The sequence below is a fragment of the Streptomyces sp. NPDC018045 genome, from assembly GCF_044327445.1.
In the GTDB taxonomy this organism is placed as follows: domain Bacteria; phylum Actinomycetota; class Actinomycetes; order Streptomycetales; family Streptomycetaceae; genus Streptomyces.
This window is the reverse complement of the sequence record NZ_JBIRFL010000009.1, coordinates 286,450-334,718: the sequence shown is the minus strand read 5'-3', so window position 1 is coordinate 334,718 and position 48,269 is coordinate 286,450. Positions and strand designations below refer to the sequence as shown.

At 73.2% G+C, this 48,269-nt stretch carries 40 protein-coding genes and 4 pseudogenes (1 of these 44 running past the window's edge); 23 read left to right on the top strand and 21 right to left on the bottom strand.

What is annotated here, in order from left to right; translation table 11 throughout:
* The first annotated feature begins 216 nt into the window (after positions 1–216).
* The 4 genes from ACH4EB_RS22805 (at position 217) to ACH4EB_RS22790 (ending at position 4,088) form a co-directional block, all read left to right on the top strand.
* Complete coding sequence (locus tag ACH4EB_RS22805; protein WP_398349382.1) at positions 217–645, top strand: GNAT family N-acetyltransferase; 429 nt, start codon at positions 217–219, stop codon at positions 643–645.
* Positions 646–836: 191 nt separating this feature from the next.
* Positions 837–2,180 carry a hemolysin family protein gene (locus ACH4EB_RS22800; protein WP_398349381.1) on the top strand — a complete coding sequence of 448 codons (1,344 nt, stop codon included), beginning with the start codon at positions 837–839 and terminating at the stop codon, positions 2,178–2,180.
* A complete protein-coding gene (locus ACH4EB_RS22795; protein WP_398349380.1) occupies positions 2,177–3,229 on the top strand; it encodes a hemolysin family protein in 1,053 nt (350 codons plus the stop codon). The genes ACH4EB_RS22800 and ACH4EB_RS22795 overlap by 4 nt, the downstream gene beginning before the upstream one ends.
* 70 nt (positions 3,230–3,299) lie before the next feature.
* Entirely contained in the window at positions 3,300–4,088 is a 789-nt protein-coding gene (locus ACH4EB_RS22790; RefSeq protein WP_398349379.1) for an SGNH/GDSL hydrolase family protein, read from the top strand.
* A 33-nt stretch (positions 4,089–4,121) separates the two neighbouring features.
* Here ACH4EB_RS22790 and ACH4EB_RS22785 read toward each other — a convergent pair whose 3' ends face one another.
* A complete protein-coding gene (locus ACH4EB_RS22785) occupies positions 4,122–4,994 on the bottom strand; it encodes a polysaccharide deacetylase family protein (RefSeq protein ID WP_398349378.1) in 873 nt (290 codons plus the stop codon).
* A gap of 119 nt (positions 4,995–5,113) precedes the next feature.
* Here ACH4EB_RS22785 and ACH4EB_RS22780 point away from each other — a divergent pair, with 119 nt between their 5' ends.
* The 4 genes from ACH4EB_RS22780 to proP all read left to right on the top strand — a co-directional run bounded on the left by ACH4EB_RS22780 (position 5,114) and on the right by proP (position 9,531).
* Positions 5,114–5,461, top strand: a complete 348-nt coding sequence (locus ACH4EB_RS22780; RefSeq protein WP_398349377.1) for a hypothetical protein — start codon at positions 5,114–5,116, stop codon at positions 5,459–5,461.
* A gap of 197 nt (positions 5,462–5,658) precedes the next feature.
* The gene (gene purB, locus ACH4EB_RS22775; protein ID WP_398349376.1) at positions 5,659–7,092 is read left to right on the top strand and encodes an adenylosuccinate lyase; all 1,434 of its coding nucleotides are present in this window, start codon (positions 5,659–5,661) and stop codon (positions 7,090–7,092) included.
* A 12-nt stretch (positions 7,093–7,104) separates the two neighbouring features.
* Positions 7,105–7,680 carry a G/U mismatch-specific DNA glycosylase gene (gene mug / locus ACH4EB_RS22770; protein ID WP_398349375.1) on the top strand — a complete coding sequence of 192 codons (576 nt, stop codon included), beginning with the start codon at positions 7,105–7,107 and terminating at the stop codon, positions 7,678–7,680.
* Between the two features lie 240 nt (positions 7,681–7,920).
* Positions 7,921–9,531 carry a glycine betaine/L-proline transporter ProP gene (gene proP / locus ACH4EB_RS22765; RefSeq protein WP_398349374.1) on the top strand — a complete coding sequence of 537 codons (1,611 nt, stop codon included), beginning with the start codon at positions 7,921–7,923 and terminating at the stop codon, positions 9,529–9,531.
* Positions 9,532–9,659: 128 nt separating this feature from the next.
* On the opposite strand, the gene ACH4EB_RS22760 is transcribed toward proP, so the two are convergent.
* Positions 9,660–10,112, bottom strand: coding sequence for a hypothetical protein (locus ACH4EB_RS22760; RefSeq protein ID WP_398349373.1), 453 nt, complete (start codon positions 10,110–10,112; stop codon positions 9,660–9,662).
* 206 nt (positions 10,113–10,318) lie between these two features.
* On the opposite strand from ACH4EB_RS22760, the gene ACH4EB_RS22755 reads away from it, so the two are divergent.
* From ACH4EB_RS22755 to ACH4EB_RS22740, 4 genes are all read left to right on the top strand, one after another.
* Positions 10,319–11,476 carry an ROK family transcriptional regulator gene (locus ACH4EB_RS22755; RefSeq protein ID WP_398349372.1) on the top strand — a complete coding sequence of 386 codons (1,158 nt, stop codon included), beginning with the start codon at positions 10,319–10,321 and terminating at the stop codon, positions 11,474–11,476.
* A gap of 190 nt (positions 11,477–11,666) precedes the next feature.
* On the top strand, positions 11,667–12,920 hold the full coding sequence (locus ACH4EB_RS22750) for a sensor histidine kinase (RefSeq protein ID WP_398349371.1): 1,254 nt from the start codon (positions 11,667–11,669) through the stop codon (positions 12,918–12,920).
* Positions 12,905–13,552: a LuxR C-terminal-related transcriptional regulator gene (locus ACH4EB_RS22745; protein ID WP_398349370.1), complete on the top strand. Its 648-nt coding sequence runs from the start codon at positions 12,905–12,907 to the stop codon at positions 13,550–13,552. The genes ACH4EB_RS22750 and ACH4EB_RS22745 overlap by 16 nt, the downstream gene beginning before the upstream one ends.
* A 163-nt stretch (positions 13,553–13,715) precedes the next feature.
* Positions 13,716–14,552 (top strand): alpha/beta fold hydrolase, encoded by an 837-nt coding sequence (locus ACH4EB_RS22740; RefSeq protein WP_398349369.1) that lies wholly within the window; start codon positions 13,716–13,718, stop codon positions 14,550–14,552.
* Positions 14,553–14,570: 18 nt separating this feature from the next.
* Here the strand turns inward: ACH4EB_RS22740 and ACH4EB_RS22735 are convergent, their stop codons facing one another.
* Together ACH4EB_RS22735 and ACH4EB_RS22730 are read right to left on the bottom strand one after the other, a co-directional pair.
* A complete protein-coding gene (locus ACH4EB_RS22735; RefSeq protein WP_398349368.1) occupies positions 14,571–14,939 on the bottom strand; it encodes a VOC family protein in 369 nt (122 codons plus the stop codon).
* 49 nt (positions 14,940–14,988) lie between these two features.
* Positions 14,989–15,744, bottom strand: a complete 756-nt coding sequence (locus ACH4EB_RS22730) for a GntR family transcriptional regulator (protein ID WP_398349392.1) — start codon at positions 15,742–15,744, stop codon at positions 14,989–14,991.
* A gap of 220 nt (positions 15,745–15,964) precedes the next feature.
* Between ACH4EB_RS22730 and ACH4EB_RS22725 the strand changes: the two genes are divergently transcribed.
* Positions 15,965–16,690, top strand: a complete 726-nt coding sequence (locus tag ACH4EB_RS22725) for an aspartate/glutamate racemase family protein (protein WP_398349367.1) — start codon at positions 15,965–15,967, stop codon at positions 16,688–16,690.
* A 61-nt stretch (positions 16,691–16,751) separates the two neighbouring features.
* Here ACH4EB_RS22725 and ACH4EB_RS22720 read toward each other — a convergent pair whose 3' ends face one another.
* Positions 16,752–17,639, bottom strand: coding sequence for an RNA polymerase sigma-70 factor (locus ACH4EB_RS22720; RefSeq protein WP_398349366.1), 888 nt, complete (start codon positions 17,637–17,639; stop codon positions 16,752–16,754).
* 391 nt (positions 17,640–18,030) lie between these two features.
* On the opposite strand from ACH4EB_RS22720, the gene ACH4EB_RS22715 reads away from it, so the two are divergent.
* Together ACH4EB_RS22715 and ACH4EB_RS22710 are read left to right on the top strand one after the other, a co-directional pair.
* Positions 18,031–19,668, top strand: coding sequence for an alkaline phosphatase D family protein (locus ACH4EB_RS22715; RefSeq protein WP_398349365.1), 1,638 nt, complete (start codon positions 18,031–18,033; stop codon positions 19,666–19,668).
* 120 nt (positions 19,669–19,788) lie between these two features.
* Complete coding sequence (locus ACH4EB_RS22710; RefSeq protein WP_398349364.1) at positions 19,789–21,195, top strand: GNAT family N-acetyltransferase; 1,407 nt, start codon at positions 19,789–19,791, stop codon at positions 21,193–21,195.
* A gap of 168 nt (positions 21,196–21,363) precedes the next feature.
* Here the strand turns inward: ACH4EB_RS22710 and ACH4EB_RS22705 are convergent, their stop codons facing one another.
* Positions 21,364–22,749, bottom strand: coding sequence for a carbohydrate-binding protein (locus tag ACH4EB_RS22705; RefSeq protein ID WP_398349363.1), 1,386 nt, complete (start codon positions 22,747–22,749; stop codon positions 21,364–21,366).
* A 369-nt stretch (positions 22,750–23,118) separates the two neighbouring features.
* Positions 23,119–24,048, bottom strand: a pseudogene (locus ACH4EB_RS22700) (LysR family transcriptional regulator); the annotation flags it as partial.
* A gap of 188 nt (positions 24,049–24,236) precedes the next feature.
* On the opposite strand from ACH4EB_RS22700, the gene ACH4EB_RS22695 reads away from it, so the two are divergent.
* On the top strand, positions 24,237–25,931 hold the full coding sequence (locus ACH4EB_RS22695) for a DUF885 domain-containing protein (RefSeq protein ID WP_398349362.1): 1,695 nt from the start codon (positions 24,237–24,239) through the stop codon (positions 25,929–25,931).
* A 115-nt stretch (positions 25,932–26,046) separates the two neighbouring features.
* On the opposite strand, the gene ACH4EB_RS22690 is transcribed toward ACH4EB_RS22695, so the two are convergent.
* Both ACH4EB_RS22690 and ACH4EB_RS22685 read right to left on the bottom strand, forming a co-directional pair.
* Positions 26,047–26,877, bottom strand: coding sequence for a class I SAM-dependent methyltransferase (locus ACH4EB_RS22690; RefSeq protein WP_398349361.1), 831 nt, complete (start codon positions 26,875–26,877; stop codon positions 26,047–26,049).
* Positions 26,878–26,918: 41 nt separating this feature from the next.
* Positions 26,919–27,815, bottom strand: coding sequence for an SDR family oxidoreductase (locus ACH4EB_RS22685; protein ID WP_398349360.1), 897 nt, complete (start codon positions 27,813–27,815; stop codon positions 26,919–26,921).
* 152 nt (positions 27,816–27,967) lie between these two features.
* Between ACH4EB_RS22685 and ACH4EB_RS22680 the strand changes: the two genes are divergently transcribed.
* The gene (locus ACH4EB_RS22680) at positions 27,968–28,414 is read left to right on the top strand and encodes an Lrp/AsnC family transcriptional regulator (protein WP_398349359.1); all 447 of its coding nucleotides are present in this window, start codon (positions 27,968–27,970) and stop codon (positions 28,412–28,414) included.
* A gap of 69 nt (positions 28,415–28,483) precedes the next feature.
* Here ACH4EB_RS22680 and ACH4EB_RS22675 read toward each other — a convergent pair whose 3' ends face one another.
* From ACH4EB_RS22675 to ACH4EB_RS22655, 5 genes are all read right to left on the bottom strand, one after another.
* The gene (locus ACH4EB_RS22675; protein ID WP_398349358.1) at positions 28,484–31,693 is read right to left on the bottom strand and encodes an AAA family ATPase; all 3,210 of its coding nucleotides are present in this window, start codon (positions 31,691–31,693) and stop codon (positions 28,484–28,486) included.
* Positions 31,690–32,856 carry an exonuclease SbcCD subunit D gene (locus ACH4EB_RS22670; RefSeq protein WP_398349357.1) on the bottom strand — a complete coding sequence of 389 codons (1,167 nt, stop codon included), beginning with the start codon at positions 32,854–32,856 and terminating at the stop codon, positions 31,690–31,692. Before ACH4EB_RS22670 ends, ACH4EB_RS22675 begins: the two co-directional genes overlap by 4 nt.
* Positions 32,857–33,171: 315 nt before the next feature.
* Positions 33,172–34,053: a hypothetical protein gene (locus ACH4EB_RS22665; protein ID WP_398349356.1), complete on the bottom strand. Its 882-nt coding sequence runs from the start codon at positions 34,051–34,053 to the stop codon at positions 33,172–33,174.
* A 253-nt stretch (positions 34,054–34,306) separates the two neighbouring features.
* Entirely contained in the window at positions 34,307–36,274 is a 1,968-nt protein-coding gene (locus ACH4EB_RS22660; RefSeq protein ID WP_398349355.1) for an ABC transporter ATP-binding protein, read from the bottom strand.
* The gene (locus ACH4EB_RS22655) at positions 36,271–36,405 is read right to left on the bottom strand and encodes a hypothetical protein (RefSeq protein WP_398349354.1); all 135 of its coding nucleotides are present in this window, start codon (positions 36,403–36,405) and stop codon (positions 36,271–36,273) included. The genes ACH4EB_RS22660 and ACH4EB_RS22655 overlap by 4 nt, the downstream gene beginning before the upstream one ends.
* A 205-nt stretch (positions 36,406–36,610) precedes the next feature.
* Here ACH4EB_RS22655 and ACH4EB_RS22650 point away from each other — a divergent pair, with 205 nt between their 5' ends.
* Complete coding sequence (locus ACH4EB_RS22650; RefSeq protein WP_398349353.1) at positions 36,611–38,029, top strand: DUF5685 family protein; 1,419 nt, start codon at positions 36,611–36,613, stop codon at positions 38,027–38,029.
* Between the two features lie 66 nt (positions 38,030–38,095).
* On the opposite strand, the gene ACH4EB_RS22645 is transcribed toward ACH4EB_RS22650, so the two are convergent.
* A complete protein-coding gene (locus ACH4EB_RS22645; protein ID WP_398349352.1) occupies positions 38,096–39,289 on the bottom strand; it encodes a cytochrome P450 in 1,194 nt (397 codons plus the stop codon).
* Between the two features lie 350 nt (positions 39,290–39,639).
* Between ACH4EB_RS22645 and ACH4EB_RS22640 the strand changes: the two genes are divergently transcribed.
* Together ACH4EB_RS22640 and ACH4EB_RS22635 are read left to right on the top strand one after the other, a co-directional pair.
* Positions 39,640–40,641: an SMP-30/gluconolactonase/LRE family protein gene (locus tag ACH4EB_RS22640; RefSeq protein ID WP_398349351.1), complete on the top strand. Its 1,002-nt coding sequence runs from the start codon at positions 39,640–39,642 to the stop codon at positions 40,639–40,641.
* A gap of 217 nt (positions 40,642–40,858) precedes the next feature.
* Positions 40,859–41,101 (top strand): WhiB family transcriptional regulator, encoded by a 243-nt coding sequence (locus ACH4EB_RS22635; RefSeq protein ID WP_398349350.1) that lies wholly within the window; start codon positions 40,859–40,861, stop codon positions 41,099–41,101.
* Between the two features lie 383 nt (positions 41,102–41,484).
* Here the strand turns inward: ACH4EB_RS22635 and sigJ are convergent, their stop codons facing one another.
* Entirely contained in the window at positions 41,485–42,405 is a 921-nt protein-coding gene (gene sigJ, locus ACH4EB_RS22630; protein ID WP_398349349.1) for an RNA polymerase sigma factor SigJ, read from the bottom strand.
* An 84-nt stretch (positions 42,406–42,489) separates the two neighbouring features.
* Between sigJ and ACH4EB_RS22625 the strand changes: the two genes are divergently transcribed.
* On the top strand, positions 42,490–42,912 hold the full coding sequence (locus ACH4EB_RS22625) for a hypothetical protein (RefSeq protein ID WP_398349348.1): 423 nt from the start codon (positions 42,490–42,492) through the stop codon (positions 42,910–42,912).
* A 7-nt stretch (positions 42,913–42,919) separates the two neighbouring features.
* Here ACH4EB_RS22625 and ACH4EB_RS22620 read toward each other — a convergent pair.
* Positions 42,920–43,015: pseudogene (locus ACH4EB_RS22620) on the bottom strand (TetR/AcrR family transcriptional regulator); the annotation flags it as partial.
* A gap of 77 nt (positions 43,016–43,092) precedes the next feature.
* Between ACH4EB_RS22620 and ACH4EB_RS22615 the strand changes: the two are divergent.
* A pseudogene (locus tag ACH4EB_RS22615) lies at positions 43,093–43,585 on the top strand (alcohol dehydrogenase catalytic domain-containing protein); the annotation flags it as partial.
* A pseudogene (locus ACH4EB_RS22610) lies at positions 43,577–44,382 on the top strand (FAD-dependent oxidoreductase); the annotation flags it as partial. The pseudogenes ACH4EB_RS22615 and ACH4EB_RS22610, both read left to right, overlap by 9 nt.
* Positions 44,383–44,882: 500 nt before the next feature.
* Here ACH4EB_RS22610 and ACH4EB_RS22605 read toward each other — a convergent pair.
* From ACH4EB_RS22605 to ureC, 4 genes are all read right to left on the bottom strand, one after another.
* A complete protein-coding gene (locus ACH4EB_RS22605; RefSeq protein WP_398349347.1) occupies positions 44,883–45,689 on the bottom strand; it encodes an urease accessory protein UreD in 807 nt (268 codons plus the stop codon).
* Entirely contained in the window at positions 45,686–46,381 is a 696-nt protein-coding gene (gene ureG, locus ACH4EB_RS22600) for an urease accessory protein UreG (protein ID WP_398349346.1), read from the bottom strand. Before ureG ends, ACH4EB_RS22605 begins: the two co-directional genes overlap by 4 nt.
* Before the next feature lie 52 nt (positions 46,382–46,433).
* Positions 46,434–47,108 (bottom strand): urease accessory protein UreF, encoded by a 675-nt coding sequence (locus tag ACH4EB_RS22595; protein ID WP_398349345.1) that lies wholly within the window; start codon positions 47,106–47,108, stop codon positions 46,434–46,436.
* Positions 47,109–47,208: 100 nt separating this feature from the next.
* A protein-coding gene (ureC, locus tag ACH4EB_RS22590) for an urease subunit alpha (protein ID WP_398349391.1) crosses the window boundary here: on the bottom strand, positions 47,209–48,269 show its 3' portion. 994 nt of this gene lie beyond the right edge of the window; only the last 1,061 of its 2,055 coding nucleotides appear in the window; its start codon lies off the right edge, out of view; it ends in the stop codon at positions 47,209–47,211.

Genomic DNA, 48,269 nt, shown 5'->3' with positions numbered 1-48,269 from the left:
AACACCCCAAACCCTTCGTCTGGACGAAGACCGCCGACGAGATCCTCGACAAAGTCGCCGCCTACTGCCACCGAATCTCTGACTCAGGTCACTAGGTCCTGTCGGACGGATCTCCGCGGGGCGCTCCCGGCCGGCGGACCGCTCCGTCCCGGCATTCCGTCCCGGCATGCGGAAGCCGATGGCGGCACGGGGCCGTTCCGTGCTTGGCTCACACGCATGATCGATCCACTGATACGGACCGCCGTACCGGCCGACGCCCAGGACGTACTCGCCTTCTGGCGGGAAGCCGCGGAGGGCACCTCCATCACGGACGACGTGGACGGGGTGACCCGGCTGATCGAGCGGGATCCGCAGGCCCTGATCCTCGCGGAGTCCGGCGGGCTCCTGGTGGGCTCCGTCATCGCCGGGTACGACGGCTGGCGGTGCTCGCTGTACCGGCTCGCGGTGCTGCCCTCGCACCGCCGGCAGGGGGTCGCGACGGCGCTGCTGGAGGCGGCCGAGCGGCGCTTCCTGGCCGTGCGGGGCCGGCGCGGGGACGCCATGGTGCTGGAATCGAACGAGCGGGCCCAGCGGGCGTGGTCGGCCGCCGGTTACCGGCGCGAGGACCACTGGCGGCGGTGGGTGAAGCCGCTGACGCGGAGCTGATCCGGCCGGCCGTCACCCTCCGTCCACCGGCCCGCCACCCGCTTTGCCCATCCTTTACCATGGATCCTTTCCACGTCTCCCCATGAAAGGAGTGAGCGTCCAGCCATGGGCGAGCCTCCCAGTTGTCATCCCGTCCGCGCCCGAGGCGCGAACCTCCCGGTCCTGTTCGATCATGGGACGGAGGTGACCCGATGACCGAGCTGCTCCTCCTGGCCGTGGCCCTGCTCCTGACCCTGGCCTGTGGCGTCTTCGTCGCGGCCGAGTTCTCCCTGACGACCGTCGAGCGCAGCGACCTCGAACGCGCCGCGGAGCGTGGCGAGCGCGGCGCGGACAGCGCCCTCAAGGCCGTCCGCAGCCTGACCTTCCAGCTCTCCGGCGCGCAGCTCGGCATCACCGTGACCGGCCTGGTCATCGGCATGCTCGCCAAGCCCTCGATCGCCGCCCTGCTGACCGGGCCGCTCGACGCCCTCGGCCTGCCGCCCTCCGTCGGTGACTCGGTGGCCCTGGTGCTCGGTACGGCGTTCGCCACGGTCGTCCTGATGGTCATCGGCGAGCTGGTGCCCAAGAACTGGGCGATCTCCAGTCCGCTGCCGGTCGCCCGCCGGGTCGCCACCGCGCAGCGCGGCTTCAGCGCCTCCTTCAAGCCGCTCATCGGACACCTGAACAACACCGCGAACCGGATGATCCGCCGGATGGGCATGGAGCCCGCCGAGGAACTGGCCTCCGCCCGCGGCCCGCAGGAACTGGTCGCGCTGGCCCGGCACTCCGCCAAGGAGGGCGCCCTGGAGGCGGACACCGCCGAACTGTTCGTGCGCACCCTCGCCCTCGCCGACCTGACCGCGGAGAACGTGATGACCCCGCGCGTGCAGGTCACCGCCCTGGACGTGCAGTCCACGGCGGAGGACGTGGCCGCCGCCACGCGCGCCACCGGGCTGTCCCGCTTCCCCGTCTACCGCGGCAGCCTGGACACCGTGGTCGGCGTCGCCCACATCAAGGACGTGCTGACCGTCCCCGCCGAGCGCCGCTCCCGCCACCCGGTCGCCGAGCTGCTGCGCGAGCCGCTGCTCGTACCGGAGACGCTCACCGTCGACCGGCTCCTGGACCGGCTGTCCGGGCGGCAGACGATGGCCGTGGTCATCGACGAGTACGGCGGTACGGCGGGGGTCGCCACGCTGGAGGACATCGTCGAGGAGGTCGTCGGCGAGGTACGCGACGAGCACGACCCGATGGAGACCCCGGACCTGGCCCCGGCGGGCGAGGGCGCGGACGGCCGGGCCCGCTACGAGGCGGACGGCGCCGTACGCACCGACCAGCTCGAACAGATCGGCCTGAAGCTGCCGGAGGGCCCGTACGAGACGCTGGCCGGTCTGATCGCCACCGAGCTGGGCCGGATCCCCGCCGCCGGGGACAGCCTCGACGCCGCGGGCTGGCGGATGGACGTCCTGGACGCCTCCGGTCACCGCGCGGCGCTGGTGCTGCTGCACGCGCCGCTGCCGGACAGCGATGACGACGAGAGCGGGGAGGCGACCCGATGACCGCGCTGCAGTTGTTCATCGGCCTGCTCACGCTGGTCGTCAACGCGTTCTTCGTGGGCGCCGAGTTCGCGATGATCTCGGTGCGCCGCAGCCAGATCGAGCCGTACGCCGAGGACGGCGACCGCCGCGCCGACCGGGTCCTGTGGGGGCTCCAGCACGTCTCCGGCGTGCTGGCCGCCGCGCAGCTCGGCATCACCCTGTGCACGCTGGTGCTCGGCGCCGTCGCCGAGCCCGCCATCGCCCACCTCCTGGAGCCGGCCTTCGACGCGGCCGGGATGCCGGACGCCCTGGTCCACCCCGTCTCCTTCGTCCTCGCGCTGGCCGTGGCGACGTATCTGCACATGCTCTTCGGCGAGATGGTGCCGAAGAACGTGGCGCTGGCCGAGCCGGTGCGCACGGCGCTGCTGCTGGGGCCGCCGCTGGTCGCGCTGACCCGTGCGCTGCGGCCGGTGATCTTCGCGATCAACGCGTTCGCCAGCGCGCTGCTGCGGCTGCTGCGGGTGGACGCCAAGGACGAGGTGGCCGCGACGTTCTCGGACGACCAGCTCGCGAAGATGGTCGAGGACTCGCAGGCCGCCGGGCTGCTGGACGACCGGGCGAAGGAGCGTCTGCGGGACGCCCTGGAGCTGGGCCGCCGCCCGGTCGCCGACGTGGTGGTACCGGTGGAGAGGGTCGTCACGGCCCGACTGGGCATCACGCCGGAGGGGGTGGAGGAGCTGACCGCCACATCCGGGTTCTCGCGCTTCCCGGTGGTCGACAGCACCCGGCGCATTCTGGGGTACCTGCACGTCAAGGACGCGCTGGACGCCTCGCCGCGGGATCTGCCGTTCCCGCTGTCCGCGCTGCGGCCGATCGCCCGCGTACGGGCCGAGACACCGCTCGACGACGTGCTGTCGGCGATGCGGGCCTCGCGTACGCACCTGGCGGCGGTCATCGGCACGGACGGGCGGCTGGCGGGCCTGGTCACGATGGAGGACGTGCTGCGGGAGCTGGTGCTCCAGCAGCAGCCCCACAAGGCCGCTCCGGCCGGGGGCGCGGCCCGGCGGTAGGCACCGGGGCTCCGGGAGACGGCGAACCACGCCCGGGGCCCCGCCCCCGCCCGGGTAGGATTCCTCCGCCATGGAGATCAATGCCACCTACACCAGTTTCGTCGCGGTGGGCGACAGCTTCACCGAAGGCATGTCCGACGTACTGCCGGACGGCTCGTACCGGGGCTGGGCGGATCTGCTGGCCGCCCGGCTCGCGGCCGGTACACCCGGCTTCCGCTACGCCAACCTCGCGGTGCGCGGCAAGCTGATCGAGCAGATCCTCGACGAGCAGACCGGTCCGGCGGCCGCGATGGGCGCCGACCTGGTCACGCTGGTGGGCGGCCTGAACGACGTCCTGCGGCCCAAGTGCGACGTGGACCGGGTCTGCACCCTCCTGGAGGAGGCCGCGGGGCGGCTGGCCAAGGACTGCGGACAGCTCGTCCTGATGCGCAGCCCCGGGCGGCAGGGGCCCGTCCTGGAGCGATTCCGGCCCCGCATGGAACAGCTCTTCGCGCACATCGACGCGCTGGCCGCTCAGCACGACGCGATCGTGGTGGACCTCTTCTCCTCCCGCGCGCTGGCCGACCCCCGGATGTGGGCGGAGGACCGGCTCCACCTGAACGCGGCGGGGCACGAGCGGGTGGCCGAGGCCGTCTGGCAGGCGCTCGGCCTCCCCGCCGCGTCCGACTGGGACACGCCGCTGCCCGCCTTCGTACCGCCGGGGTGGGCGGCCCGGCGCACCTCGGACGTGCGCTTCGCGCGCCGGCACCTGGTGCCGTGGATCGGCCGGCGGCTGACCGGCCGGTCCAGCGGGGACGGCCGCACGCCGAAGCGTCCCGACCTGCTGCCGTACGAGGACCCGCGGCCGCGCGAGGACTGAGCGGCGCGCCGCGCCGCCGGTCCCGCCCCGTGCTCACGCCCCCTTGCGGGCAGTCGTCCGGGTGTAGTGCTCGGCGATCTCGTCGCTGGTCGTCAGCCATACGCCGGGGTGGTTCGCGATGTGTTCGAGCGCCTGGTCCAGATACTTGTGCCGGAACGGCTGGTTGATCACGAACGGGTGCAGGACCAGGGACATGACCCGGCCGCTGTCCGCGGAGTCGGCGTACAACTGGTCGAGCTGGTCCTTGACGATCTGCACGAAGTCCGGCCCGCTGAGGCTCTTGCCGACGAACAGGCTGATGTCGTTGACCTCGATGGAGTACGGCACGCTGAGCATGCCCGGGACGTTCAGCCGGTACGGCTGGTCGTCGTTGGCCCAGTCCAGTACGTAGTCCAGGCCGAGTTCGGCGAGCAGCCGCGGCGTCCGGAAGGTCTCGGTGAGCGCCGGGCCGAGCCAGCCACGGGGGCGCCGGCCGGTGGCCCGCTCGATGGTGCCGACGACCTCCGTCAGGTAGGCGCGCTCGTCCTCGGCGGTCATGTCCGCCTGGAAGGTGGAGTTGTCCCGGCCATGGGCGATCCACGCCCAGTCGCGCGCCCGGCCCGCTTCGACGATCTGCGGGTAGTGCCGGGTGACGGCGGAATTGAGCATCACGCTCGCGCGCAGACCGTGCCGGTCGAGGCTCTCGATCAGCCGCCAGATGCCGACTCGCGGCCCGTAGTCGCGCCAGCCGTAGTTCAGCGGGTCGGGCGCCAGGCCCGCGGTGCCCGGGAAGATGCTGGTCGAGGGCCGGTCGACCTGGTAGTGCTCGACGTTCAGCCCCACGTAGAAGGCGACGCGCGCGCCGTCCGGCCAGTGGATCGGCTCCCGCTCGACGATCGGGCTGTAGTCGAAGAGTTCGTTGTCCATCGTCCCCCACCTCATACCTGGTGCATACCTGGTGCATACCTGGTGCGTACGGGCCCGCCGGCCGATGCCGGGCCGGCACCGACCCCGCGCTCGATGTTCACCCTAGCGTGAACACGAGAGTGGACCGACGTGACCCCCGTCACACGCGCGCGGCCGTCGCCAAGGGTGCGGACGAAGACCTGCCCGCCGGCCTGCGCAAGTCCTGGCCGTACGCCTTCTTCCTCAACCCGGGCGGGCAGACCGCCCCGCGGCCGGGCGACCAGCAGCTCGGTGGGCACTGGCCCGGCCTCGGCGCGGACCTGATCAGCTACGGCCGCTCCTACCTCGCCAACCCCGACCTGGTCGACCGCTTCCACACCGGACCGCCGCCGCGCGACACCGACCGGGAGACCCGGTACACGGGCCGGGAAATCTGGTACACGGGCGGCGGCACCGGCTGCCTCGGCCACCCCAGCCACCAGTACTGAGCCGCGGCCGGGCGGTGAGCGGGCGCCGCTCCGGGCCCCGGCCCCGGCCCCGGCCCGCGCCCACACGGCGCACAGGCACCCGACACCCGTACGGGCGGCCCCCGCGGACCGGCGCACACCCCCCGGCCCGCCGCCGGTGCGGTCGGCGAACCTGCCTTTGACCGGCCACGTTCACGTGACCAGTAGACTCTCGTCCCGTGACTGCCAAGCCCCGCATTCCGAATGTCCTGGCCGGCCGCTACGCCTCCGCGGAGCTCGCCGTCCTGTGGTCCCCCGAGTACAAGGTCAAGCTGGAGCGCAAGCTGTGGCTCGCGGTGCTCCGCGCGCAGAAGGACCTCGGGGTCGAGGTGCCGGAGCAGGCGCTCGCCGACTACGAGCGGGTGCTGGACGACGTCGACCTGGCCTCGATCGCCGAGCGGGAGAAGGTCACCCGGCACGACGTGAAGGCCCGTATCGAGGAGTTCAACGCGCTCGCCGGGCACGAGCAGGTCCACAAGGGCATGACCTCCCGCGACCTGACCGAGAACGTCGAGCAGTTGCAGATCCGGCTGTCGCTGGAGCTGATGCGCGACCGTACGGTCGCCGTCCTGGCGCGCCTGGGCCGCCTCGCCGGTGAGCACGCCGAGCTGGTCATGGCGGGACGTTCGCACAACGTCGCGGCCCAGGCGACCACGCTGGGCAAGCGCTTCGCGACCGCCGCCGACGAGCTGCTGGTGGCCTACGGGCGGCTGACCGATCTGCTGACCCGCTATCCGCTGCGCGGCATCAAGGGCCCGGTCGGCACCGCGCAGGACATGCTGGACCTGCTGGGCGGCGACGCCGCGAAGCTGGCCGAACTGGAGCAGCGGATCGCCGGGCACCTCGGCTTCGGCCAGGCATTCACCTCCGTCGGCCAGGTCTACCCGCGCTCGCTGGACTACGACGTGGTCACCGCGCTGGTGCAGCTCGCCGCGGCGCCGTCCTCGCTCGCCAAGACCGTCCGTCTGATGGCCGGCCACGAGCTGGTGACCGAGGGCTTCAAGCCCGGCCAGGTGGGCTCGTCCGCGATGCCGCACAAGATGAACACCCGCTCCTGCGAGCGCGTCAACGGCCTGATGGTCATCCTGCGCGGCTACGCCTCGATGGCCGGCGAGCTGTCCGGCGACCAGTGGAACGAGGGCGACGTATCCTGCTCGGTGGTGCGCCGGGTCGCGCTGCCGGACTCCTTCTTCGCCCTGGACGGCCTGCTGGAGACGTTCCTGACCGTGCTGGACGAGTTCGGCGCCTTCCCCGCCGTCGTCGCGCGGGAGCTGGACCGCTACCTGCCCTTCCTCGCCACGACCAAGGTGCTCATGGGTGCCGTACGGGCCGGGGTGGGCCGCGAGGTGGCCCACGAGGCGATCAAGGAGAACGCGGTCGCCGCGGCGCTCGCCATGCGCGAACAGGGCGCGGAGCGCAACGAGCTGCTCGACAAGCTGGCGGCGGACGAGCGCATTCCGCTGGACCGCGCGCAGTTGGACGCGCTGATGGCCGACAAGCTGTCCTTCACGGGCGCCGCCGCCGATCAGGTGGCCGCCGTCGTGTCGCGCGTCGAGGAGATCAGCAAGCAGCACCCCGAGGCCGCGGCGTACACGCCGGGCTCCATCCTCTGAGGCCCCGCCGAGATGGGGTTCACTCCCGAGGAACTGCGGGCCGCGCGCGGCCGCCTCGTCCCCGACGTGGCGGCGCCCGGCCTGCGGGTCCTTTTCTGCGGTATCAACCCCGGGCTGATGTCGGCCGCCTCCGGGCACCACTTCGCCCGGCCCGGCAACCGCTTCTGGCCCGTCCTGCACGCGTCCGGGTTCACCCCGCGGGTCCTCGGGCCCGCCGAGCAGGAGGAGATGCTCGCGTACGGCATCGGCATCACCAATGTCGTGGAGCGGGCGAGCGCCCGGGCCGACGAGCTGACCGCCGAGGAGTTCCGCGAGGGCGGGCGGCGGCTGGTCGAGAAGGTGCGGCGGCTGCGGCCGCGGTGGCTCGCGGTGGCCGGGGTGACGGCCTATCGGGTGGCGTTCGACGACAAGCACGCCAAAGTCGGGCCGCAGGACCGGACGATCGGTGACACCCGGGTCTGGGTGCTGCCCAACCCCAGCGGGCTCAACGCGCACTATCCGCCGGCCGCGCTGGCGGAGGAGTACGCGCGGCTGCGGGTGGCGGCGTTCGCCGACGAGGCGGAGGAAGGTGGCACGCGGGACGTGTGAGTCGCGCGTTACGGGTAAGGCGTGCGTTGTGTGTAGGGCGCACGGGATGGTGGGGCACTGCGGAGCGTTTAGCCCGTTCGGGAGCGTCGCGCCGGGTGGATACGGCCAGTGAGCCGACAATCCGCCCGGCGTTCCGTTGGCCCCATTCGTGTCGTTCCTATGCTGGTTATGCCGATTTCGACCTTTGCGTTGATACTCGGAGTTACCGATGTGCCGCTCAGCCCCTAGCGACAGGACGAGATGACTACCGGTCAGCCTCAGCCGCCGCGCGTCCGGCGGAACAAGCGGTCGGACGGAGGAAGAAACTCCGACACCGACCGGCTGCTGCGCACGCTGCTGCGCCGCCGCAAACACCAGCTCAGTGTCGAGGAAGTCACCGTCACCGACAGACCGCAGGTGCGCCGCGCGGTCACGGCGGCCGCCCTCGGCAACATGATGGAGTGGTTCGACTTCGGGGTCTACGCCTATCTGGCGGCCACGATGGGCAAGGTCTTCTTCCCGTCCAGCTCCCCCGGCGCCCAGCTCGTCTCCACCTTCGCCACCTTCGCCGCCGCCTTCCTCGTGCGGCCGCTCGGCGGCCTGGTCTTCGGGCCGCTGGGCGACCGCATCGGACGGCAGCGGGTGCTGGCCGCCACGATGATCATGATGGCGATCTCCACCTTCGCGGTCGGCTTCCTGCCCGGCTACGACTCCATCGGCTTCGCGGCGCCCCTGCTCCTGCTCCTGTGCCGACTGGTGCAGGGCTTCTCGACCGGTGGGGAGTACGCCGGTGCCACGACCTACATCGCCGAGTACGCCCCGGACAAGCGCCGCGGCTTCCTCGGTAGCTGGCTCGACTTCGGCACCTTCGTCGGCTACGCCCTCGGCTCCGGCCTGGTCACCGTGCTCACCGCCATGCTGGGCACGGACGGCCTGGAGGACTGGGGCTGGCGTATCCCCTTCATGGTCGCCGGGCCGCTCGGCCTGATCGGCCTCTACATGCGCATGAAGCTGGAGGAGACCCCGGCCTTCAAGCAGGAGGCGGAAGCCGCGCGGCGGGAGGCGGAGAGCGCGAGCTCCGGCGACACGCCCGTCGAGGAGGCCCGGCAGTCGGGCAAGGGCCGGCTGAAGGAGATCTTCACGGGGCACTGGGAAGCCGTGCTGATCTGCATGGGGCTGGTGCTGCTGTACAACGTCACCAACTATATGGTGACGTCCTACCTCCCCACCTTCATGACCGCGACGCTCGGCGAGGACGCCACGACCGCGCAGCTCCTGGTCCTGGGCACCATGGTCGTCGTCGCCCTGACGATCACGACCGTGGGCCGCTCCTCGGACCGGTGGGGCCGCCGACCGGTGTTCATGGCGTCCAGCGTCGCTCTCGTGGCGCTCTCCTATCCGGCGTTCCTGCTGATCCGTGAGGGCGGGATCCTGCTGCCGGCCTTCGGCTGCCTCATCCTGGGGCTGCTGCTGGTGTGCTTCGCGGGCACCTCCGCCTCGACGCTGCCGGCGCTCTTCCCCACCCACCTGCGCTACGGTGCGCTGTCGATCGCCTTCAACATCTCCGTCTCGCTCTTCGGCGGTACCACTCCGCTGGTCGCCTCCGCGCTGGTGGAGTCCACGGGCAGCCATATGATTCCCGCGTACTACCTGATGGTGGCGGGCGTCATCGGCTTCATCGCCGCCTTCTTCCTGCACGAGACGGCGGGCAAGCCGCTGCGTGGCTCCGGCCCGATGGTCGAGACCCCGGAGCAGGCCCGCAAGCTGGTGGCCGACAGCCGGACCGCGGCCGGGCGCCAGGCCCGGGACATCTGGATCCGCCTGCGCCACCCCTGGGCGCACCACCGCGACAAGGGCGACCAGGACAAGTAGACCGACCCGGACGGGCAGGGCGCATACGGGCACCGGGGCAGCCACGCCGGCACGGTCCGCGCGCGGCCCCCGCACCCCACGGCCCCGGAACGGGTGGCGGCACCGGTGCCGCCACCCGTTTCGCGTGCTCAGTGCGGCAGGTCCGCCCGGCCCACCGCCGCAAGCAACTGGAAGACCGGCATCTCGGGGCCGCCCTCCCCGAGGCCGACCGCGATCCAACGCCCTTCGGCACGCCAGGCGTGCACGCGCGGGACCTGGCCGCACAGCACGTCGAGCGGCGGCCGGACCGGCATCCCCATGGCCACCCGCTCCAGATGGTCCGCGAGGTCCAGCACCTCGGGCTCGCCCCAGCGTAAGCAGAGAGCCGATATGAGTCCCTCCAGCTCGGCGCGGTACTCCTGCGCGGTCTCCGCGACGTCCGCGGGGTCGGCGTCCCAGAGCTGCTCGTCGCCGCGGAGCTGGGCGATGTGGAACCCCGGGCCGCTGCGGACCATGGCGGAGCGGACCGGCGCGTCGGGGAAGTCGCGGCCGCGGAGGATGTCGATGGCGGTGAGGTGCTGTGCGGTGGTCGTCTGCGTCATGCCGTCAGTAAACCGCCAGGGTCTGACAATTGGCCTGGCGTCAGGCCCCCGGTGGCCCCCGCCGGGTTCCGGCGCGCGGCGCACCGGGCGCCGGCCCACGGTCGCCGTACCGTCCGCCGGGCGTGCCCCGAGCGGCGCCCGGGACTCGCCGCACACCGGCTGACCGGCTACGATCCGCCACACACGCAATGCGAGGGAGACGGACGTTGGGGCGGCTAACCGGCGGGGACCCCTCCCTGCTGCGACGGATCAACTCCGCGGTGGTGCTGCACGCGCTGCGCGCCGCCGACTCCCCGACGCTCACCCACCTCGTGGAAGTGACCGGCCTGTCCCGGCCCACCGTCGAGGGCGTGGTCGAGGGCCTGATCGAGACCGGCCTGGTGACCGAGGCGCCCGCCGACGAGGGCGCCGCCCGCCGCCAGGGCCGCCCGGCCCGCCGCTTCCGCTTCCGTGCGGAGGCCGGGCACCTGCTGGGCATCGAGATCGGCCCGCACCGGGTGGCGGCCCTGCTGTCGGACCTCGGCGGTCGGGTGCTCGGCTCCGCGCAGCACGCGGTGGAGGAGTCGGCGTCCGCGGACGAGCGGCTGGAGAAGGTACGGGCCGCGGTGGCCGAGCTGCTGCGGCGGGCGGGCGTGGCCCGCGGTTCGTTGCGGGCGGTCGGCGTGGGCAGCCCCGGCATCGTGGAGGCGGACGGCACCGTACGGCTGGGCACGGCGCTGCCGGGCTGGACCGGTCTGCCGCTGGGTGAGCGGCTGCGGCGCTCCTTCCGGTGCCCCGTCCTCGTCGAGAACGACGCGAACGCCGCCGCCGTGGCCGAGCACTGGAAAGGCGCGGCGGCCGGCTCGGACGACGCCGTGTTCGTGCTGGCGGGGCTGAGCCCGGGGGCCGGAGCGCTGATCGGCGGGCGGCTGCACCGAGGTTTCGGGGGTGCCGCCGGGGAGATCGGCGCGCTGCACCTGCTGGGGCGCGAGGCCACACCGGAGAAGCTGCTGTCCACGACCGGGCAGCCGTTGCACCCGCTGGACGAGGCGCAGGTGGCGCGGGTGTTCGCCCTCGCGCGCGACGGTGACGCGCGGGCCAGGGACGCGATGGACCGTTTCCTCCGGCGGCTGGTGCACGATGTCGCGGCGCTGGTGCTCGCCCTCGACCCGGAACTGGTGATCGTCGGCGGCTGGGCCGCGGGCCTGGACGACGTACTGGAGCCGCTCCGCGCCGAACTGGCCCGCTACTGCCTGCGGCCGCCCCGGGTGGCCCTGTCCGTGCTCGGCGAGGCGGCGGTGGCCACGGGCGCCCTGCGGCTCGCGCTGGACCACGTGGAGGGCGAACTGTTCGCGGTGGACGCAACAGTCACGGGACGGCGCTGACCGGCCGGCCGCAGGGGGCCTGGACGTACGGGTGGGTGGGGCCAGACCCACTCCACGGCCGATCCGGGGGATGCCGGGTTCCGTGCAGTGCACAGTTGGGTGGTCGAGCCGTACCGGCCGCACCGGCGCACTACGGGGAACGTGGTCGCCGGGGCCGGGCGCGGAAGCGGGAGAAAGGATTGGGCGACCGATGGTGTCGTGGGTGACCAGTGCCTTCGTGGGGTTCGCGAGGGCGTGTGCCGTGGTGGCCGTCGTCATGCTGGTTCCGGCGGTGTGGGCCGCCGCCGTGGCGCTGGGGATCCGGTGGGGCGCGGGGAACCCGTGGTCGTGGGTGGCGCCGTGCGTACTGGTGTGCGTGGGCACGCTCGCCCTGTCGCGCCCGGTCTGCCGGGCGGTCCGCTTCCTCGTCCGGAGGTGGACGGCCACCGCCGTCCCCTCCGGATACCGGCGGGCGGAACCGGTGGTACGGATGTCCACCGGGTTCTGGTGGAACGGCTTCTCCTACGGGCGCACGCGGCGGGACGCCCTCCTGGACCAGCGGTGGCGCATCCGGTGGAAGGACCCGGCGACGTGGCGGGACCTGCGCTTCACGGTGATCGCACCGTGCACCGCGGGCGTGGTCGCGGCCGTCCCGCCCGCCGGGATCGCGGTGGCGGTCCTCGGGTTCGGCCGGCCGACGCCCGTCGCGCGCCTGGCCGGGGCGCTCGGCCTGGCCGTGGCCGTCGCCGGCGCTCCGTACGCCTGGCGGCTCCTCAGGCCGGTGGCCGTACGGTTCCTGGGCCCTTTGCGCACGATGGCGCTGGCGGACCGGGTGGACGAGCTGACGGCCCAGCGCGCGGACACGACGGTCGCGCAGGCCGCCGAGATCCGCCGGATCGAACGGGACCTGCACGACGGGGCCCAGGCCCGTCTCGTCGGGCTCGGGCTGTCCCTGGCGACCGCCGAGAAACTGCTGGCGACCGACCCCGAACAGGCCCGAGCCCTGATGCGGGAAGCGCGCGTCGGCGCCGCCGCGTCGCTGACCGAGCTGCGGGAACTGGTCAAGGGCATCAACCCGCCGGTCCTGAACGAGCGGGGCCTCGTCGATGCCGTACGCGCCTTCGCCCTGGACAGTCCGCTGGAGACGACCGTCAGCGCCGACCCGGAACTACCGCGCCTGGACCCGCCGATCGAGTCCGCCCTGTACTTCGGGATCGCCGAACTGCTGACCAACGCGGTCAAGCACGCCCGGGCGGACCGGGCGCGGATCTCCCTCACCCGGGACGGCGCCCGCATCGTCGTCGACGTCGAGGACGACGGCCGGGGCGGAGCGGCCGAGCAGGCCGGCGGCGGCCTCGCGGGGCTGCGCCGCCGCCTCACGGTCTTCGACGGCACCCTGGAGATCACCAGCCCGGCAGGCGGCCCGACCCGCGTGAGGATGATGGTGCCATGCGCATCGTTGTAGCCGAAGACCTCTACCTCCTGCGGGACGGGATGGTGCGCCTCATCGAGGCGTGCGGGCACCAGGTGGTGGCGACGGCCGCCACCGGGCCCGAAACACTCGACGCACTGCTGACGTGGCGGCCGGACGTCGCCGTCGTCGACGTCCGGATGCCGCCGACCCAGTCGGACGAAGGCCTGCGCGCGGCTCTCGCCGCCCGCCGTGAGGTGCCCGGCCTGCCGGTCCTGGTCCTCTCCCAGCACGTCGAACAGCTCTATGCCCGCGAGCTCCTGGCCGACGGGGCCGGCGGCATCGGCTACTTCCTCAAGGAGAGCGTGTTCGACGCCGATCAGTTCATGGACGCCCTGGCGCGTGTCGCCGGCGGCGGGACCGCCATGGACCCCGCGGTCATCGCCAAGCTCCTGGCCGGCGGCGCCTCGAACCGACGCCTCGCGGGGCTCACCGAGCGCGAGCACTCCGTACTCGGCCTGATGGCCGAAGGCCTGTCCAACCAGGCCATCGGACAGCGGCTCTTCCTCAGCGAGAGCGCCATCAGCAAGTACACCACCTCCATGTTCGGCAAACTCGGCATCACCGACGACGACAGCAACAACCGCCGGGTCCTCGCCGTTCTCACGTACCTGAACAAGCCCTGACCTTCCATCGGCCACCTGCGCCGGAGCGCTTCCCGGCCCCGCTCCGGCGTGACGCGGGGGCGTTGTCAGACCCCCCGGCTAATGTGCTGGACAGTCGCCCCGGCACAGACCGGCCAGGCTTCGCCGGGGCGGTCGGCGACGGTTGCGATCCGGGGAGAGTGCGTTGAGCGAGGGGCAGGAGTCCACCACCTATCCGTCGTCCGCCGGGTATGCGCGGGTCAACGGGCTGGAGCTGTACTACGAGGTGCACGGCACGGGGCAGCCGCTGGTCCTGTTGCACGGCGGGATGCTCACCATCGACCTGTCCTTCGGCGGCATACTGCCCGCGCTCGCCACGACACGGCAGGTCGTCGCCGTCGAGTTGCAGGGGCACGGGCACACCGGCGACATCGACCGGGACCCGACGCCCGCGTTTCTGGCCGACGACGTGGTGGGGCTGCTGGACCACCTCGGCATCGGCCGGGCGGACTTCTTCGGATTCGGCCTCGGCGGCCTGACCGCCCTCCAACTGGCACTGACCCGGCCCGAGCGTGTGAACCGGGTGGTGCTCGCCTCCACCCACTACCGGCCCGACGGTTGCCACCCGGAGGTCCTCGACGCGCGGCCGGGTTCCCCGCGGCTGCCCACCGAGAGCGATTTCCGGGAGATGTACGAGGCGTACGCGAAGGTCGCCCCGGACCCGGACCGTTTCGAGGCGTTCGCCGAGAAGCTGCACCCGACGGTGCACGCGTTCGAGGGCTGGTCCGCCCGGAGCCTGGCCGGTATGGAGGCGCCGGTCCTGCTGCTCGTCGGGGACACCGACTTCGTCCGGCTGGAACACGCCGTCGAGATGCACGAGCTGATCCCCGGCTCGCAGCTCGGGGTGCTCCCGGGGACGACCCACCGCGATCTGCCGCGGCGTGCCGACCTCGTCGTGCCGATGGTGCGGGCGTTCCTGACGCCGCCGACAGACGCGCCGCCGACGAGCGCACCCCCGGCCGGCGCACCGCCGCCCCGATAGGCGACGGCCCCGCTCCCCTCAGCCGCGCCCGGTGTCGATCACGCAGAAGCGGTTGCCCTCCGGGTCGGCCAGAACGACGAAGTCGGCGTCGTCCGGGTAGCGGTCCCAGTCGACCCGCCGGGCCCCCAGGGACACCAGGCGCTCGACCTCGGCGGCCTGGTCGGCGGTGTCACCGGCGTACAGGTCCAGGTGGACCCGCGGACGCTCCTGGACGGGCGTCTCGCTCCGGCCGATCGACACCTGGACCCCGGCCCCTTCCACGGGCCGCAGCACCATCCAGTCGTCTGCCGGCCCGTCACGCGGCACATACCCCAGAGCGGCCGTCCAGAAGGCAGCCGCCCGCCGCACGTCCGAAGCACCCAGCACAACCGATCCGACCCTCAGCATGCGCCGATTATCGCCCGGCACCACCTCGCCGGCCACGGCGGCGCCCCTTCTAGCTCGCGAGGACGGTGACGCCCGCGTCGGTCTCGTTGTCGCCGAAGGTGAGGCGGCAGGTGTCGGCGCGGTAGGTGGACAGGGCCACGGCCGCGGTCCGGCCGCCCGCGAAGTAACGGGTGGTGACGACGAGGACGGGGGCGCCGGGCAGCCGGTCCAGTTCCTTGGCGTCGTCCGCACGGGCCGAGCCGAGTTCCACGGACCGGTCCTGGCCTTCCAGTTCGAGCCGCTGGAGCTCGCGCAGGACGAGGCGGGCACGGGCCGGGGCGTCCAGGGCGGCGTGGGGCGCGGCTTCCGGTACGGAACGGGCGGGTACGTACAACTGCTCGGCGGCGACCGGCTGGCCGTGCGTGACCCGGCTGCGGTGCACGACGTGCACCTGCTCACCGGGTGCCGGCTCCAGCAGGCGCGCCACGGCCGCCGGCACGTTCGTCGACTCGACGGCGTCGACGGGCTGCCAGTCGTCACCGGGCGCGCCCGGCCAGGTGTGGTGCGCGGGATCGACGGCCACGCCCACGCGGGGCGGCGCGACGGTCGTGCCCACACCACGGCGGCGCTGGAGACGGCCTTCCAGCTCCAACTGTTCCAGCGCCTGCCGCAGCGTGGCGCGCGCGACGCCGAACCGCGCCGCCAGCTCACGCTCGTTGGGCAGGATCTCACCGACCGAGAACTCCGAGTCCAGAGCTTCGCTGAGCACGGTCTTGAGGTGCCAGTACTTCGGCTCCGGCGCCGTTTCGAGCTGCGTGGTCCCCACCCTGTCCTCCGCCATGGCCGTCTTCCCCGCGGAGGTGGTCCCCGCCGGGACGCGGGCCCGTCTCGAGCCCGCAGGTGCGCCCGGATCCGAGCGCTTCTTTATTAAAGGTTGTTGCAGTATCCCTGTGACGATATGGCCGCCCCCACCCTTGGTCAAGACCAATCGGCCGATCCGTTCACGCTCCGGTGACCGGCGGCCCCGGTCGGTTAACCTCACGATCATGCTCACGCTGTTGCACACCTCGCCCGTTCACCTTCCGGTCTTCGACGCGCTGCGCGACGAGGACTCCCCCGGTACGGCGCTCCGGCACCTCGTACACCCGGATCTGCTGGACCGGGCCCGCGCGGAGGGCCTGGAAGCGGTCGAGGCGGCGGTACGGAACGTGCTCGTCGCGGCCGCGGCGGAAGGGGCGGCGGCGATCCTGTGCACGTGCTCGACCATCGGCGCGGTCGCCGAGGAGGCCGGGGCGGCCGCCGGTGTGCCCGTCCTGCGGGTCGACCGTCCGATGGCAGCCGCGGCCGTCGCGGCCGGGCCGCGGGTCACCGTGCTCGCCACGGTCGAGAGCACCCTGCGGCCGACGGCGGACCTGATCGCCGAGGAGGCCGCCCGCGCGGGCCGGGCGGTCGCCGTCGTGACCCGGGTCGTGCCGGGCGCCTGGGACCTCTTCGCAGCGGGCGACCTGGAGGGCTGCACCGCCGCCGTCGCCACGGCCGTCCATGACGCGCGGCGCGAGACGTTCCCGGACGGCGGCGGGCGCGCCGACGCGATCGTCCTCGCGCAGGCGTCGATGGCCCCGGCGGCGGAGCGGGCGGCCGCCGTGGGGGACGCTTCCGGGATCCCGTACGGAATCGTCCTGTCGAGCCCGAGGCTCGGTCTGCGAGCGGCGGTGCGGGCAGTAAGTGGGCGGGGAGCCGAAGAGGAGCGGATCGCGCCGGCCGGGCCGTAGATCGAACAGCCCGTGGGGGCGAACGGCCCGCAGAGCGAACAGCCCGTATCTTTCGGGCCGGTCAGTCCTGGACGGCCAGCGAGGCCAGCTTGTCCGGGTTGCGGATGATGTAAACGGTCTGGATCCGTCCGTCCGCCACGTCGACCTGGAAGACCGCGTCCGGCTTGCCCTGCGACAGCACCAGCAGCGCGACACCGCCGTTGAGCTCCCGGAGGACGAACTCGGCCGCCGGGACGCCGGCCCGGGCCGCGCCGAGCAGGAAGCGGCCAACCTTGTCCGCGGTCTCGATGACCCGCAGCGGCGCCTTGGCCTTGCCGCCGCTGTCGCCGACCAGCCGCACGTCCTCGGCCAGCAGGTTCAGCAGCCCCGCCAGGTCCTCGCCCGCGGCGGCCGCGAGGAAGCGCTCGGTGAGGTCGCGCTGCCGTTCGGGGTCGACCTCGAAGCGCGGGCGGCGTTCTTCGACGTGGCGCCGGGCGCGGCCCGCGAGTTGGCGCACGGCCGCCTCGCCGCGCTCCAGGACGGTGGCGATCTCGGCGTACGGGTAGCCGAACGCCTCGCGCAGCACGAACACCGCGCGCTCCAGTGGCGACAGCGACTCCAGGACCACCAGGACGGCGAGGGTGACGGACTCGGCGAGGACGGCACGCTCGGCGGTGTCGGCGGCCGTGTCGCCGAAGTCGGTGGCCAGCGGCTCGGGCAGCCAAGGGCCCACGTACGTCTCGCGGCGCGCCTGGATCTGCCGCAGCCGGTCGATGGCCAGCCGGGTCGTGACGCGGACCAGGTAGGCACGCGGTTCGCGGACCTGTTCCCGGTCGGCGGACGACCACCGCAGCCATGCCTCCTGCACCACGTCCTCGGCGTCGGCGACCCGGCCGAGCATCCGGTAGGCCACGCCCAGCAGCACGGGGCGGTGCTCCTGGAAGACATCGGTCGCGGGGTCGGTTCGCACGCCTTCATCCCAGCGGCCCGTCCGGACGTTGTCCAGCGGAAACGTTCCGGAGGTGCCCGATTCGGACGTGGTGTGCGGCACAGCGCACGGGAAGAGCGGCAAGAGCCGCACCCCGACGCCCTCGCCGCATGACGGCCGGGACGCGAGTCCGACGCGCACGGGACGCGGGCCCCCGCGCTCGGGGCGCGGGCCCCCACACGTAGCGGCCGGTTTCGCACCGGTCCTGACGGCGGGCCGCGCCGTACCCTTCACCGAATGACGCGCCCGGGCGGCCCCGGCCTCCGACCCCCACCCGCCCCCCTGGAATTCACCGGGTGTTCGGCAGCGGGGCACCGGGTGCCGGTACGAACGGGAGCGTCACCAGGATCGGTCCGAGCACGGGAGGTTTCACATGGCGCAGGGATCCGGCAGAGCCGTCGACCGGCGGTCGGTGCTGCACGGCGCGGCGCTCGGTACCGCGGCGCTCGCCCTCCCCGCCGCCGCGAACGCCGCGGGCACCGCCTCGCGTACGGGAGCGGCGCCGGCCCAGGTGCGTTCCGGGCGGCCGAGCGCTCTGTGGGGCGTGCAGAGCGGGGACGTGACGGCCTCTTCGGGGCTGGTGTGGGCGCGTGCCGACCGGCCGGCCCGGATGCTCGTGCAGACGGCGGCGACCGAGTCGTTCCGCAACGCCCGCACCTGGCACGGCCCGCTGCTCGGCCCCGGTACGGACTTCACCGGCACCACCGCGCTGCACGGCCTGCCGTCCGGCGAGCAGATCCACTACCGGGTGCTGCTCGCCGACCCGCACGACCACCGGCGCACGGGCCGGCCGGTCACCGGTACGTTCCGTACGGCCTCGGACCGGCGCCGCGACGGCGTGCGCTTCACCTGGTCGGGCGACCTCGCCGGGCAGGGCTGGGGCATCAACCCGGACCACGGCGGCTACCGGATCTACGACGAGATGCGCCGCCGCGACCCGGACTTCTTCCTGTGCAGCGGCGACAACATCTACGCCGACAGCCCGATCGAGGCCAGTGTGCGACTGCCCGACGGCCGGATCTGGCGCAATGTGACCACCGAGGAGAAGGCGAAGGTCGCCGAGACGCTGGCGGAGTACCGCGGCGCCTTCCGCTACAACCTGCTGGACGCGAACCTGCGGCGGTTCAACGCGCAGGTCCCCACCATCATCCAGTGGGACGACCACGAGGTGCGCAACAACTGGTACCCGGGCCAGATCCTCGACGACGACCGGTACACGGAGAAGGACGTGGACGTGCTCGCGGCCCGTTCGCTGCGAGCGTTCCGGGAGTACTTCCCCATCCGTACGCTCCGCTCGGACCGGGGCGGCCGGGTCTACCGGGTGATCAGCCACGGGCCGTTGCTGGACGTGTTCGTGCTCGACATGCGCACGTACCGGAACGCCAACTCCCCGAACCGGCAGACCGACGAACGGCAGGGCATCCTCGGCGCCGAGCAGCTCGCCTGGCTCAAGCGGGCGCTGTCGCGATCCCGCGCCGTGTGGAAGGTGATCGCCTCCGACCTGCCGCTCGGGCTCGTGGTCGCCGACGGCGCGACGGATTTCGAGGCGGTGGCGCAGGGCGACCCGGGCGCGCCGCTGGGCCGTGAGCTACAGATCGCGGAGCTGCTGCGGCACATCAAGCACCGCCGGGTCACCGGCACCGTCTGGCTGACGACCGACGTGCACCACACCTCCGCCCAGCACTACGATCCGTCGCGCGCCGCCTTCCAGGACTTCGCGCCGTTCTGGGAGTTCGTCTCGGGCCCGCTGAACGCGGGCGGCTTTCCGGCCGTGCCGCTGGACGGCACGTTCGGGCCGGCCCAGCCCTTCGTCAAGGCGCCGCGGCGGGCGAACGTCTCGCCCGCCGAGAGCCCGCAGTACTTCGGCGAGGTGGACATCGACGGAGACAGCGGCGCGCTGACCGTACGGCTGCGGCAGGACAGCGGGGAGGTCCTGTTCAGCCGGGTGTTGCAGCCGGGACGGGTGGGGCAGCCAGGGCCGGCGGGGCAGCCGGGGCAGCCGGGGCGGTAAGAGTCACTACGCCGTACAGGCGTCCGGCCGGCCCGCCGCCTTTTGCCGCGATTGTGTCCTTTACCCATCGGTCACAGACCGTTCGCGATCAGGCAACACCCGTCGGCGACGCTGGGCCTCATGACTGACGCGACCTCTGCCAAGCGTGCCCGCCGCCACCACTGGCGGCGGGACCTGGTCGAACTGGCGGCCCTGTTCACCGCCGTGTCCGTGGCGGACGCCCTCGCCAACACCATCGCGCACGGCCCCTCCGGGCCGGTGCTGCTCTGCTGCTCGGCGGTCGTCCTGATCGCCACGGCCGGGTTCCACACCTGGTGGTCACGGCGCCACGAGCACGCTCCGCCACCGACCGATACGAACGCCGCGGCGCCCACCGCTCCGGCCGTGCCCGAGGGGGAGCGGCCGGAGACGGCGCTGTGGCGGATGCGCACGACCGTACGGGACGAGCCGGGCAGCCTCGCCGCGCTGTGCACGGCCCTGGCGCGGCACCGGGTGGACATCCTGAGCCTGCAGACCCATCCGCTGTCGGACGGGACGGTGGACGAGTTCCTGCTGCGTGCCCCCGAACCGCTGCCCGCCACCGAACTGACCCGGACGGTCGCCACCGCGGGCGGCGCCCACACCTGGCTGGAGCGCGCGGACGCCCACGACCTGGTGGACGCCCCCACCCGGATGCTGGGGCTGGCCACCCGTACCGCGCTGGACTCCGCCGAGCTGCCGCTCGCGCTACGCCAGTTGCTGGGCCGCTGCACCATCCATTCGGTGCCCGCGGCGGCCCTGAAAGGACGGTCGGCGGCCGACCGGGTGCCGGGCGAGGGCATCCTCGAAGAGCACACCATGAAGTTCCGTGACCCGTCCGGGGGAACCGTCACCATCGAACGCCCGCACCTGCCCTTCACGCCCACCGAGTTCGCTCGGGTACGGGCGCTCGTCGAGCTGGACGCCCGGCTCGGCCGGCGGGTGCCGCCGCGACGCGACGTGCTGACCCTGCCCGAGGGCAACGCCATCACGGTCCGCCGCGCCGACGCCTCGGACCTGGCCGCGGCCCGCGAGATGCACGACCGCTGCTCGCCCCGGACGCTGGCGATGCGCTACCACGGCCCGGTCGCGGACGCCGAGCGCTATCTGGACCACCTGCTCAGCCCCCGCTTCGGCCGCACCCTGGCGGTCGAGACCGCGTCCGGGCGCCTGGTGGCCCTCGGCCATCTGCTGTGGGACGGCGCGGAGACCGAGGTGGCACTGCTGGTCGAGGACGCGTGGCAGCAGCGCGGTGTCGGCTCGGAGCTGCTGCGCCGGCTGGTCGGCATGGCCGCCGAAGCGGGCTGCGCGAGCGTGTACGCGATCACCCAGGCGTCGAACACCGGCATGGTGGCGGCGATGCGCGGCCTGCGGCTGCCGCTGGACTACCAGGTCGAGGAAGGCACGCTGGTGATCAGCGTCCGGCCGCACGCGGTGCCCGCCCGGCGGGAGCCCGTACGACCGGCGGCGGCCCGCGTCGGGCCGGACGCCGGCCCGCGGGCGACGTGACGGAGTGTCCGCACGCGGGAGCGCACGCCCGGGTGCGGACACCGGAGGGGGCCGGCCGGTACGCGAGCGCTCGTACCAGCCGGCCCCTGGCGGTACGGAGACCGGTGCGGATCGGTGCCGTACCTCAGTGGCTCGTGCCGCTGCCCCGCGAAGGGCCCGGCGTGCCGCTCAGTCCTGCTCCCACAGCGACGGCACGTTCGCGGGTTCCCAGCCCGGCTGCGCCTGGTGGCTCTGGAGGCAGCGGTAGGTGGTGCCGTCGTACGTGACCTGGGCACCCGCCTCGTAGACCGTGCCGGCGGCCCAGGTGGTCCCGTCCGGCCGGCCGGGGCCGGGGTTCTCGGAGCCGCTCGTGCCGGTCTTCAGGGTGAGGCCGTAGCCCTGGAGCAGCGGGTTGATGGGCTGGTAGAAGGTCGTGCCGCCGGAGCGGCAGTTGCCGGATCCGCCGGAGGTGACGCCCTGCGCCTGGCTGCCGGAGATGAAGGAGCCGCCGGAGTCGCCCGGTTCGGCGCACACCGAGGTTCTGGTCACCCCGCTGACGGTGCCCTGCGGGTAGGTGACGCTGGTGTTGTGCTGCTGGATCGTGCCGCAGTGCCAGCCGGTCGTGGAGCCGGAACGGCAGATCGAGGCGCCGACCGCCGCCTGGGTGGAGCCGGCGACCCGTACGTTCTGGCCGCCCTGTCCCTTGACGTACGGCGTCGCGGTCCAGTTGCCGTTGGTGGCGACCCAGGCGGTGTCCCGGCCGGGGAAGGTGGACGCCTGGAAGCTGCCCTGGGCCACCTGGTTGTAGCCGGTGGTGGAGGTCCCGGCGCGGCCGCAGTGGCCGGCGGTGGCGAAGCCCTGCTGGCTGCCGCGGGTGACCGCGAAGCCGACGGAGCAGCGTCCGCCGCCCATGTAGTAGGCGTCGCCGCCGCGGATGTCGTAGAGCGGGCGCGGGCGTTCGGCGGTCTGGGCGACGCTGACCAGGCCGTGGGCGGCGCCGCTGGCCGCGACGAACGACCGGGCGGCGGCCGGGTCGGCGGCGCGCAGCCGCACCGTGTTCGTCCGGACGTCGACGGCCCACGAGGACGCTTCGGGGGCGGCCCGGCGCGCCGACGCGCGGTCCAGTCTGTCCTTGGCGGCATCCAGTTGGGCGAGGGTGTGCGGTACCTGGACGGCGCGCGCGCCCGCCGCCCGTACGGCCGCCAGGCGTGTGGCGTCGGTGGTGGCCACGGTGAGGGTGGCGGACTCGGTGCCGCTGACCCAGGCGCCGGCGAAGGAACCGCCCAGCGCGTGCCGCAGGCGTCCGGCGACCGCGCCGGCTTCCGCCTCGTTGGCCAGCCGGCGTTCGGCCTGGGCCCGGTTCAGGCCGAGGTCGCGCCGCATCGCCTGGAACACGGCGTCGGACGTGGCGCCGACGGACAGGGGCTCGGCGGCCGAGCGGTGGGGGGTCGCCGGCCGCATCGAGTCCGCCCGTCCGGACTGGGCCGCCGCCGAGCCGGGCAGTGCGGTCAGGACGAGTGCTCCGACGGCGGCCATGACGGCACATGCACTGGTTCGGGCGTGTCTGTGGCGCATGGGGGAGGTCTCCTCGGTCTCGGGGGGGGGGTGGAGGTGCCGAAAACGTAGGTGCGGTGTGCCGGTCGGCAGAAGATGTCAGTTCTCCCCCTGCCGGGTGTTATGGGTGCCGGGCGGGGATCACGGGGAGTCGGCGCCTTTCGGCGGCCACGGGGCGGGGGCGCGGCGGCCGGCGGCCCGCGGATGGCCGGGGGCCGCCGCCCGGCCGTCCACGGGGCCCGCGGACGCGGGGCCGGCCGACCGCCCCTCCGCGACGCCCGGGGGCCCATGGCCCGCCGCCGGTCCGCCGGCGAGTTCCGGATACGCGGGGCCCGCCGCCCGGCCACCGGCGTTCCCCGGTGGCCCCGGGTCGACCGCGTCACGATGATCGGCCAGCCACTGGGTGTAGCTGTCGCTGCGGGCGGCGGCGTCCGCGTGGGCGGCGCGTGCCTGGGCGACGACTTCGGCGGCGGACTCCGCCGCGGGGGTGCCCGGGAGCCAGCCCAGGAGGTGGCGCCAGGTCAGTGGCGTACCGGCCAGCGGTCTGGTCACCATCGCGGGGGTGGGCGGCAGCGTCGCGCGGCACAGTCCCGCGGCGCGGCCGACCTGGACGAGGTGGATGCAGGACGCGGTATCGGTCTCGTAGACGCGGGCGGGGGTGAAGCCGGCGCGGGCGCAGGCGAGCGTGAAGCAGTCCGCGAAGCAACTGTCGCCCGGTACGTCCGCCCACGCCTCCGTCGCCAGTTCCGCCAGGCCCACCTCGCGCCGCCCGGCCAGGGGGTGGCTCTCGGCGAGCATGACGAAGACCGGGTCCACCGCGACCTCCCGCCAGCTCAGCCGTTCGGGCTCCGGCGCCGGGCTCTCCCCGCAGGCCCCGACCAGCGCGAAGTCCAGCCGCCCCGCGACGACGGACGCGGCGATCTCGCGCTCGGACCAGGTGGTGAACGTCGTCACCGGCACGCCCGGGCGGACGGTCGCGAGGCGGTCCACCAGCCCGCCGAGCAGCGGGCCGTGGGTGCCGCCGAGCCGGAGGCCCGCCACGCCGCCGCCGGCGCTGGTGAACCGTACGGCCTCCTGCTGGAGGTCGCTGATCGCGGGCAGCACCACGCGGGCGCGCTCCAGCACGAACTCCCCCAGTGCGGTGGGCCGCACGCCGAATCTCCCGCGCTCGAAGAGCCGGCCGCCCAGGGTGCGTTCGATGCGTTTGAGCTGGGCGCTCAGGGCGGGCTGGGCGAGGCCGAGCCGGGCGGCGGCCTTGGTCAGGCTGCCCGCGTCGGCAATGGTCCGGATCGTCTTCAAATGCCGTAATTCCAGGTCCATTCTGCGAGCTTGGTGCTCCGCTCCGGGCGGGAGCAATAGTCCGGCCCGGCCCCATGGCGGCCGCGTCACCGGGCGCGGCGGTGCACCGCGCCGCTCCCGTTCGCCCTGCGCGGACGCGGCGCCCCCGGCGGGACCGCACGGCGCGCTGCTGATGACGTACCGGGGGCTTCCGTACGAGGATGGGGCGCATGTCCCACACCACTGCTTCCGACAGCGCTCCCCTCCCCCGCCGGGTCGCCGACGCCTACGTCGACGCCCTGGTCGACCTGGACCCCATCACCGGCACCTTCCTCGGTGTCCCGGAGAGTTCGAGCCGGCTGCCCGACTTCTCGCCCACGGGTCAGGAAGCGGTGGCCCAGTTGGCCCGTACGACGCTGGACCGGCTCGCCGAGGCCGAGCGGCGGCCGGGCGGGGACAGCGAGAGCGAGCGGCGCTGCGCCCGGCTGCTGCGCGAGCGGCTGACCGCGGAACTGGCGGTGCACGAGGCGGGCGAAGGGCTGCGCGCGGTGAGCAATCTGCACTCGCCGCTGCACTCGGTCCGTGAGGTCCTGACGATCACGCCGGTCGAGACGGACGACGACTGGGCGGCGCTCGCCCGGCGGCTGCGGGCGGTGCCCGCCGCGCTGGAGGGCTACCGTGCCTCGCTGGAGGAAGGACTGAAGCGGGACCTGCCCGCCGGGCCGCGGCAGGTCGCGACGGTCATCGGCCAGTTGGGCACCTGGATCGGTACGGACCGTAGCTGGTTCGCCGACCTGACCGAGCCGGGTCCCGAGGCGCTGCGCGCCGAGCTGGACGCGGCGGCGGCGGTGGCGACCGGCGCGCTGGTGGAGCTGCGCGACTGGTTCCGCGATCGGTACGCGCCGGCGGTCCAGGGCGCGCCGGACGTGGTGGGCCGCGAGCGCTACGCCCTCCTCGCCCGTTACTTCAACGGCACCGACCTGGACCTGGACGAGGCGTACACCTACGGCTGGTCGGAGTTCCACCGGCTGCACGCCGAGATGGTCACGGAGGCCGAGAAGGTCCTGCCCGGGGCACGGACGCCGTGGGAGGCGCTGTCCTGGCTGGACGAGAACGGCGAGGCCGTGGTGGGGGTCGAGGAGACCCGCCAGTGGCTCCAGGCGCTCATGGACCAGGCCATCGAGGCACTGGACGGCACCCACTTCGACCTGGCCGAGCGGGTCAAGCACGTGGAGTCGCGGATCGCGCCGCCCGGCGGCGCCGCCGCCCCGTACTACACGAGCCCCTCGCTGGACTTCTCCCGCCCCGGCCGCACCTGGCTGCCGACCATGGGCCAGACCCGCTTCCCGGCGTACGACCTGGTCTCGACCTGGTACCACGAAGGGGTGCCGGGCCACCATCTCCAGTTGGCGCAGTGGGCACACGTCGCCGAGGAGCTCTCCCGCTACCAGACGACGGTGGGCATGGTCAGCGCCAACGCCGAGGGATGGGCGCTGTACGCCGAGCGGCTGATGGACGAGCTGGGCTTCCTGACCACTGCCGAACGCCGGCTCGGTTACCTGGACGCGCAGATGATGCGGGCGGTCCGCGTCATCATCGACATCGGTATGCACCTGGAGCTGGCCATTCCGGCGGACTCGCCCTTCCACCCGGGTGAGCGCTGGACGCCGGAGCTGGCCCAGGAGTTCTTCGCGCGCCACTCCAGCCGTCCCGCGGACTTCGTCGAGAGCGAGATCATCCGTTACCAGGGCATGGCGGGCCAGGCCATCGGCTACAAGCTGGGCGAGCGTACGTGGCTCATGGGGCGCGAGGCGGCGCGGCAGCGGCACGGCGCGGACTTCGACCTCAAGGCCTGGCACATGGCCGCGCTGTCGCAGGGCTCGCTGGGCCTGGACGACCTGCTGGCCGAGTTGTCGCGGATCTGAGGCAGGGGGCGGCGGGCCACGGGCACTCCTCGCGGGGGCCGCGCGCCTTTCCCGAACGGGCTGTTCGGGAAAGGCGTTCCGCGGTCCCCACACTCCCGTGTTCCGCTCCCCCGGCTCATTTCTCGGCGGTATGGATCTCGTACCGCCAAAATGCCCGATGCCGCCAGAATTCCACGGCCGACATCGTGTTCACGGAATGCCGGTGCAGACCCGCCGTCCGGAATCCCGCGTAGGGCAGCGCCCCGAGCACGGCGAAGCACCGGAGCATCGGCCACATGGCGCGGGAAATGTCCTCGACGCCGCGCACGGAGAATCCGGTCTCGGCGGTCAGGCGTTCCAGTGTGCCGTAGGTGAAACGCTGGAACGACGGCATCGCGGCCCAGTCGTTCACCTGCCGGAACGCCTCGGCCGCCGGTGTCGGCATCCGGGCGGCGGTTTCCCGGGCGTACTCGAACATGACGAGCCGGCCGCCCGGTTTGAGCACCCGGTGGAACTGCCGCAGCACCGCCTCGGCCTCCGCCGCGTGCACCAGTGTCTCCATGGTGTACACGGCGTCGAAGCTCTCGTCGGGGAAGTCGAGGTCCGCGTAGTCACCGCGCGAGAAGGTGAGCAGGTGGTCGAGGCCGCGGCGGCGGGCCCGCCGCCGGGCCTGGGCGACGTGGGTGTCGAGCAGGTCCACCCCATGGATCCGCAGGCCGAAGCGGCCCGCCAGCCGGCCGGCCACGTCACCCACGCCGCACCCGGCGTCGAGAACGCGCGCGCCCGGCGGCCGCGCGAGGGCCTGCCCCATTCTGTCTTCCATACGGCGCAGCGCTTTCGACCAGGCCCACGGGGAGTCCGTCTCACGGTAGAGGCCGAAATGTTTGGTGCCGTTCAGGAAGAGGCGGTATCCCAGTCGAGATCCCGGCTGACGGTAATATCGGATGACCTCGCGTACGTTGCTCACGTTCAGCACCATGCCAGCCCGGGCGGGGCCGGCACAGCGCTTCAGCGCCGGAAACCCCCTTCCGAGTTGACGACTTCACCCGTTATCCATTCCGCCTCGTCCGTCGCGAGCCAGGCGATGAGCCGCGCGGGGTCGTCCGGCCCGCCCCACTGCCCGCCCGGGAACATCCCCAGGACCGCTTCGCGCAGTTCCCCGACCGCGTAACCGGTGTCCACCGGGCCGGGGTTGACCGTGTTCACGGTCACGCCGCGGTCCGCGAGCGTGGTGGCCAGCGAGCGGGTGGCGGAGGCGAGGGCCCCTTTGGCGAGGCCGTACGCGATTTCCTCGGGCATTCCGGGGCCGAGGTCCTGGCCGGACGTCATCATCACGACCCGGCCGCCGGGCAGCCCGGCGCCGTCGCCGCGCTGCCGCGCGTACGCCTGCACGAGCAGGATCACGGAGCGCGTGTCGGTGGCCCAGTGGGCGTCCAGCATGTCCGCGTCGATGGTCTCCAGGTCGCCGTCGTGGCCGCTCAGCGCGTGGTTGGCGACGAGGATGTCGAGCCGGCCGCCGAGCGCGCGGGCGGCGGTGTCGACCAGGCGGGCCGGGGCCCCGGGCGCGGTCAGGTCGCCGGGGCCGTGCGCAACGACCGCCCCTGGCGCGAGGAGTTCCCGTACGCCGTCGGCGACCACCTCGGGTCCGCCCGGGTCGGCGCCCCACGGCATGGCCGCGTCGTGCGGCACGTGGTGGTGCAGATAGACGCTCGCGCCGTACGCGGCCAGCCGCCGGGCGACGGCGTATCCGATGCCGCCGCGCCGGCTGGCCCCGGTGACCAGCGCCGTACGGCCGAGGAGCGGCAGCGGGTCACGGCGGAGCGCGGCGGCGGTCGGTGCGGTGGTGCGGTCGGCGGTGCGGTGGGTGGCGCGGCCGCCGTCAGGGCTGTCTCCATGATGGGTCATGCTTCTCACCCTCCCGCGCGCCCTGGGCGGCGTCATCCGCTTTACCGCGCCGGGGACGACGGGCCGCCGCCGGTGCGGGCAGCGGGCAGCGGAAGCGGCGATCACCGGCAAAACCCTTGATCCGCCGGGGAATCCACTGCTAGACACCTCCCATGACCGGCTATTCCCCTGACGCCACCGACTGGCGCATCCTGGACGTCCTACAGCGCAACGGCCGCGCGGGCTACGCCGAACTGGCCCGCGCCGTGAACATGTCCGCGAGTGCGGTGACCGAGCGCGTACGGCGTCTGGAGGAGGCCGGGGTGATATCCGGGTACGCCGCGGTGGTCGAGCCGGCCGGTATCGGACTGTCGGTGCTGGCCTTCATCCGGCTGCGCTACCCGAACGGCCACGACGCACCGTTCCACGACCTGCTGGAGACCACGCCCGAGATCCTCGAGGCGCACCACGTCACGGGGGACGACTGCTTCGTCCTGAAGGTCGCCGCCCGCTCGATGAGGCACCTGGAGGAGGTGGCGGGCCGGGTGGGCGCGCTGGGCGCGGTGACGACCAGCGTCGTGTACTCCTCGCCGCTCCCCCGGCGCCCGATCAGCTCCTGAGATTCCGCCGGCCGGGGCGGCCCGGCGCCCGCGGCCTGCCGTGCGGCCGCGGCCCGGCCCGCTCCGCCGTCAGTCCGGCACCCGGTGGCGTACGGACGATCCGGCGCGGTCCTTGACGACCTCCAACTGCGCCGGTATGCGCTGCCGGAGGTCCGCGACATGGCTGACGATGCCGACGCTGCGGTCCCGTTCGCGCAGCGAGTCCAGCACGTCCAGCACCTCGTCCAGGGTCTGTTCGTCCAGGCTGCCGAAGCCCTCGTCGATGAAGAGGGTGTCCAGACGGGTGCCGCCCGCCTCGTCGCTGACGACGTCGGCGAGACCGAGCGCGAGGGCCAGCGACGCGAAGAACGTCTCGCCGCCGGAGAGGCTGGCGGTGTCCCGTTCGTGGCCGGTCCAGGCGTCGATGACGTGCAGGCCCAGGCCGGAGCGGCGCGCGCCGCCGGCCCGTTCGTCGGAGTGCACGAGTGTGTAGCGGCCGGAGGACATCCGGTGCAGGCGCGCGCTGGCGGCGGCCGCGACCTGTTCGAGCCGGGCGGCGAGGACGTACGACTCCAGGCGCATGCGTCGCTCGTTCTCCGCCGACGTGCCGGCGGCGAGTGCGGCGAGGCGGGCGATGCGCTCGTACTCGGCGCGCAGTGGGGCCAGCCGGCGGGCGTCGGAGTGGGCCCGCGCGCCCAGCCGGTCCAGTTCGGCGCAGCGTTCCTCGGCGGCGGCGCAGGCCGCGCCGGCGGTACGGAGTCTGCGGCCCGCGTGCTCCAGGCCGGCGAGCGCCCGGTCCGGTTCGGCGGGCGGCAGGCCCGCCGCGGCGGCCGTCTCCGGGTCGGCCAACTCGGCCTCGACGGCCGCCGATTCCGCCTGGTGGCGATCGAGGCGCTGTTGCAGGGCGCGCCAGTCGGCGTCGCTCAGGAGGGCGGCCGACGCGTCCTGCGGGGTGTCGAATCCCGCGCGGTAGGCGGCGTCGGACAGATGGGCGTCGGCCTCTTTGAGCCGCTCTGCGCACGCCTCGGCCGTACGGGCCGCCGACGCGGCCTCGGCCAGCAGCGCGACCTGCCGCTCCAGGCGCCGGGCGCGCTCGGTGACGCTGGCGAAGCCGTCGCGCGCCTCGGCCAGCTCGGTTTCGAGCGAGGCGAGTTCTCGGTCGAGCGCTTCGCGGTGGGAGGTGCGGGCGGCAGCGCGGCGCTCGGCCTCCTGCTGCTCGGTGCGGCGGCGCTCGTACTCCCGCTCGGCGCGGGAGGACGCTTCCCGGGCGGCGTGGAGTCCGGCGCCGGTGGCCCGCTCGCGCGCATACGCCTCGCGCAGGTCCTCTTCCGTGCGCGCGAGTTCGGTGACGGGGGCGTCCCCGGCGGTCGCCGAGGCGGCGGCCAGTTCCTCCTTCAGGGACTGCTGGGCGCGTTCGGCGTCCTGCCGTACGGACTCGGCCTGCCGGTAGGCGTTCAGGGCCGCTTCCTCGGTCGTACGGTCCACGTGTCCGGAGCCGGTGCGGGCCGGGGCGGGGTGCTCGGTGGCGCCGCACACCGCGCACGCGGCACCGTCCGTCAGCCCGGCCGCCAGTTCGGCCGCGATGCCGCGCAGGCGCCGGTCCTTGAGGTCGAGCCAGTGCTCGTGGGCCGCCGCCGAACGTTCCCGGGCGCGCAGGGCGTCCTCGTTCGCCGCCCGCAGACCGTCCGCGAGCCGGTCGCGCCGCCGCGCCGCCGCCAGCCGCTGCCGGGCCGGGTCGAGCTGGGCGTGGAGCTGTTCGGCGCGGGCCGCGGCTTCCTGGGCGGCCTCGACGCGCCGCTGGTGTTCCTGGTGGGCCGGCTCCCAGTCCGCGAGCCACGCGGCGGCGTCCACCAGCGTCTGTTCGTCGGCGCGCGCCTCCCGCTCGATGCCGGCGCGCTCCTCGGCGATCTCGGCGGCGCGGCTCTCGGCCCGGCGGGCCGCCGCCAGCGTGCCGAGGGTCTGCCGCAGCTCGTGTTCCAGTGTGGCGAGCCGTTCGGCGTCCGCGCCGGCGAGGTCGGGCGGAAGCTGCGCACGCCCGCGCCGCTCGGCGGCCTGCGCCGTCTCGTGCTCGCGCCAGGCCGCGTCCCGCAGCGCCAGCGCCGGTGCGACCTCGGAGGCCGCGCGGGCCCGCGTCAGCCGGTCCCGGGCCCGGTCCCGCTCGCCGGACTGCGCCGCCAGCTCCGCCGCGCGGCGCCGCGCCTCGGCGTACCGGCGCTGGAGGCGGTCCCGCTCGCGCTCCTCGTCGGCCCGCGCACGGGCCGTGGCCTCCGCCGCCTCGGCGGAGCGTACGGCGAGCCGGGCGATCTCGTGCCGCTCGCGCGCGCTGGACCGCGCCACGGCCGCCCGTACCAGTACGGCTTCGGCGAAGCCCGGCTCGCCGGGGCTCGGCGCCTCGCCGGCCTGCACGGCGGCGGCCGCGTCGGGTTGCCGCCCGTTCTGCCCCGGTACGAGCGCGGTGGCGGTGGCGGTCGCCGTGCCCCGGGCGGCCCCGCCCGTACCGGCGGCCCGCGCCGTCCGGCCCGTACCGCCACGGCGGCCCGGTGCCGGAACCACCGCTTCGGGAGCGCGTCCCGGCGCGGGGACCGAGGGGTCCGCCAGGTCGGCCGGCTCTCCCGCCGCCTGGTCCATCCGGTGGGCGAGCGCCAGCAGCCGGTCGTCGCCGGCGGACACCTGGTCGGCCGCGGCCTTGCGGCGGGTGGCGAGCTGTTCTTCGAGGGCGGCGAACCGGCGGGTGTCGAAGAGCCGCCCCAGCAGCCGGGCGCGGGCCTCGGCGTCGGCGCGCAGGAAGCGGGCGAAGTCTCCTTGGGGCAGCAGGGCGACCTGGCAGAACTGCTCCTTGCTCATGCCGAGCAGTTGGCCGATCTCCTCGCCGATCTCCTGGTGGGACCGGCTCAGCGCCTTCCAGCGCCCGCCGCCCTCCGGCTCGCCGTCGCCGGTCACGTACTCGCGCAGCCGGCTCTGTGCCTTCTCGCGTGTCGTGCCGGTCCCGCGCTTCTTCGGGCGGGGCTGCTCCGGCAGCCGGGTGACCTCCAGCCGGCGTCCGCCGACGGTCAGTTCGAGGACGACCTCGGTCGGCGTCAGCGGGTCGGCGAGGTCGCTGCGCAGTGCCTGGCCGCTCTGCCGCGTCCCCGGCACGGTCCCGTACAGAGCGAAGCAGACGGCGTCCAGGATGGAGGTCTTGCCCGCGCCGGTCGGCCCGTGGAGCAGGAAGAGACCGGCTTGCGCGAGCCGGTCGAAGTCGATGGTCTGGGTCCGGGCGAACGGCCCGAAGGCGGTGACCGACAGCCGGTGCAGCCTCACCGCGCCACCTCCCGCAGCACGTCGTCGGTCCGCACCTCGTCGAGGGCCGAGCGCAGCACGGCCCGCTCCTCGTCGTCCATGCCGCGCCCGGGCCGTACGTGGGCGACGAAGTCCTCGGCGATCTCCTGGTCGCTGCGGCCGCGCAGCCGCTGCGCGTACGAGGCGAGGGTGCGGGCGCCGCTCTCCGCCGGCTCGAAGGCGAGGCTGAGGATGTGCGGGAAGCGGCCGGCGAGCCGGGCCATGGGTTCGTGCGGGCGGGACGGGTCGGTCAGCGTCGCCTCCACCCACGCCTCCTCGTGGACGGCCAGCGCCGGGTCCGCCAGCAGGTCGTCCAGCGTGCCGCGGACCCGGGCCAGCGGCCGGGGCACCGGGCAGTCCAGGCGCTCGGCGGTCACCGTGCCCGCGGCGTCCAGGTCGACGAGCCACAGGGACTTGCGGTGCCGCTCCTCGGAGAAGGAGTAGGCGAGCGGCGAGCCGGAGTAACGGACCCGGTCGGTGATCGTCTGGCAGCCGTGCAGATGCCCGAGCGCGGCGTAGTCGACGCCGTCGAAGACGGACGCCGGTACGGACTCCACGCCGCCGACCGTGATGTCACGTTCGCTGTCGCTGGGCGCGCCGCCGGTGACGAAGGCGTGCGCGAGCACCACCGACCGGGTACCGGCGGGCCGGCCGGCGAGGTCGTCGCGCACCCGGTCCATGGCGGCGCCCAGGACGTGCGCATGGTCGGCCCGCTCGGCGCCGAACTCGTCCTTGACCAGGGCCGGCTCCAGGTACGGGAGCCCGTACAGCGCGACCTCGCCGTGTTCGTCGCGCAGCACGACGGGGGTGGCGCAGGTCGCCGGGTCGGTGCGCAGGTGGATTCCGGCCTGCCGCATCAGGCCGGAGCCGACGCCGAGCCGGCGGGCGGAGTCGTGATTGCCGGAGATCATGACGGTGGGTACGCCCAGGCCGGCGAGGCGGTGCAGGGCGTCGTCGAAGAGTTCCACGGCGGCCAGCGGCGGTACGGCACGGTCGTAGATGTCGCCCGCGACGAGGACCGCGTCGACCCGCTGGGTACGGACGGTCTCGACGAGGTGGTCGAGGAAGGCTCGCTGGGCGGTGAGCAGGTTCACCCGGTGGAACGAGCGGCCGAGGTGCCAGTCGGAGGTGTGCAGGAATCTCAAGAGGCCGCCTCGCTCCGCACCGCTACCGCTCCTCCGCTCCCGTGGCCCGGGCCAGGCCCGTACGACCGCCATCGCGGACACCGGCCACACCGGTGCCACCGGGCACCGTGCCCCTCACCGGCCTCAGTCTGCCATCTGCGCCGGGGCGGTATCGGAGCCCGTCGCACACCGGCCGGAACATTGTGATGCGCCTCACCCCACGGGCAAGGGGAGGCCGCTTCGCGGTTTCCCGGCGTGGACGGTGGCCGGGACATGCCGAAGGCGCCGGTCCACCCACCGGCGCCTTCGGGGAACGGGTGCGGGCCGTCGGGACCGCTACGTCCGCTGCCGGCCCTGCTTCGCCGCCTTGTCCGTGATGTCGACCGTGTCCTTCGCCGGGGGCGCGGTCACGTTCACGTCCGTACCGAAGTCGCCGAACTTCAGCGTGGTGCTGACGGAGGTCCGCGCGCCGCTGCCGCCCTGCTTGCCGCTCTGCGGCTCGACCTCGACCTTCTCCTGCCGGACCCGGCCCTGCGCGTCCAGCCAGATGTCGAGCGGCAGCCGGTCGCCGAGCTGCGCCCGGAGCTGCTTGGCCCGCTGCGCGTTGCCCTTGGCCAGCTCCGCCACGTCGACGGACACCTTGTAGTGCGTCGTGGCCGTACCGTCGACGGTCTCGGTGCCGACCTTGGTGACGTCCTTGTCGCTGATGCCCTTGGTGTAGGCGAAGGAGGCCGTCGGGTCCTCGTACTGCGAGCTGCCGCCGGACTGCTGGACCAGCTTCTTCAGGTCCACCTTCAGCCACGTCTTGCCCTGCGGCAACTGCTGCCGCTGTGCCGCGGGCGGCTGCTGGTAGAGGATGCCGTCCACCATCCGCTGGTGCATCTGCTGGTTGCCGGTCTGCAACACCATGTCGCTGCTGCCGTTGGCCAGATCCACGACGCCCGACCCGCGGACCTCCGCGGTGTCGCCGCCGCTCCGGGCGCGGGTGAGGAGCGTCATCTTGGCGGTCTTGGCGGCGGTCGTCTTCTGGTGCGCGGCCCGTACGGCCTGCGGGCCGTCCGCCGCGCCGCCCCGCGACGCCGACGCCCCGCTTCGGTCGCCGGGGTCCTTGCCCGATGCCTTGTCGCTCCCCCCGCCGCACCCGGTGACGAAGGCCAGGGACATCGTCCCGGCCGCCGCCACCGCCAAGAGACGCGGACGCTTGCTCACTGTGCTCACTGAGACCTCCTGGTCAAGAACCCGTACCGGCCGACGGTGCCGTGCGCCGCCGCCGGCCCCGGTAGACGTACACCGGTGCGGCCGGTGGCGGAGCGGAGGGCGCCGGTGAGGCTGTCGTGGAACGTTCCCCCGTGCGTCACGGGGGTGCGAGTGCCCCGCGGTACACGGATGAATCACGGGATCACGGAGCGGGGCGCACCGTCGGCGCCGCGGGACGCCGTGCGGCGGGCCGTGCCCGACCCGCGCGCGACGCTCATGCGCCGGCGTCGGGTTCGCGGTGCCCGGAACCGGGTGCGGGGCTCGCGTACTGGGCGGCCTGGATCTCGTAGAGGGAGCGGTAGTGGCCGCCGTCGAGGGCCATGAGCTGGGTGTGGGTGCCCTGCTCGATGAGGCGGCCCTCGTCGAGGACGTAGATGAGGTCGGCGGTCGCGGTGGCGGCGAGCCGGTGGGTGATCAGCAGGACGGTGGTGCCGTCGTCGGTGAGGGCGCGCAGGGCCTGGAACGCCTCGGTCTCGGCCCTGGGGTCGAGCGCGGACGTCGGCTCGTCCACGACCAGCAGCGGGGCCTCGCGGTAGCGGGCGCGGGCGGCGCCGAGGCGCTGCCACTGCCCGCCGGAGAGCTGGGTGCCGCGCTCGAACCCCTTGACGACCAGGCTGTCCCAGCCGTGCGGCAGGGAGGTGACGACGTCGGTGGCGTCCGCGCCGTCGGCGGCCCGCTCGACGCGCGACTGGTCGAGCCGCTGGTCGCCGCGCCCGATGTGGATGTTGGCGCGGGCGGTCATCGGCCAGTGCGGGAAGTCCTGGGCCAGCAACGCCACTTGGCGGAAGACGGCCGCGCGGTCGGCGTCCCGGGTGTCGGTGCCGTTCCACAGGAGGCGCCCGTCGCTGGGCAGGTACAGGCCCGCCACCAGTTTCGCCAGGGTGGACTTGCCCGAGCCGTTCGCCCCGACCAGCGCCACGACCGTGCCGCGGGGCACGGTCAGATCCACCTTGTCCAGGGCCGGTGCGGTGGCGCCGGGATAGGTGAACGACACCTTCTCCAGCCGGACCTCCCGCAGCGGCCCGGCCAGCGGCGCACCGCCGGCGGGAATGGCGTGCCGCTTGGCGGTGGCGCAGGCGTCCTCCCAGTCCTTGAGGTACATGGCCTCCTCGTAGAGCCGGTTGAACTGCATGACCAGGGACATCAGGCCCGCGCTGGACGACCGTACGGCGATCACCGCGGTACCGGCCACGGCCAGCGGCATACCGCCGCCGGTCAGCAGCAGCCACAGCACGCCGTAGGCGCCCAGCGACGCCAGGCCCGAGCCCGCCGAGGCGGCGGTCTGGGTGACGGCCTCGGCGCGGGCCAGCCGCTGCTGCTCGCGCTCCACCGTCCTGGACATGTCCGCGTACGCGTCCACCAGCAGCCGCCCGGCACCGTGCACCCGGATCTCGGCGGCGCACGCCTGGTCGGTGAGCTTCTGGGTGATGACGGAGATGGCGCGGCGGTGCTCGATCCAGGTGTGCCGGGACTCGTACTGGCGGCGCGCCGAGAGCACGGCGCCCCACCCTTTGGGGGCGGCCACCAGGAACAGCATCAGGACGAGCAGCGGGTGCAGCGTGAGCAGCACGCCGGCGGCGGCGAGCAGGCCGATCAGCGCGTTGAGGACCAGGACCGAGGACCCGAGCATCATCCGGATGGAATCGGTGCCGAACCGGCCCGCGTCCAGGGTGCGGTGGACGTTCTGGTCCTCCAGGGCGGCGAGTTCGACGCGGATCACGCCGTGGTAGAAGCGGGCCGTGCAGACGCGTTCGATCTTGGGTTCCAGTTGTCCGGACGCCGCGGTGGACCCGGCCGCCAGAAGAGCGGAGAGCACCGCGACGACGGCCACGGCCGCCAGGGCGGGCAGCGCCTGGCGCAGCCGCTCGGGCGTGGGCCCGGCCGCGAACAGCGCCAGCAGCGCCTGGTTGGTGGCCACGAGGGTGAAGGCCCGCATGACGCCCTGGCCGACCTCCGCGCCGAGCAGTACCGTCAGCGCGACGCGGTCCTCGCGCCAGGCCGCCTTGGCGACGACGCCCATCATGGCGGGAAACTGGCGGGCCATCGTCCACAGGCCCATCCGCAGGATCGGCATCTCGTGCCGGGTGAACGACAGGTCGTAGCGCAGGGCGCCGCCGAACAGCAGCCGCTCGCTCCCGGAGACGGGCAGTTCGCTCCGGGGCCGGATGCCGCGGCTCCTCACCGCGTCTCCGGCCGTGCGGCGTGCGCGGTACGGCCGCGGGGGACGCGGGCGTCACGGGTACGCGGACGGTCCCGCACGAGGCGGGCCGGGGCTCCGGCCGGTCCGGTCGTCACCATCGCGGTGTCCCTCATGGCTTCTCCTCCGGCTCGTGTCGTCGTGCCCCGTGCTATGCCCGGTCCGGCCCGCCCCGGCACGCCCGGCGCCCGATCCGGCTGCCCTCGCCGCCACCACCGTTCCCCGCCGCCGGGACCACCGCCGTCGTCCCCCGCCACGCCGGGTCATACGATTTCCCGCCACGACCGCTCTTCACCGTCGTCCAACGGGGGTTCTCTTCACGTGTTCGGAATCGTCAGGCCCTGCACCCACCGCCTGTCCCAGGGGCTCAAGGCGGAGTGGATGGCCCACCTGTGCGGGCTGTGCCTCGCGCTGCGCGGGGACCACGGGCAGTTCGCCCGGGTGGTGACCAATTACGACGGCTTGATCGTGTCCGTCCTGACGGACGCCCAGACCGGCCGGCTGGCGGAGCGGCGCCGTACCGCCGGGCCCTGCCCGTTGCGCGGGATGCGGACCGCATCGGTGGCGAAGGGCGAGGGCGCGCGGCTGGCCGCGTCGGTCTCACTGGTGCTCGCCTCGGCGAAGGTACGCGACCACGTCGCCGACCGGAACGGGCTGCTGCGCCGCCGCCCGGTGGCCGCCGCCGCGCGCAGGGTCGCCGCGGGCTGGGACCGGGCCGGGGCCCGTACCGGCGCGGCGCTCGGCTTCGACACGGCCGTCCTCGTCGACGCCGTCGACCGGCAGCTCGGTGTCGAGGAACTCGCCGGACCCGGTACGCCGTTGACCGTCGTCACCGAACCCACCGAGACGGCGACCGCCGCCGCCTTCGCCCACACCGCGGTCCTCGCGGGCCGCCCCGGCAACGCCACGCCGCTGGCCGAGGCCGGCCGGCTCTTCGGGCGGCTGGCCCACCTCCTCGACGCGGTGGAGGACCGCGCCGCGGACGCCGCCGAGGGCGCCTGGAACCCGCTCACCGCCACCGGCGCCTCCCTGGCGCAGGCCCGCCGGCTGTGCGACGACGCGCTGCACGGCGTCCGTCTCGCGCTGCGCGACGTGGAGTTCGCCGACTCCGCCTTGGTGCACGCCCTGCTCGTGCACGAGCTGCGCCGGTCGGTCGACCGTGCCTTCGGTACGGCGTCCTGCTCGCACCAGGGGTACGGGGCCGGTCCGTACGACGGCCGGGCAGGCGATCCGTACGGGCGGGGCGAGGGGTACGGCGACGGATTCGGGCCGCCGCAGCCGTACCCCCCGGCCACTCCGTACGGCCAGGCGCCGGCCGGCGGGCCGTACGCCCAGGCCCCGCAGGACCTGAACGGCGCGCGGAACCCGTACGCGGGCGGGCCGGTGCCGCCGGGCGGCTCCGGCGGCCATGGAGGTGGTTCCGGAGGTCACGGAGACGGTTCCGGAGGGTGGGGCGGCTCGGGTGACTCAGGTGGCTGGGGCGGACCCGGGGGCGGTGGACTGCCGCGCCTCACCCCCTTGCCGCCGAAGAAGCCCCGTGGCTTCCTGAGCGGATGCGCGGTCGCCATCGGACTTTGCTGCACGTGCCGGCTCTGCTGTGCCGAGGAGTACGAGGGGCCGTGGTCGCGCAAGAAGCGCGAGGGCTGCTGCCGCGACTGCGACTGTTGCGAGAGTTGTGAGTGCTGCAACTGCTGTCCGGACTCCTGCTGCTGCGACGGGTGCTGCTGCGACTGCGGGTGACCGAAGGGCCGCGCCGCGCGGGGGCATCGCGACGGGCACTCCCGTTCCGGCCGGACCGGCTCCCGGTCACACGTCCCAGGTGACCGGGAGGCTCCGCACCCCGTAGATGTCCGCGGTCTCCGGGCGCAGGACGACTTCTTCGGCCGGTACGGCCAGGCGCAGCGTGGGGAAGCGGCTGAACAGCGCGGGGAACGCGACCCGCATCTCGACACGGGCGAGCTGCTGCCCCAGGCACTGGTGGACGCCGTGCCCGAAGGCCAGGTGCCCGCCGTTCTGCCGCTGGAGGTCGAGCACGTGGGGGTCGGCGAAGCGCTCGGGGTCGCGGTTGGCGGTGTTGTACGACAGGACGACCGTCGTGCCGGCCTCGATGGTCAGGCCGCCCACCTCGACGTCCTCCAGCGCCGTCCGCATGAACGTCTTGGCGACGCTCAGGTACCGCAGCAGCTCCTCCACGGCCCGGTCGGCGAGCGCGGGCTCGGTGCGCAGCGCGGCCAGTTGGGCCGGATGCCGCAACAGCGCGAAGGTGCCCAGCGCCAGCATGTTCGCGGTGGTGTCGAACCCGGCGGCCAGCAGGATCAGGCCGACCCCCCGCAGCTCCTCATCGGTCAGGTCGCTGTCGGTGAGGTCGCTGAGCACGTCGTCGGTGGGGTGCGCGCGCTTGGCGACCACCAGCTCGGCGAGGTAGTCCTGGACCGCGGTGTAGGCCGCCATGAGGTCCTCGTCGCTCGTCTCCCCGCCCATGAACGCGTCGATCTGCTCCTGAAAGGAGCCCCGGTCCTCGTACGGCACCCCCAGCAGCTCGCAGATGACGATGGAGGGGATGGGCTTGGCGAACGCGGTCACCAGATCCGTCGGCGGCCCGGCCTTCTCCATGGCGTCCAGGCAGTCGGCGGTGATCTGCTCGACGCGCTCGGTGAGCAGCCGCATCCGCCGTACGGTGAACTTGCCCATCAGCGGTTTCCGGTAGCGCCGGTGCTGCGGGTCGTCCATGAGGAGGAACTCGCCGGGCGGGGCGGGAGGGATCACGAAGTCGCCGCCGACGTTGATGAGTTCCTTGCGTGAGCTGAACCGGGGGTCGGCCAGCACCGCCCGCACCAGGTCGTATCCGGTGATCAGCCAGCCGGGGGCGCCGCCGGGGTGGATGCAGCGGCTGATGGGGCCGTGCCCGCGGGCGTCGAGCAGCTCGGCCGGCGGGCCGAAGGGGCAGCCGGACCGACGCGCCGTCGGCAGGGTCATGACGGTGTGGACGGATTCACTCATGGCCATTCCTCATCTCGCGATAGTACGCGTTCACCGATGCCCGAACGCTACGTTGCATTCAGCATCGCGTCAATCACTTGAGTTCCCCAACGGAGGCCTGTAAGCGGCGGTTTGATGCAATGACACTGGGCCCGAATGCAATGCGGTGTTGCAATGACTTGCGGCGAAAGCAACACTGACGAGTCAGTGGTCGACGCCGGGGGTGCCGAGGATGACGGCGCGCGTACCGCGCCGCCGTGCCGCTGCCCGAGGGCGCCCGGCACACGACGGCCCGGCCTCCGCGTGGTGGCGTCCGGCCGGGGCCCGCCGGACCCTGGTACGACTCCTCGGCGTCGGGTAGTCAGGGGGGCATGGCCAACACATACGAGACCAGCCGGATGACGACGCCCCTGCCGCCGCTGCGGCCGGTACCGCTCGACGGGAGGGGACCGGAGGACGTGGTGGTGGACTCGGCCGGGCGGGTGCTCACCGGGGTGGAGGACGGCAGGATACTGCGGCTCGCCCCCTTCCCGGAGGGCCCGGAAGAGGGGTCGGCCGGCACTCCGCGCGCCGAGGTCATCGCCCGGACCGGCGGACGGCCCCTGGGCCTGGAACCGCTGGCCGACGGCGGCGTCCTGGTGTGCGACGCGCGCCGGGGACTGCTGCGCGTCGAGCCGTCCGACGGCACGGTGCGGACCCTCGCCGACACGGTCGACGGCGCTCCGCTGCGCTTCTGCAGCAACGCCGTGGCAGCCGCCGACGGCACGGTCTACTTCAGCGTCTCCAGCCGCCGCTACCCCTTGGAGGACTGGCTCGGCGACATCCTGGAGCACACCGGTACGGGGCACCTGGTCCGGCTGCGCCCCGGCGGTACGCCCGAAGTCGTTCTGGACGGCCTCCAGTTCGCCAACGGCGTCGCCCTGGCGCCGGACGAGTCGTTCGTCACCGTGGCGGAGACGGGCTCCCGCCGGCTGACCAGACTGTGGCTGACGGGGCCGCGGACGGGACAGCAGGACGTCCTCGCCGACGACCTGCCGGGCTACCCCGACAACATGTCGCGCGGGCCCGGCGGTCTGTTCTGGGTGGCCCTGGCCGGACCGCGCTCCGCGAGCCTGGACCGCCTGCACCGTACGAAACCGGCGCTGCGCCACGCCGCGTGGAGCGTGGCCCGGCGCGTCCGCCCGCGGCCCGGGCCCCTCGCGGGCGTCATGGGAATCGACTCCTCGGGCCGCGTCGTCCACGACCTGCGGCGCCGCAGCCCCGACTACCGCATGGTGACCAGCGTCTGCGAACACGGCGGCCACCTGGTCCTGGGCAGCCTCCACGAACGCGCACTGGCCGTCTGCGAACTGCCCTCCCCTCCTCGGGATTGAATCCCGCGCACCCGGGAACCCGAGCCTCCAGGTTCCCCACGTGCAGTCTCAGACAACAGGGGGCCACAACAGCCGGTCCCGAACAGCCCGCCGCCCCCGGCGCCGGGCCGACCGACGTGCCGTCACCGCGCGGCGGACACCGCCCCGGTACGCGACTCCGCGGAACCTGCGACGACCGGACACAACCTCCTGGCGATCTCGGCGAGGGAAGGCAGACATGGAGTGGTGGGAGAAAGCAGCGTGCCTGGACGAGGACCCGGAACTCTTCTTCCCCGTAGGAGTGACGGGCCCCGCCGCCCAGCAGCAGGCGGACGCCAAGACGGTGTGCCGCCACTGCCCGGTGGCCGACGACTGCCTGGAGTGGGCCCTCCAGACCGGCCAGAACTACGGCGTCTGGGGTGGTACCGACGAGGAGGAGCGCCGCAAGCTGACTGGCCTGCGAAAACGCCGGGCCGCCTGAAGGGCGACAGCCCTGTGGAACTCCTCTGGGACCATGCGCACCGGCCGAGAGCGTGCGGATCTTCCTCGGGCCGGGGCCGGTACCACCCGGGCCGGCCCATGCGAAGACCGCGTCGATGAATGAAGCTCGTGCGGTCGATCGCACCGCGCCTACGCCCGGTCACCAAAAGGGTGAACGCCCTCGGCCTCCGGTGCTTCGCGGCCACCGGCATGTCCGGCGGACAAGGGTCGCCCCACGGCAGCGTGACGCTTCTTCAGCCAACGATCTTCTGTGCAGCCGGACAGTTGTGACACCTTGCCGTAGAGGACGGACGCAGTGCTGTGGAAGTGGGGCGGCTCTTTCCCCAGGCCCGGCCGACGAGCACAGAAAGACCTGACGGAGTCCTACTGGCCCTCTCCTCCCCAGGGCCGCAGCTTCTCCGGGTTGCGGACCGCCCAGATCCGGGTGACGCGTCCGTCGGGGATGTCGAACGACGCCACGGTCATGACGAGGCCGGGACGCCGGGCAACCAGGCCCGGCGTGCCGTTGACCGACCGTTCCAGGAGTTCGATCCCTGGGGCCTTGTCGGCCATGGCGACCATGTACCGGGCGATGCGCGTGCCGCCCGCTACCGGGCGGAGTACGGTGCCGACCATGCCGCCGCCGTCGGCGGTCATCACGGCGGCCGGGTCGAGGAGACCGACGAGGGCGGCGATGTCCTTGGTCTCCCAGGCCTCTTTGACCTGCCTCACCACGTCCGCCCGGCCGGCCGCCGACGCCGGAGTGGGCGCGTCGCTCAGCCGCCGCCGGGCGGAGGACGCCAGTTGCTTGCAGGCCGCGGGGGCCCGGCCGAGGACGGCGGCGATCTCGGCGAACGGGTACCGGAAGACGTCGTGCAGGACGAACGCCACCCGCTCGGCGGGCGTCATCGACTCCAGGACGACGAGGAAGGCCATGGCCACCGACTCGTCCAGGACGATCTGGTCGGCGGGGTCTGCACGGCCGCTGGGTCCGGTGCCACCCGCGTGCTCCCACTCGGCGCGGTCGGGCAACGGCTCGGGCAGCCACGCGCCGACGTAGCGTTCACGGCGAGCCCGCGCCGAGCCGAGCAGGTCAAGGCAGATACGGCTGGTCACCGTCGTCAGCCAGGCACCTGGGGACAGAATCTCCTCCTGTCGGCTTCGCGGCAGCCCGTACCAGCGTGCGTAGGCATCCTGTACGGCGTCCTCTGCCTCGGTCACCGAGCCGAGCAACCGATAGGCCACGTTGATCAGTTGACTTCGCTCACCGGCTATGCCGTCCGCGCCGGTCCCGACCGTACCCATCCCGTCGGCCGCCCCCTCGCCTTACCTTTCGCAGACCCGTGTCGTCGGGCTGGTGAGACCTTATCGACCCACCAGGACGGTGACATGACCACCCAGGTTACGGCGACGGTGAACGCACGGCGCGGCTCCTCGTTCCTGCGGCTCGCGATCTCCCTGCAAACCCTGACCATTTTCCTCCAGGCGGTCTCCGCCGGGCTCCTGCTGACCTCGTCGTACGGACAGGCGCTGCACAGTGTTGGAGCCCGCGTGATGTACGGGGCATCGATGCTGTACGTGCTCGCGGCGGTGCTGGCGTGGAAGCCGGGCGGCGGCTCGCTCCGACCCGTCTGGCACGCGTCGGGCCTCCTCGCGCTCGCCTCGGTCCAGGTCGTACTCGGCATCGCGCGCCTTTCTCCGGTTCATCTGCCCCTGGGCGTCTTGATGTTCGGCCTGAGTGTGTGGGCGCTGGCCCGCTGCTCAGGTGCGTGGGGCAGTTCGCCTCTGTCCGTCACGGGGCACCGGAGGTAGAGGGGGCCGCGTCGTACCCGCGTTCCAAGAAGAGCCGCGGGGTGGTGTCGCGGACCTTCTGGCGGGTCGCGGCTTTCCTGCGTGCACGGCGTCCGGTCGGCACGGGTCACGCCCTGGCACTAACAGGTACAGCTTCATAACCGCTTTGAATGCCTAACGGCTGGCGTTATGGCCGACGGCATGAAGAAAGTGCGCTTCGCCGAATTAAGCGGTGCCGAGGTCCTTCACCTCATCGATGCCGAGGAGCCCCATCCGGGCCCCGGTCAGATACGCATCGCCGTACCCGCGGCGGGCGTGAGCCCCGTCGACTGGTGGCTCCGCGAGGGCCAGGTCCCAGGGGCCCGTCAGATCGAACTGCCCTCCGGGGTCGGCCTGGACGCGGCGGGGGGTGGACGAGATCGGCGAGGGGGTCGAAGGGACCGAGATCGGCGACCACGCGTCCGGCGAAGAGACGAGCACCTACGCCGAGTTCACCGTCCTCGGGGCCTGGGCCCGGATGTCCGAAGGCCTGACGTTCGACGAGGCGGCCGGCTATCCCTCCGTAGTGGAGACCGCGCTGCGCGTCATCGTCGGGACGGGCGTGCGGCCCGGGCAGACGCTGCTGGTCAGCGGCGCGTCCGGGGGCCTCGGTTCGGCGGTGCTGCGAATCGCCTGTGAGCGCGGCATCATCATCGGCGCAGGGCTCGGCGGCCTCGTACTGGTTCGCGTCCTGCACTCTAACGGCATCCCGGTCGCGGTCTACGAGGCGAATCCCTGCGCCACGGCGCGTTTGCCGGGCGGGATGCTCGACATCCACGAACACCACGGCCAACACGCCCTCAAGGACGTCCCCTTGCCGAGGGCAGCTACGAGGTGGCCTTCGCGGGCGGCACCAGCACCGTCACGAGCCTGCTGGTCGGCGCGGACGGTGCTTGGTCACGAGTCCGACCGCTGCTCTCCGACGCCACACCCGAATACCTCAGCCGCTCCTTCGTCGAAACCTGTCTGTACGACGCCGGCACCCGGCACCCGGCCACCGCGAAAGCAGTCGGCGGCGGAACACTCTGCGCGCTCGACCCGGACGAGAACGGGAAGTGGCTCGTGGCTCACCGGGAGAAGGGCAGACCCTCCACGCCCATCTCACACTGGCCGGACTCCTGGACTGGTTCACCACCATCGACTTCACCGATGCCGCCGCAACCGCCGAGCGGAGCGCGGAGGAATTCACGGGCTGGGCACCGGAGCTCAACCGCGCCGGTCCTTCGCCCCCTCCACGCCTTGCCGATCGGGCGCCGCTGGAACCGGGTACCGGGAGTGACCCTGCTCGGCGACGCGGCTCACCTCTCGGCCCCGGATGGCGAAGGCACCAACCTGGCCATGCAGGACGGCGCCGAACTCGGCCAGGCCCTCGCCGCACACCCCGACGACATGGAGACCGCCCTGACCGAATACGAGCAAGCGCTCTTCCCCCGCAGCGCAACGGCCGCCACCGTAGTCGCACACGACCCCACGCCTCAGGATCTGATCTGGCCGCCATCGGGCTGGACAGTGACCTCCCAGTCAGGGAAGCGGGGCCGCCCGTACTCGAGCCAGGGCCTGGGCTCTCGCCGTGATAGCAGCTTCACGAAGTGCCGGCGCCGATTTCCAGCACGCGTTCTCCGGGCCGCGGGCCGGGGTGCCGCAGCATGTTGACCACCACGGCCGGACAGGAGCTCGCCCGTACCGTCCCCACCCGCGGAAGCGGTGGATACGCGGCCCTTCCGCAGGGCCCGCGCCCGCCAATTCGCGTGGCGTCACGGTAATCACCTGGCTGCCCTCCGCGCGGGAACAGGAAATCCAGGATCCGCGAGTCGTCGCGCGAAGCCGGTGCTTGATGGGCACGGGCACACGCAAATCCGGGTCTGTCTGCGCGATGGCTTCGGACTGTGGTTGCCGGTAGCGATACGGACGGAGCTGGGCCGCGCAAGGGGCGGCGCGCTGTTGAGCGGTTTTCAGTGTGCGATGGGGTGCGCGCTGTCGAGGAGGCGGCGCAGGCGCAGACTGTCCGGGGCGACGGCGGTAGCCAGTGCGGCTGGGCCGGCAAGTGGTGCCAGTACGCCTTGGCCGCTTTCCGGGGCGTCGCCGAGCAGGCGGGTGGCGGGAGGGTTGTCCTCGAAGGCGGGGTCGACGATGAGGATCTGCCCGGTGGCGCGGTGGTCGGCGAGGACGGCTGGGCTGTTCCAGCCGGGTGTGTCCGGCCCGTATTGGGCCTGTTGGTCCAGCAAGGTGTGCCCGCCACGTCGGACGGTGAGCCGGGTGATCAGTTGGCCCGGGGGCTCGCCGGCGCGTCCGAGGATCTGCTCCTCGCGCAGGACGAGCCGTGCGGTGGAGGCGAGGTCGATGGTCCAGCTTTGGCGCAGGTTGCTGCCGGCCGTGCAGATCAGCGCCTTGGGCAGCCAGTGCAGTCGGGCGTGCTCTTCTACGGTCAGGTGTGCGTCGTAAGTGGCGTGTTCGGTGGTCGGGCCGCGCAGGGCGAGGGTCGCGGCGGCGGTGGTGATGTGCAGGGCGGCGCCGCGCTGGGCGGTGGCTTCGATCCGCAGCCGGTCACCGCCGAGTGGGGCGATCATGGCGCCGATGATGCACACCCGCGCCTGGTGGCCGTGCGGGCGCAGACCCCGCACGTCGAAGGGTCCTTCGCCGTCGAGAACGGACAGGACGGTGGTGTCGCCCTGGGCGGCGGCCACGATGCGGGCGGTGGCGTGCACGCCCGCGGCGGCCTGCTGGGAGGCGGAGGGGGTGTGCCCGGTGGTGAGGGTCATACGGGAACCACGGCCCAGTCGGTGACGCGCGCGCGGACCCAGTCGGCGACCGGTTGCACGCCGCCCTCGGCCTTGAGGCTGGTGAAGGCGACGGGCAGCGAGCCGCGCTGGGCCTCGGCGTCGCGGGCCATGCTCTCCATATCGGAACCGACGTAGGGGGCGAGGTCGGTCTTGTTGATGACGAGGAGGTCGGCGGTGGTGACGCCGGGGCCGCCCTTGCGGGGGATGTCGTCGCCGCCGGCCACATCGATGATGAAGATCTGGTGGTCGACCAGCCCCTTGGAGAAGGTGGCGGTGAGGTTGTCGCCACCGGACTCCACCAGCACCAGGTCGAGGCCGGAGCCGATGGTGTCCTGGAGGTCCTCGACGGCTTCGAGGTTGGCGGAGATGTCGTCGCGGATGGCGGTGTGCGGGCAGGCGCCGGTCTCCACCGCGGCGATCCGCTCAGGCGGCAGGACCGCCTCGCGGAGCAGGAAGGCGGCGTCCTCGCGAGTGTAGATGTCGTTGGTGACCACCGCGATGGACAGCTCGTCGCGCAACGCCCGGCACAGGGCGGCGACGGTGGCGGTCTTGCCCGAGCCGACCGGCCCGCCCAGGCCGATGCGCAGGGCACGACGGGTGCCGTCCGCGAGCCGACGTCCGGCACTGTGGCTGTGGCGCTGGGGGAATGTCTCTGCGTGGTCGAGGTGCATGAAGGCTCCGGTGGTTCGCGGTGCTACGTGGTGGTCGTGGGTGCCGTGGCGATCAGGAGGCGAACAGGCGTACCAGCCATGTGGCGTGCTGCTGCGCGGTGATGTCCAGCAGCGGCGCGCCGGCGGCCGGCAGTGCGCTGATCCCCTCCTCCGGAAGGCGCCCGGCGGCGGTGGCGGCTTCTCCGGCCACCTGGTCGAGGTCGCCGGCGAGGCGGGCCAGGACCGCCGTGGCGTCGAAGGGGTCAAGGCTCAGCAGCCGCACCGTCGCGGTGGCCGGCCCGCTGACGGTTTCGTAGGCGGCCGCATACGCGGCATCCAGCGGTGCCAGTTCGGCCGAGCGCGCCGCGAGGCCCAGTACCAGCGGCTGGTGCACCCCCCGCGGTCGGGCCGCGGCCAGTGCGTCCAGCTCGGCCGAGGGCCACGTCGCGCGGGCGGCCCGCATCATCTGCCGCCCCAGCCTGCGGGCCGTCTCCCGCAGGGCCGGCACCGGTGTCCGCGCGTCAGCAGCCTCCTCCAGGACCAGTGGATCGTGGCCTGAGGCGGCCGCGGCGGCCAGCGCCGCCGCGACCAGGCCGGCGGTGTGCAGCCGCCCGAGGCAGAAGTCCCGAAGCGAGCGGGCATCATGGATACGGCCCGCGGACACGGCCGCCTCGGCCCCGCCGGAGTGCGCGTGCCCTCCGGCGGGAAAACGGCCGTCGGCCAGCACCAACAACGCGGCACGGTTCACCGTCCGCACCTCACCCTTTCCTCACTCCCCTTCACGGCACACTGTCCCCCGCGTCTCTGCTGTGCCTCGCCAGTGCTCTCCCGCAGGATGCCGGCGGCCCTCAGAAGAGGAAGTACCGCTGCGCCATGGGCAGTAGCCGTGGCGGATCGATCGCATAGACCGGCTGCCTGTCGTAGGGAAAGTGCGGGTCACCCGGATAGTTCGGTTCTTTCGGGAAGCGCGGATCGTTCGCAGTGAGTTCCTTGTCCAGATCGACCGGATAATCGGCATCCTGGTGGTTTTCGACTCGGGCGTACACGTCGTCCTCCGTTGCGCCGCCGACGGTCACATAGAACGTTTCCGAGCCGACCTCGACCGTGGGCCTGAGGTCGTTCTCCTCCATCTGGTTCTTGTGGACGCCGCGTGTGCTCTTGATGGGCGCGAATTTCTTGCCCAGTGTGAGCCGCTCGTGCAGCTTGGTGGTGATGGCCCGCCGGCTGACGAAGTTGTACGAGGTGGCGCCGGGTGCCAGGCCCGTGGAACCCCACACGGCGCGGGGCAGGACCGGCTGTGGGGTGGTGATGGAGGCGTTGGCGTCGCCTAGCTGCGCGTACGCGATCTGCCCGCCCTTGATCACCCGGTGCGGCCTGACCCCGAAGAACTTCGGCTCCCACAGCACCAGGTCCGCCAGCTTGCCGGTCTTCACGGACCCGACGTAGTCATCGATGCCGTGGGCGAGCGCCGGATTGATCGTGTACTTCGCGACGTACCGCCGGACCCGGTGATTGTCGGCGAGCCCGGCGTCAGCGATCTGGGTGGCCGTGGCGTCCGCCGGCAGGCCCTCCCTGTCCTTCTCCAGGATGCCCCGGTGCTTCTTCATGACGTGCGCGGTCTGCCAGGTGCGCGTGACCATCTCGCCGATACGGCCCATGGCGTGGGAGTCCGACGACATGATCGAGATGGCGCCCATGTCGTGCAGGATGTCCTCGGCGGCCATCGTGGAGGGCCTGATCCGCGACTCCGCGAAGGCCCGGTCCTCATCGACCTGCTGATTCAGATGATGGGCGATCATCAGCATGTCGAGGTGTTCCTTGACCGTGTTGACGGTCAGCGGCCGGGTGGGGTTGGTGGAGGCGGGCAGCACCTTCTCTTCGGACACCATTTTGATCATGTCGGGGGCAT

Bases quoted from the DNA above. Each gene is read 5' to 3' on its own strand.
- ACH4EB_RS22745 (WP_398349370.1), top strand. From the start codon at position 12,905: ATGCGCATCGTTGTAGCCGAAGACCTCTACCTCCTGCGGGACGGGATG.
- proP (WP_398349374.1), top strand. From the start codon at position 7,921: ATGACTACCGGTCAGCCTCAGCCGCCGCGCGTCCGGCGGAACAAGCGG.
- ACH4EB_RS22790 (WP_398349379.1), top strand. From the start codon at position 3,300: ATGGAGATCAATGCCACCTACACCAGTTTCGTCGCGGTGGGCGACAGC.
- mug (WP_398349375.1), top strand. From the start codon at position 7,105: ATGGGGTTCACTCCCGAGGAACTGCGGGCCGCGCGCGGCCGCCTCGTC.
- ACH4EB_RS22685 (WP_398349360.1), bottom strand. From the start codon at position 27,815: ATGACCCATCATGGAGACAGCCCTGACGGCGGCCGCGCCACCCACCGC.
- ACH4EB_RS22680 (WP_398349359.1), top strand. From the start codon at position 27,968: ATGACCGGCTATTCCCCTGACGCCACCGACTGGCGCATCCTGGACGTC.
- ACH4EB_RS22795 (WP_398349380.1), top strand. From the start codon at position 2,177: ATGACCGCGCTGCAGTTGTTCATCGGCCTGCTCACGCTGGTCGTCAAC.
- ACH4EB_RS22725 (WP_398349367.1), top strand. From the start codon at position 15,965: ATGCTCACGCTGTTGCACACCTCGCCCGTTCACCTTCCGGTCTTCGAC.
- ACH4EB_RS22705 (WP_398349363.1), bottom strand. From the start codon at position 22,749: ATGCGCCACAGACACGCCCGAACCAGTGCATGTGCCGTCATGGCCGCC.
- ACH4EB_RS22710 (WP_398349364.1), top strand. From the start codon at position 19,789: ATGACTGACGCGACCTCTGCCAAGCGTGCCCGCCGCCACCACTGGCGG.
- ACH4EB_RS22605 (WP_398349347.1), bottom strand. From the start codon at position 45,689: ATGACCCTCACCACCGGGCACACCCCCTCCGCCTCCCAGCAGGCCGCC.
- ACH4EB_RS22625 (WP_398349348.1), top strand. From the start codon at position 42,490: ATGACCACCCAGGTTACGGCGACGGTGAACGCACGGCGCGGCTCCTCG.
- ACH4EB_RS22655 (WP_398349354.1), bottom strand. From the start codon at position 36,405: ATGAGGGACACCGCGATGGTGACGACCGGACCGGCCGGAGCCCCGGCC.
- ureG (WP_398349346.1), bottom strand. From the start codon at position 46,381: ATGCACCTCGACCACGCAGAGACATTCCCCCAGCGCCACAGCCACAGT.
- ACH4EB_RS22715 (WP_398349365.1), top strand. From the start codon at position 18,031: ATGGCGCAGGGATCCGGCAGAGCCGTCGACCGGCGGTCGGTGCTGCAC.
- ACH4EB_RS22635 (WP_398349350.1), top strand. From the start codon at position 40,859: ATGGAGTGGTGGGAGAAAGCAGCGTGCCTGGACGAGGACCCGGAACTC.
- ACH4EB_RS22760 (WP_398349373.1), bottom strand. From the start codon at position 10,112: ATGACGCAGACGACCACCGCACAGCACCTCACCGCCATCGACATCCTC.
- ACH4EB_RS22695 (WP_398349362.1), top strand. From the start codon at position 24,237: ATGTCCCACACCACTGCTTCCGACAGCGCTCCCCTCCCCCGCCGGGTC.
- sigJ (WP_398349349.1), bottom strand. From the start codon at position 42,405: ATGGGTACGGTCGGGACCGGCGCGGACGGCATAGCCGGTGAGCGAAGT.
- ACH4EB_RS22750 (WP_398349371.1), top strand. From the start codon at position 11,667: ATGGTGTCGTGGGTGACCAGTGCCTTCGTGGGGTTCGCGAGGGCGTGT.
- ACH4EB_RS22735 (WP_398349368.1), bottom strand. From the start codon at position 14,939: ATGCTGAGGGTCGGATCGGTTGTGCTGGGTGCTTCGGACGTGCGGCGG.
- ACH4EB_RS22645 (WP_398349352.1), bottom strand. From the start codon at position 39,289: ATGAGTGAATCCGTCCACACCGTCATGACCCTGCCGACGGCGCGTCGG.
- ACH4EB_RS22805 (WP_398349382.1), top strand. From the start codon at position 217: ATGATCGATCCACTGATACGGACCGCCGTACCGGCCGACGCCCAGGAC.
- ACH4EB_RS22640 (WP_398349351.1), top strand. From the start codon at position 39,640: ATGGCCAACACATACGAGACCAGCCGGATGACGACGCCCCTGCCGCCG.
- ACH4EB_RS22785 (WP_398349378.1), bottom strand. From the start codon at position 4,994: ATGGACAACGAACTCTTCGACTACAGCCCGATCGTCGAGCGGGAGCCG.
- ACH4EB_RS22800 (WP_398349381.1), top strand. From the start codon at position 837: ATGACCGAGCTGCTCCTCCTGGCCGTGGCCCTGCTCCTGACCCTGGCC.